At 62.2% G+C, this 56637-nt stretch carries 54 protein-coding genes, 2 tRNA genes and 1 other RNA gene (1 of these 57 only partly in view); 39 read left to right on the top strand and 18 right to left on the bottom strand.

All coding sequences use genetic code 11. From position 1 onward, the window contains the following. Positions 1-448: 448 nt before the first annotated feature. Together AC6CDK_RS06725 and AC6CDK_RS06730 are read left to right on the top strand one after the other, a co-directional pair. Complete coding sequence (locus AC6CDK_RS06725; RefSeq protein WP_226048502.1) at positions 449-2710, top strand: ATP-binding protein; 2262 nt, start codon at positions 449-451, stop codon at positions 2708-2710. Further along, on the top strand, positions 2707-4179 hold the full coding sequence (locus AC6CDK_RS06730; RefSeq protein ID WP_039647425.1) for a sigma-54-dependent transcriptional regulator: 1473 nt from the start codon (positions 2707-2709) through the stop codon (positions 4177-4179). Before AC6CDK_RS06725 ends, AC6CDK_RS06730 begins: the two co-directional genes overlap by 4 nt. Before the next feature lie 14 nt (positions 4180-4193). Here AC6CDK_RS06730 and AC6CDK_RS06735 read toward each other — a convergent pair whose 3' ends face one another. The 3 genes from AC6CDK_RS06735 to AC6CDK_RS06745 are packed head-to-tail and all read right to left on the bottom strand — an operon-like array spanning position 4194 to position 7772. Then, positions 4194-5723 (bottom strand): carotenoid oxygenase family protein, encoded by a 1530-nt coding sequence (locus tag AC6CDK_RS06735; RefSeq protein ID WP_192905881.1) that lies wholly within the window; start codon positions 5721-5723, stop codon positions 4194-4196. Positions 5724-5730: 7 nt separating this feature from the next. Continuing rightward, positions 5731-6321, bottom strand: a complete 591-nt coding sequence (locus AC6CDK_RS06740; protein ID WP_039648439.1) for an acyloxyacyl hydrolase — start codon at positions 6319-6321, stop codon at positions 5731-5733. A 32-nt stretch (positions 6322-6353) separates the two neighbouring features. Beyond that, positions 6354-7772: a B12-binding domain-containing radical SAM protein gene (locus AC6CDK_RS06745; protein ID WP_066358442.1), complete on the bottom strand. Its 1419-nt coding sequence runs from the start codon at positions 7770-7772 to the stop codon at positions 6354-6356. Between the two features lie 580 nt (positions 7773-8352). On the opposite strand from AC6CDK_RS06745, the gene AC6CDK_RS06750 reads away from it, so the two are divergent. Further along, entirely contained in the window at positions 8353-9996 is a 1644-nt protein-coding gene (locus tag AC6CDK_RS06750; RefSeq protein ID WP_039647421.1) for a hypothetical protein, read from the top strand. 154 nt (positions 9997-10150) lie between these two features. Beyond that, positions 10151-10396 (top strand): hypothetical protein, encoded by a 246-nt coding sequence (locus AC6CDK_RS06755; protein WP_039647419.1) that lies wholly within the window; start codon positions 10151-10153, stop codon positions 10394-10396. On the opposite strand, the gene AC6CDK_RS06760 is transcribed toward AC6CDK_RS06755, so the two are convergent. After that, complete coding sequence (locus AC6CDK_RS06760; protein WP_039647417.1) at positions 10393-10896, bottom strand: methylated-DNA--[protein]-cysteine S-methyltransferase; 504 nt, start codon at positions 10894-10896, stop codon at positions 10393-10395. The genes AC6CDK_RS06755 and AC6CDK_RS06760 overlap by 4 nt on opposite strands. A gap of 727 nt (positions 10897-11623) precedes the next feature. On the opposite strand from AC6CDK_RS06760, the gene tadA reads away from it, so the two are divergent. The 8 genes from tadA (at position 11624) to nrfD (ending at position 16702) form a co-directional block, all read left to right on the top strand. After that, positions 11624-12163, top strand: a complete 540-nt coding sequence (tadA, locus tag AC6CDK_RS06765; RefSeq protein ID WP_039647415.1) for a tRNA adenosine(34) deaminase TadA — start codon at positions 11624-11626, stop codon at positions 12161-12163. Between the two features lie 61 nt (positions 12164-12224). Next, a tRNA-Ser gene (locus AC6CDK_RS06770) sits at positions 12225-12314 on the top strand. A 166-nt stretch (positions 12315-12480) separates the two neighbouring features. Next, complete coding sequence (locus tag AC6CDK_RS06775; RefSeq protein ID WP_039647409.1) at positions 12481-12693, top strand: GSU3473 family protein; 213 nt, start codon at positions 12481-12483, stop codon at positions 12691-12693. A 69-nt stretch (positions 12694-12762) separates the two neighbouring features. Continuing rightward, positions 12763-13470, top strand: a complete 708-nt coding sequence (locus tag AC6CDK_RS06780; RefSeq protein WP_145915431.1) for a peroxiredoxin-like family protein — start codon at positions 12763-12765, stop codon at positions 13468-13470. Next, positions 13451-14098 (top strand): carbonic anhydrase, encoded by a 648-nt coding sequence (locus AC6CDK_RS06785; protein WP_039647406.1) that lies wholly within the window; start codon positions 13451-13453, stop codon positions 14096-14098. Before AC6CDK_RS06780 ends, AC6CDK_RS06785 begins: the two co-directional genes overlap by 20 nt. A gap of 99 nt (positions 14099-14197) precedes the next feature. Then, positions 14198-14680 (top strand): hypothetical protein, encoded by a 483-nt coding sequence (locus AC6CDK_RS06790; protein WP_039647404.1) that lies wholly within the window; start codon positions 14198-14200, stop codon positions 14678-14680. Further along, positions 14673-15446, top strand: coding sequence for a 4Fe-4S dicluster domain-containing protein (locus AC6CDK_RS06795; RefSeq protein WP_039647403.1), 774 nt, complete (start codon positions 14673-14675; stop codon positions 15444-15446). Before AC6CDK_RS06790 ends, AC6CDK_RS06795 begins: the two co-directional genes overlap by 8 nt. 2 nt (positions 15447-15448) lie before the next feature. After that, positions 15449-16702: an NrfD/PsrC family molybdoenzyme membrane anchor subunit gene (gene nrfD / locus AC6CDK_RS06800; protein WP_039647401.1), complete on the top strand. Its 1254-nt coding sequence runs from the start codon at positions 15449-15451 to the stop codon at positions 16700-16702. Positions 16703-16772: 70 nt separating this feature from the next. Here nrfD and AC6CDK_RS06805 read toward each other — a convergent pair whose 3' ends face one another. From AC6CDK_RS06805 to AC6CDK_RS06820, 4 genes are all read right to left on the bottom strand, one after another. After that, on the bottom strand, positions 16773-17222 hold the full coding sequence (locus AC6CDK_RS06805; RefSeq protein ID WP_192905880.1) for a GSU0071 family protein: 450 nt from the start codon (positions 17220-17222) through the stop codon (positions 16773-16775). A gap of 453 nt (positions 17223-17675) precedes the next feature. Then, complete coding sequence (locus AC6CDK_RS06810; RefSeq protein WP_039647395.1) at positions 17676-18278, bottom strand: porin family protein; 603 nt, start codon at positions 18276-18278, stop codon at positions 17676-17678. A gap of 51 nt (positions 18279-18329) precedes the next feature. Then, on the bottom strand, positions 18330-18983 hold the full coding sequence (gene elbB, locus AC6CDK_RS06815) for an isoprenoid biosynthesis glyoxalase ElbB (protein WP_039647394.1): 654 nt from the start codon (positions 18981-18983) through the stop codon (positions 18330-18332). Between the two features lie 72 nt (positions 18984-19055). Next, a complete protein-coding gene (locus AC6CDK_RS06820; RefSeq protein ID WP_192905879.1) occupies positions 19056-19973 on the bottom strand; it encodes an NAD(P)H-binding protein in 918 nt (305 codons plus the stop codon). 106 nt (positions 19974-20079) lie between these two features. On the opposite strand from AC6CDK_RS06820, the gene AC6CDK_RS06825 reads away from it, so the two are divergent. The 3 genes from AC6CDK_RS06825 (at position 20080) to AC6CDK_RS06835 (ending at position 21309) form a co-directional block, all read left to right on the top strand. Continuing rightward, positions 20080-20679: a hypothetical protein gene (locus tag AC6CDK_RS06825; RefSeq protein ID WP_192905878.1), complete on the top strand. Its 600-nt coding sequence runs from the start codon at positions 20080-20082 to the stop codon at positions 20677-20679. Positions 20680-20760: 81 nt separating this feature from the next. Further along, positions 20761-20958, top strand: coding sequence for a hypothetical protein (locus AC6CDK_RS06830; protein ID WP_192905877.1), 198 nt, complete (start codon positions 20761-20763; stop codon positions 20956-20958). A 9-nt stretch (positions 20959-20967) separates the two neighbouring features. Further along, the gene (locus AC6CDK_RS06835) at positions 20968-21309 is read left to right on the top strand and encodes a PilZ domain-containing protein (protein ID WP_192905876.1); all 342 of its coding nucleotides are present in this window, start codon (positions 20968-20970) and stop codon (positions 21307-21309) included. 18 nt (positions 21310-21327) lie between these two features. On the opposite strand, the gene AC6CDK_RS06840 is transcribed toward AC6CDK_RS06835, so the two are convergent. Then, positions 21328-21918 carry a helix-turn-helix domain-containing protein gene (locus AC6CDK_RS06840; RefSeq protein WP_192905875.1) on the bottom strand — a complete coding sequence of 197 codons (591 nt, stop codon included), beginning with the start codon at positions 21916-21918 and terminating at the stop codon, positions 21328-21330. A gap of 181 nt (positions 21919-22099) precedes the next feature. Here AC6CDK_RS06840 and AC6CDK_RS06845 point away from each other — a divergent pair, with 181 nt between their 5' ends. The 5 genes from AC6CDK_RS06845 (at position 22100) to AC6CDK_RS06865 (ending at position 26866) form a co-directional block, all read left to right on the top strand. Then, a complete protein-coding gene (locus tag AC6CDK_RS06845; protein WP_192905894.1) occupies positions 22100-23515 on the top strand; it encodes a DegQ family serine endoprotease in 1416 nt (471 codons plus the stop codon). Between the two features lie 43 nt (positions 23516-23558). Further along, a complete protein-coding gene (locus AC6CDK_RS06850) occupies positions 23559-23822 on the top strand; it encodes a hypothetical protein (protein ID WP_039647384.1) in 264 nt (87 codons plus the stop codon). A gap of 84 nt (positions 23823-23906) precedes the next feature. Continuing rightward, complete coding sequence (locus AC6CDK_RS06855) at positions 23907-24875, top strand: RluA family pseudouridine synthase (protein ID WP_192905893.1); 969 nt, start codon at positions 23907-23909, stop codon at positions 24873-24875. 2 nt (positions 24876-24877) lie between these two features. Next, positions 24878-25678, top strand: coding sequence for a peptidoglycan editing factor PgeF (pgeF, locus tag AC6CDK_RS06860; protein ID WP_192905874.1), 801 nt, complete (start codon positions 24878-24880; stop codon positions 25676-25678). A gap of 12 nt (positions 25679-25690) precedes the next feature. Further along, a complete protein-coding gene (locus tag AC6CDK_RS06865; RefSeq protein ID WP_192905873.1) occupies positions 25691-26866 on the top strand; it encodes an aminotransferase in 1176 nt (391 codons plus the stop codon). 98 nt (positions 26867-26964) lie between these two features. Here the strand turns inward: AC6CDK_RS06865 and AC6CDK_RS06870 are convergent, their stop codons facing one another. The 8 genes from AC6CDK_RS06870 to AC6CDK_RS06905 are packed head-to-tail and all read right to left on the bottom strand — an operon-like array spanning position 26965 to position 34181. After that, on the bottom strand, positions 26965-27807 hold the full coding sequence (locus AC6CDK_RS06870; protein ID WP_192905872.1) for an FAD/NAD(P)-binding protein: 843 nt from the start codon (positions 27805-27807) through the stop codon (positions 26965-26967). Positions 27808-27819: 12 nt separating this feature from the next. Beyond that, positions 27820-28188, bottom strand: a complete 369-nt coding sequence (locus AC6CDK_RS06875; protein ID WP_039647373.1) for a hypothetical protein — start codon at positions 28186-28188, stop codon at positions 27820-27822. Between the two features lie 12 nt (positions 28189-28200). Then, positions 28201-29205 carry a 4Fe-4S dicluster domain-containing protein gene (locus AC6CDK_RS06880; protein ID WP_066358204.1) on the bottom strand — a complete coding sequence of 335 codons (1005 nt, stop codon included), beginning with the start codon at positions 29203-29205 and terminating at the stop codon, positions 28201-28203. 43 nt (positions 29206-29248) lie between these two features. After that, complete coding sequence (locus AC6CDK_RS06885; RefSeq protein ID WP_192905871.1) at positions 29249-30178, bottom strand: 4Fe-4S dicluster domain-containing protein; 930 nt, start codon at positions 30176-30178, stop codon at positions 29249-29251. A gap of 33 nt (positions 30179-30211) precedes the next feature. After that, positions 30212-30712 carry a hydrogenase iron-sulfur subunit gene (locus AC6CDK_RS06890; protein WP_039647368.1) on the bottom strand — a complete coding sequence of 167 codons (501 nt, stop codon included), beginning with the start codon at positions 30710-30712 and terminating at the stop codon, positions 30212-30214. Beyond that, positions 30712-32709, bottom strand: coding sequence for a CoB--CoM heterodisulfide reductase iron-sulfur subunit A family protein (locus tag AC6CDK_RS06895; RefSeq protein ID WP_192905870.1), 1998 nt, complete (start codon positions 32707-32709; stop codon positions 30712-30714). Before AC6CDK_RS06895 ends, AC6CDK_RS06890 begins: the two co-directional genes overlap by 1 nt. Beyond that, a complete protein-coding gene (locus tag AC6CDK_RS06900) occupies positions 32710-33600 on the bottom strand; it encodes a CoB--CoM heterodisulfide reductase iron-sulfur subunit B family protein (RefSeq protein WP_039647366.1) in 891 nt (296 codons plus the stop codon). It abuts the gene before it with no gap. Beyond that, positions 33597-34181, bottom strand: coding sequence for a 4Fe-4S dicluster domain-containing protein (locus AC6CDK_RS06905; RefSeq protein WP_192905869.1), 585 nt, complete (start codon positions 34179-34181; stop codon positions 33597-33599). The genes AC6CDK_RS06900 and AC6CDK_RS06905 overlap by 4 nt, the downstream gene beginning before the upstream one ends. A 651-nt stretch (positions 34182-34832) precedes the next feature. On the opposite strand from AC6CDK_RS06905, the gene AC6CDK_RS06910 reads away from it, so the two are divergent. The 13 genes from AC6CDK_RS06910 to AC6CDK_RS06970 all read left to right on the top strand — a co-directional run bounded on the left by AC6CDK_RS06910 (position 34833) and on the right by AC6CDK_RS06970 (position 51438). Beyond that, positions 34833-36605, top strand: coding sequence for an ABC transporter ATP-binding protein (locus tag AC6CDK_RS06910; RefSeq protein ID WP_039648434.1), 1773 nt, complete (start codon positions 34833-34835; stop codon positions 36603-36605). A gap of 11 nt (positions 36606-36616) precedes the next feature. Then, a tRNA-Ser gene (locus AC6CDK_RS06915) sits at positions 36617-36704 on the top strand. Between the two features lie 94 nt (positions 36705-36798). Beyond that, positions 36799-36897, top strand: an RNA gene (gene ffs, locus AC6CDK_RS06920) — signal recognition particle sRNA small type. Between the two features lie 79 nt (positions 36898-36976). Further along, a complete protein-coding gene (dnaX, locus tag AC6CDK_RS06925; RefSeq protein WP_192905868.1) occupies positions 36977-38719 on the top strand; it encodes a DNA polymerase III subunit gamma/tau in 1743 nt (580 codons plus the stop codon). 70 nt (positions 38720-38789) lie between these two features. Then, entirely contained in the window at positions 38790-39104 is a 315-nt protein-coding gene (locus tag AC6CDK_RS06930; protein WP_039647359.1) for a YbaB/EbfC family nucleoid-associated protein, read from the top strand. A gap of 189 nt (positions 39105-39293) precedes the next feature. Further along, on the top strand, positions 39294-39887 hold the full coding sequence (recR, locus tag AC6CDK_RS06935; protein ID WP_039647357.1) for a recombination mediator RecR: 594 nt from the start codon (positions 39294-39296) through the stop codon (positions 39885-39887). A 65-nt stretch (positions 39888-39952) separates the two neighbouring features. Then, the gene (nifJ, locus tag AC6CDK_RS06940) at positions 39953-43540 is read left to right on the top strand and encodes a pyruvate:ferredoxin (flavodoxin) oxidoreductase (protein ID WP_039647355.1); all 3588 of its coding nucleotides are present in this window, start codon (positions 39953-39955) and stop codon (positions 43538-43540) included. Between the two features lie 265 nt (positions 43541-43805). Further along, positions 43806-44297, top strand: a complete 492-nt coding sequence (locus AC6CDK_RS06945; RefSeq protein WP_039647353.1) for a roadblock/LC7 domain-containing protein — start codon at positions 43806-43808, stop codon at positions 44295-44297. Positions 44298-44315: 18 nt separating this feature from the next. Further along, positions 44316-44903: a GTP-binding protein gene (locus AC6CDK_RS06950; RefSeq protein ID WP_039647351.1), complete on the top strand. Its 588-nt coding sequence runs from the start codon at positions 44316-44318 to the stop codon at positions 44901-44903. A 150-nt stretch (positions 44904-45053) separates the two neighbouring features. Beyond that, complete coding sequence (locus AC6CDK_RS06955) at positions 45054-46832, top strand: ABC transporter ATP-binding protein (protein WP_039647349.1); 1779 nt, start codon at positions 45054-45056, stop codon at positions 46830-46832. 30 nt (positions 46833-46862) lie between these two features. Continuing rightward, complete coding sequence (gene selB / locus AC6CDK_RS06960; protein WP_192905609.1) at positions 46863-48773, top strand: selenocysteine-specific translation elongation factor; 1911 nt, start codon at positions 46863-46865, stop codon at positions 48771-48773. A 146-nt stretch (positions 48774-48919) separates the two neighbouring features. Continuing rightward, entirely contained in the window at positions 48920-51031 is a 2112-nt protein-coding gene (locus AC6CDK_RS06965; protein ID WP_192905608.1) for a PAS domain-containing sensor histidine kinase, read from the top strand. 17 nt (positions 51032-51048) lie between these two features. Continuing rightward, a complete protein-coding gene (locus tag AC6CDK_RS06970) occupies positions 51049-51438 on the top strand; it encodes a response regulator (protein WP_039648432.1) in 390 nt (129 codons plus the stop codon). 60 nt (positions 51439-51498) lie between these two features. Here the strand turns inward: AC6CDK_RS06970 and AC6CDK_RS06975 are convergent, their stop codons facing one another. Then, on the bottom strand, positions 51499-51780 hold the full coding sequence (locus tag AC6CDK_RS06975) for a cytochrome c3 family protein (RefSeq protein WP_039647343.1): 282 nt from the start codon (positions 51778-51780) through the stop codon (positions 51499-51501). 187 nt (positions 51781-51967) lie between these two features. Here AC6CDK_RS06975 and AC6CDK_RS06980 point away from each other — a divergent pair, with 187 nt between their 5' ends. From AC6CDK_RS06980 to atpA, 6 genes are all read left to right on the top strand, one after another. After that, positions 51968-52741 (top strand): ParA family protein, encoded by a 774-nt coding sequence (locus AC6CDK_RS06980; protein WP_039647340.1) that lies wholly within the window; start codon positions 51968-51970, stop codon positions 52739-52741. Further along, positions 52734-53573 (top strand): ParB/RepB/Spo0J family partition protein, encoded by an 840-nt coding sequence (locus AC6CDK_RS06985; RefSeq protein ID WP_066358193.1) that lies wholly within the window; start codon positions 52734-52736, stop codon positions 53571-53573. Before AC6CDK_RS06980 ends, AC6CDK_RS06985 begins: the two co-directional genes overlap by 8 nt. A 177-nt stretch (positions 53574-53750) precedes the next feature. Beyond that, positions 53751-54176 (top strand): F0F1 ATP synthase subunit B, encoded by a 426-nt coding sequence (locus AC6CDK_RS06990; RefSeq protein ID WP_039647337.1) that lies wholly within the window; start codon positions 53751-53753, stop codon positions 54174-54176. Between the two features lie 2 nt (positions 54177-54178). Continuing rightward, positions 54179-54799 carry a F0F1 ATP synthase subunit B gene (locus tag AC6CDK_RS06995; protein ID WP_039647335.1) on the top strand — a complete coding sequence of 207 codons (621 nt, stop codon included), beginning with the start codon at positions 54179-54181 and terminating at the stop codon, positions 54797-54799. Continuing rightward, on the top strand, positions 54796-55338 hold the full coding sequence (gene atpH / locus AC6CDK_RS07000) for an ATP synthase F1 subunit delta (RefSeq protein WP_039647333.1): 543 nt from the start codon (positions 54796-54798) through the stop codon (positions 55336-55338). Before AC6CDK_RS06995 ends, atpH begins: the two co-directional genes overlap by 4 nt. An 8-nt stretch (positions 55339-55346) precedes the next feature. Then, positions 55347-56637, top strand: partial view of a F0F1 ATP synthase subunit alpha gene (gene atpA, locus AC6CDK_RS07005; protein ID WP_039647330.1) — the 5' portion only. It continues 221 nt past the right edge of the window; only the first 1291 of its 1512 coding nucleotides appear in the window; its start codon is at positions 55347-55349; its stop codon lies beyond the right edge, outside the window.

Genomic DNA, 56637 nt, shown 5'->3' on the forward strand with positions numbered 1-56637 from the left:
AATGGGAGAGTCGTGTTCACGGCCTATCTCATATCATACCCATCCCCCGGGACCAACCAAAATCATGCGGCTACAGGGCTGTCCTCTGTTGCGAAATGGCATTAGTGTACGCTAAAGAGCAGAAGGACGTTAACACCCGGAAATCAAATGGGTCTGGCGCCTGGAGCGGTATGCGGCGCCGCTATTTCACGTTTTCCCGCTCTGCGGGGGGTATCCTGCCGGGCAGCGGTGGAGAGGGAGGAGATACGTTTATTAATTGATATGTATGGTTATGGTGAAAGAAACAGAGAGGCCGATCACCGTGTGGAATAGAAAGTGCTAATAAACAGTTTTTGTTAGATTGAATACAGTGATTTAACGATGTTGTTTTTGTCAAGAGAGCGTTATGTTTCGATTGATCCGACGACGTTGTTTCGTTTGTGCGCTGGCGCGCCTATGGCCGGTGGTTATGCTCGTTGGGGCGTATCCCGCTCCGGCACGCGCCGATTACGAGGCGCGGGCGGCCAACCACATCCTGGTGCTCCATTCCTATCACCCCGGCTATCCGTGGGCTGATCAGGTCATGGCGGGAATCCAGGATGTGCTGTCGAATTCCTTCGAGCGGATTCACATGGATGTGGAATATCTCGACGTGAAGCGTCACCGGCAGTCCGCCCAGGTTTCCCGCATGTTTGACGCGGTGTTGCACCATAAGCTGCGGCAACGGTCGTTCAACCTGGTGATCGCATCCGGCAACGAGGCGCTCGACTACGCTCTCGCCAACCGCCGTGACCTGTTCCGCGGTGCGCCCATCGTATCCTGCGCAACCGTCGGCCCCGATCCGCTCCCCACCGCCTCTGACCGGCATACGGGCGTCAGGGCCGATCCCGATTGTGCGGGGGTCATCAGGCAGGCCCTGGCGCTTCATCCCGGCACGACCGGAATGATCGTCATCGGCGGCACCCGGGAGCTCACGGACCGCCTCAATGCCCAGCGCCTCATGGCGGTAAGCCAGGCATTCGCGGGACGGGTGACGTTCGATTTCTGGAACGACCTGTCGGCCGAGGAGATCATCGCACGGCTCCAGTCCCCTGCCAGCGGCACCCTAATCCTCATCAACGGGTCGATCCGCGACCGCTCGGGAAATCTCCTCTCGTTCCATGAGCAGACAGGCCTGCTGCGGCAGGCGGGCCTTCCCCTCTACAGCTTCTGGAACGTCTTTCTCGGCGAGGGGACCGTGGGGGGGCCGTTCGTGGATGTGCGCGAGCAGGGGCGGCTTGCCGCGCGGGCGGCACTGCGGGTGCTCCATGGTGAGCCGGTGGCCGACATTCCTGTGGTGCAATCGGCCAGCTCCGTTCCCATCTTTGACTACGAGGAACTGCAGCGGCTGGGCATATCTCCCCGGCGCCTGCCGCCGAAGCACATCCTGGTCAACGGGCCCAAGCCGTTCTACAACCTGACCAAGTCCCAGTTTCTCTGGGCCGTCGCGATTCTGCTCGGCTCCCTGAGCATCACCCTGCTGCTCACCTGGAGCATCCTGCTCCGGCGCCGGGCCGAGCGCAGGCTGCGCCAGAGCGAGCAGAACTACCGGCAGCTATCCCGGCAGTTCGGGATCATCCTGGACGGCATCCCCGACAGTCTCACCCTGATTTCCCACGACATGAAGGTGGTCTGGTCCAACAAGGTGGCCGGCGAACCCTTTGGCGCGCCTCTGCGGACCGTGCCCGGCGAATACTGCTGCGAGATGCTCTACAACCGCACCACCCTCTGCGATAACTGCCCGGCGGTGAGGGCATTCGAGTCGGGCGAGAACGAGGAATCCACCATCACCACGCCCGACGGCAGGACCCTTGAGGTGAAGGCATTCCCGGTCAGGGAGGGATCGGAGATGGTGAGCCACGTCATCATGCTGGCCAGCGACATCTCCGACAAGGTCCGCCTGCTGGAGGAAACGGTCAGGACGAGCCGGCTCGCATCGCTGGGCGAGCTGGCCGCCGGCGTGGCCCACGAGATCAACAACCCCAATGCGGTGATCCTGCTCAACGTGGACCTGGTCAAAAAGGTGTGCCGGGAAGCAATCCCCCTGCTGCTGGATCGCGTTGACCGGCAGAGCGAGCTGGCGATCGGGGGGATCCCCTGGTCGGAAATGCGCGAGGAGCTGCCGCTCCTGCTGACGGAGATGGAGGAGGGCGCGGGCCGCATCAAGCGGATCGTGGATGACCTCAAGGACTTCGCCCGCGGCGACGGCGCCGACCAGTGCGAGCCTGTGGACCTGAACGAGGCGGTCCGGGCCTCGGTCCGCCTGGCGGGCAATGCCATCAAGAATGCCACCGACCATTTCGTGCTGGAGCTGGCCCCCGGCCTCCCTTCCTTCGAGGGAAGCATCCAGCGGATCGAACAGGTGGTGGTCAACCTGATCATGAACGCCTGCCAGTCCCTCCAGGACAAAACGAACGGGATCACCGTCAGCACCGGCTATGACCCTCTCCGTGGGGTCTGCACGGTTCAGGTGCGCGACGAGGGGCAGGGGATTCCCCCGGAGGTCCTTCCCCGCATCACCGATCCGTTCTTCACCACAAAGCGCGAAACCGGCGGCACGGGTCTCGGCCTGTCCATCTGCATGCGCATCGTCAGAAGCTATGGCGGAACGCTCGAATTCCAGTCCGCCCCGGGAGCCGGGACAACGGCTACCCTGTCCCTGCCTGCCGAAAAGGAGGTCATTGCCGCATGAGTCCGGAAAAGTATCCCCCCACGCCCATCCTGCTGGTGGACGATGAGGCTGCGTGGCTGCGCAGCCTGTCACTCACGCTGCGGGAGGCCACCGGCATCGATAACATCATCAGATGCTCCGACAGCAGACAGGTGATGGCTATCCTGCGCGGGACCGAGGTGAGCCTGATCCTGCTCGACCTGACCATGCCCTATTTTTCCGGCACAGAGCTGCTGCAGATGATCGGCCAGGAATACCCTGACATCCCGGTGATCGTCCTGAGCGGACTGAACCAGGTGGAAACGGCTGTGCGCTGCATGCAGTTGGGCGCCTTCGATTACTACGTGAAGACCGTTGAGAAGGAGCGCCTCATCACCGGCATCCAGCGGGCGTTCTCCATGCAGGAGATGCGCAACGAAAACCGCAGCCTCAAGGCGCGGTTCCTGGATGACCACCTGGCCCATCCGGATGCCTTTGCGGAAATCATGACCGCCAGCAAGAAGATGCGGGCCGTGTTCCAGTACTGCGAGGCCGTGGCCCAGAGCAGCGAGCCGATCCTGATCACCGGCGAAAGCGGGGTCGGCAAGGAGCTCATCGCCCGCGCCGTTCACCGCATCCGCTGCCCAGGTGGGCCCTGGGTGGCGGTGAACGCGGCGGGGCTCGACGATACAATCTTTGCCGACACCCTGTTCGGGCACGCCCGCGGCGCGTTCACCGGCGCCGAGCGCGACCGGCGTGGCATGATCGAGGAGGCTGCCGGCGGTACCCTCTTTCTGGACGAAATCGGGGACCTGAGCCACGTCTCCCAGGTGAAGCTGCTCCGGCTGCTCCAGGAGGGAGAGTTCTTTCCCATCGGTTCGGACACGCCCCGCAAGCTGCGGGCCAAGCTCGTGTTCGCCACCAATCACGACCTGAGCGGCAAGAGCGGTTCAAACGGGTTCCGCAAGGACCTCTACTATCGCCTCAACGCCCACCAGGTCCAGATACCACCCCTGCGGGAGCGGTTCGAGGATCTGCCGCTGCTTATCGATCATTTTCTCTCAGAGGCCGCCGAGGCTCTGGGAAAACGCAGCCCCACGCCACCCCGTGAGCTGGCCACGCTCCTGTCCATCTACTCTTTCCCGGGGAACATCCGCGAATTGCGGGCCATGATCTACGATGCGGTGAGCCGCCATCGCTCCCATGTCCTGTCCCTGGACAGCTTCAAGGAGAAGATCGGTTACAGCACTGACCTGCCGTCCCCGGCACCCGATACGGAGATCATTTTCCCCGAGCGGCTGCCGACCCTTGAGGAGGGCAGGCACAGGCTGGTCATGGAGGCGGTCCGGCGCGCCCGGGGCAACCAGACCCTGGCGGCGGCCATGCTCGGCATAACCCGGCAGGCCCTTGCCAAGCGGCTGAAGCAGTTTCCCGACGCCACTCCCGTTTCCCCCGTACGTGCCGCAGGGAGCGGGCGGGAGCGGGTGCTGCAGTTCTTTCCCGCCCATTGAACCGGCAGGTGGTGCTATGAAGCCGGTTGCCACCAGCCGTGGTAACTGAAGGGGACGTGATGGGTGAGCCGGACAAGGGCCAGGGGGCCGTCGGCGATCCTGTCGGCGTCAAGGATGGCCAGGGAGCTGGTGCGGGTATGGCTGTCATAGATCTCGACCAGGAGCCAGCCGGGGCCGCCCGCAGGAGTGCCGGGCCGCGGCGCGAAGACCGGCTCGGTGCAGTAGACGCCCCGGCCGAAGCTGTACTCGCCGGTGCGGCCGGTAACCGGGTCGAGCCCCATGACGATGGACCAGAAGAATTCGCCGGGCAGGCAGCGGAGCATGTACCCCGTGCGGTGGGGGCGGCAACGGAGCCGCTCGTCGATGCGGGGCCACTCGCAGCTCCCCTGATGGAGCACCTCGCGGGCGACCGTTCCCCTGGTCGGCTCGATCCGGTAGCGCATGACCTCGCCGGGATAGGAGTAGGTTCCCCGCCGTCCCAGCATGACCGCAGTGATGACCGGATCGTTGCTGATAAAATGATCCGGGTTGCGGTACCCCACGAAGTCGGCAGTGATTCCGCCCCGTTCTTCCCACGCGTTGAAGGTGTGCCAGAGATAGCATGCCTCGGTTTCCACCAGGCGTGGCGGCGCCTCGCCGTCCCGCTCCACCACCATGAGGATCGTTCCCTGTTCGGGGCGCCAGCGGAGGGATTCGGCCATGCTCCGGATGCCGAGCAGGAAGGGCCAGTACGCGATTTCAACGGGGTGGAGGTGGAACACCACGTGACGCTCGGTCACGAACCAGTCGTGCATGTAGATCGTCCGGGGAAGCTCCAGGGCCCGGTGGCGGCGGAGGGTGCCGTCCGCGTTGAAGCTGGTCAGGTGGACAAAGGTGCGGGGGCCGTAGCGGATGCCGAAGTGGAGCCATTCTCCCGTGACCGGGTCGAACTTGCCGTGGGCCGAGTAGATGGTGAGGTCGCGCGGCAGGCCGAAGGTGGTTTCGCCTACGGTTTCCAGGGTGTCCGGGTCCAGTTCGTAGGGGAAAGATGATTCGTCGAAGGCGTAAAGCCGTCCCCGCCAGGGAAAGACCGTGATCCCGGCCTGGCTCAGGAGGCGCTCCGTGGGCCAGACGTTGGCCCATATCCCGCCGGGGGCCTGGGTGCTCCAGGTGGGATGGAGGAAACGGCCGGCAGCCTCCTCTTCAACGAATTTGCGGGTTCGCACGAAGCGGTTCGCATACCTGACCCCGCCATCGCCGAAGCGGAACGCCTGCACCATGCCGTCCCCGTCCAGGAGGGTCCGCTTGCGCATCCCCCCCCGGTCGAAGAGGGCCGGTCCGTTGCGGTAGAGGGTGCCCCGCAGCCCCGCGGGGATGGTCCCCTCTACCCGGGCTCCGTAGTCGTGCTCTTCCCGCAGCGACGTGGCAAGCCCCAGGTAGGGGCGGGCATCGTCGCCGAAGTCGGGGAAGACGTCCCGGCCAAAGGGGAGGCTCCGGGCGCAGCCGGCGAGCCCCAGGGCGATGCCGGCCAGCCCGGCGGTTTTGAAAAAGTTCCTTCTGTCCATGGCGTACCTACCGGTAGACCGACACCCCCAGCAGAAACTTGCTCGAATTCAGAGGCTCATTGGGTTCGGCGGTGCCGGCGTTGGAGACGTGATGATAGCGGTACTCGACCCCCAGGGCGGTGTCCGGCCGCACGAACCACTGGAGCCCCGTTCCCCCCTGATAGGAAAAATTGAGCCGCGTCCCCTGGGTGTCGAGTCCCAGGTCGTTGTAGAGGACGCCGCCGCCGGCGAAGACGTAGGGGGCCAGCCCCTCAAGGGCGGTGAATTTCCAGCTGCCCAGGAGGTAGCCGCCGGTCATGGTTCGTACGCGCGGGTCCAGGGTCAGGTGGAGCGGCACTTCCACCAGCAGCTCGTGGCGCCCCTGGAACCAATGGCCGATGCCCAGCTCTCCCGAGAGGAAGTGTCCGTAGCGCAGGATGGCATCCACCGTCTCCACCTGGGTGCGGGTGGCGCCGAACCCCCTGTGGGTGATACCATAGCCCCCCAGGATGGTGAACTCGCCGGATGCGGTCCGCACAGCCGGCTCTTCCCCATGCCCGGCACCTGCCGAAAGCATCTGGCCTGCCAAAAGGAGCAGGATCATCGCATAACGTTTCATGGACACCTCGCCGGCTTCGTGCCGCGGCGCTCTCACCATCTCTGTTTCATCTCGAAGGCAAGGATCTCCGGCAGGTGGCGCAGGAATCTGAGGATGCTGCCGGGAGACTTCCAGAGCATCTGCGTGTATCCCCAGTGGATGCGGGTCCGGCGGTAAAAGCGCCGGATGAATTCGTTGTAGAGCCCCTCCAACTGGTCCCGGCTCATCCCCGTAGGCACGAAGACGAAATTCATGCAGTTCATGAGGGGCCAGTTCTCGTCGAACTCCCCCTGTGCCCGGATGTCCCGGTAGATGGGCGCGCCGGGGAAAGGGGTGAATTTGGTCACGTTGATCTCGTCCAGGGGCAGCATCAAAGCATAATCGATGGTCCGGCGGATGGATTCCTCCGACTCGCCCGGCAGCCCCAGCATGAACAGCCCCTTCACCCGCATCCCGGCCCGGCGCACCATGGCCAGCTTGGTCTGCACCTCGTCGAGCCCGTAGTACTTCCGGTGCTTTTTGATCACCTCCGGGTCGCCGGACTCGATCCCGAAATTCACCTGCCAGCAGCCGGAGCGTTTCAGCAGCGCCAGCAGCTCGGCATCCACATGTTCGAGGCGGGCGATGCAGTTGTAGGTCACCGGCAGCCGCCGTGCCTCCTTCAACTGGCAGAAGCGGGCCACGCGGCCCCGGTCGGCGGTGAAAAGATCGTCGTAGAAAAAGACGTGGCGAATGCCGAAGTCCCGGTTGAGGTAGGCCAGGTGCTCCACGATGTACTCGGGCGAGTTGAAGCGGAAGCCCCGGCTGAAGACCGACCGGTCGCAGTAGGAGCACTGGTAGGGACATCCGCGGCTCGAAATGACACTGGTGTTGGGGGCCTTGGGGTAGCTGAACAGGGGCAGGGCATAGCGCCGGGGGAAGTCCGGAAGCCGGTGGTAGGCCGGGAAGGGGAGGGTGTCAAGGTCGGCGATGAGCTCCCGGGCCGCAGAGAGGGTGCCGACGCCGTCACGGCGGTAGCCGACGCCGGGAATTTTCTCCACGTTGCGAAAACTTGCGGCAGCAAGTTCGTACAGGGTCTGTTCCCCTTCGCCCAGGACCAGGTAGTCGATGGCCGGGAACCGGTCCAGGAGGCTCACCCCCACCGAACAGGCATGGGCGCCGCCGAAGATCACCGGGGTGTCCGGGAGCCTCTCCTTGAGCCCTTCGGCCAGGGCGTACCCTTCGAGAAACGACGAGGTGGTACAGGAAAACCCGACCGCGTCGGGTCGCCGGCGGACGATCTCATCCACCAGGCCCTGTCCCCGGTGGCCGGTGCCGTAACAGTCGATGATCTCCACCTCCATGCCCCGCGCCTCCAGAAACGCGGCGATGCTCAACATTCCCAGGGGGGGCATGAGGTTGAAGATGGCGGTGATGTCGTTGCCGGCACCCATCCAGTTGCTGCCGTGGGGGTGAACGAAGAGGATGCGCACGTGGTCCTCGGGACGCCGGTCGGCGTCGGTCAGGTTGTTTCGTACATTCAAGAGTAGAGAGCAGTCAGGCCTCTGTCAACAGCTCTCTGCGGCAGGGCGGGAACGTGTTCGTCGTCGTCCGCTTGAAAAGGCGGACGTGGCGGTCATGGGGCGGTTGTTGCCCAACGGTTTGTATTTCATGCCAAAACAATGATTTCTGCCCGTTCATGGATCGGGCTGCACGGTTATACGGCGTAGTTATGCATAATCCAGCATCACGCGATAATGCAATGATTGTCTATAAGGAAATGAATATTTTTGGACAATTAGATTGCATTTATGTATAAAAGATAATCTTGACCGTATTGGAACGCAAGATGCTTGGTAGCGTTTAATGCATTGCTGTGCATGGGCACGCTTGTTGATCGTCGCGTAACCCTTTGGTGCGCATGAGGGAGGCGAACGGCCCGCATGGGGCGTCGGCTACCCGATGGAAAGGAGAGATGCCCGTTCCGCACTACTGCGGGCACGATATCTGTTCCGGCTTGGCCGGAGAGCGTTTCAACCGGAACAGAACGAACTTCACAGGAGGAGAAAGGGAATGAAACACAAGAACATCGCACACGTATCCGCCATGACCATTGGCATGCTGTTCGCCGCCGGCGCGGCCCACGCCGTGTCCGTCAGCCACACCACAACTCACGTGTTCAAAAAGGAAGACATCCAGTGCGGCCGGGGCATCATCGGCTCCACCTGTCTCGGCAATCCCGTGGTGGAGGGAGGGCTCACCTACTACGGCATCGATTCGGTCTACGGCTGGTACGTGAAGGACTTCGACCCCTCGGCGCTCAAGCCCAAACCCCGTGACGGCGTGTATGACGACGGTCGCGTCGCCGACATCCTGGACGGTACCGGCAAGGTCATCGGCATCAAGGTCCAGAACAACGAAACCGGCAACTGGAAGACCGGGCCCATCGGCGGCGAATGGGCGAAGGGGCTCGGTGCTCTCAAGGCCAAGGCAGCCACCGAGAAGTATGTGGTCATGGACCACCTCATGCGCGACCCTGCCGATCCGAATCCTCTCCAGGAAGGGATCGACTACAATAAACGCATGAAAGATGATGGCAAGTACCTGTACTTCTGGGGAAACTACAACCAGGAGCCGACCCCGGTCTACATCTATGCCGCGTTGCCGTTGCCGGACACGTGGAAGGTGGCCGGAGCCAACTACAAGGTCACCTCGGCCAAGCTCGTGGTTGATCACGACATCACCAACAGCCCCAACGACCAGATCCGCCCCGAGGATTTCGAAAACGAGAATGCCACCGGCATCCTGCCCCAATACACCACCTGCCCCACCGCGCCGGCCCTGGCACCGGCGGCATGCTCCGGGCTCCCCGCCGGCACCTGGGTGTCTGCGGTCGATTCCCAGGAGGGGGGCGACCTCGAACCGCTGCCCGCCGGCACGGTGCTCAAGGCGTTCAATCCGGCCACCGGGCTTTTCGAGTACACCAATGCCTGGTATACGACCCTTGACCGCGACCCCTTTGGCGGGCCCAACCCCCGCTATCGCCTCAAGTCCAGCAAGTTCGGCCAGGACCTGCCGGGGGTGGAAATCCCCCAGTACAAGGTGGGTACCCCCACCACGACAACCATCGACCTGCTGAGCATCAAGGATCCCGTTACCGGACTGCCGGTCCTGGCGGATTCGAAAAACTGGCACAATTTCCTGGACGAGCATACCGACATCTTCGGCAACTACGATCCGTTTGACGGTTATTCCATGGAAGACTGCCCCCTCACCCGGGACCTGGACCTGATGCTCTACATCAAGGGCGAGGTGGGCAAGCCGACCGTGGTCCGCAGCGCCCAACTGCTGGTCACCTATGAGGATCCCGACGGCGTGGTGGTGCCGTCGATCGATCTTGCCGTCACTGCTGTGTCCATACCGACCAGAGCGAGCAAAAATTCTGTCCAAATCCTGAAGGTTACGGTGGACAACCTGCCGGTGGGCGTTGCCTCCGGCAGCCTGACCCTGGTGGGCAAGGATTCCAGGGGTGGAGTCGTGGGCAACTTCTCCCAGACCATCACAACGCCGGCCGATAACAGTGCTGCGGTCTACAGCTTCGTCTGGACCGCTCCCTCCTACGGGACCACGGTCACGTGGGAAGCGAAAGTGACCAGCGACAAGGACATCAACGGCGCCAACAACCTGAAGACCGCTTCGACCGTGGTCAGGAGGTAGTCCGGTACCCCTCTGCAGTGGGGCGCCCACGCTTGCCACCTATCGGGAAATACCCCTGAGCGACCTGCGGAGAGACATCCCTCTCTTTTTCGATCCCGCCCTGCGGATCACCCGCACCGAACTGGGAAAGGAGCGGCTGGACGGGCGGGATGCCGTGAAATGCGCCGCGGAGATAATCCAGAACGGCACCACCTTCAAGGGATACCTCTGGGAGGCGGTCCCGCCGCTGCCGGTTCCGCTACGGTGGGAGGATGAACGTGGTGCGGTCGTTTCCTGGGAACAGGTCGTCCCGGGGCCGGTTCCGCCGGGGCAGTTCGAGATTCCCGGCGGCTACAGGGCCGTTGCCGCGCCGGAGATGGTCCGGACCGAAACGCCCCCCCCGGGAAAAGGCCCGGATTAGCCGGAAACCTTCACCTTTTCCAGGCTCAGCAGAGCCGCCTTGCGATCGAGCCCACCCGCATAGCCGGTAAGGGAACCGTCCGCCCCCACCACCCGGTGGCAAGGGATGATGATATCGATGGGGTTCCGGCCCACGGCGCTCCCCACCGCCCGGGCCGAGGTGGCGCGCCCTTCCCTGCCTTGGGCCATGCGGATGGCCAGGGCGCCGTAGGTGGTGGTCGTTCCCCGGGGGATGGTGCGTAAAAGTTTCCAGACCGCCATCTGAAACGGGGTCCCCTCGGGAGCCAGCGGGAGGTTGAACTCCCGCAGCCGGCCGGCGAAATAGGCATCAAGTTGCCGACGTAGTTCCACAAAAAGGGGATGATCCGGGTCATACACCCGATCTCCGGCATCCTCAGGCACGTACTTTTGATCCGTGAACCAGAGCCCCCTCAGGTGGTCCCCCTCCGCCAGGGCCACCATGTCGCCCAGGGGTGTCCGGATGGTGCAGTACCGTTTCATCGTGGCGCCTCCTTAAATCCGTGGCCGGTAACTTTACTACCTGTTGCAACGCAGGCCGCGAACGCCTCTGCTTTACTACTGTTTGCCTTTAGGCTTTTAGATTCCATCAACAGTCCTCCAAGGTACACAGCAATTCTAATCATTATAACAGCCGGATTCCTCTTTTTGGTCAGGCCCCAGATTTATTAAGTCGGATCCCATGCAACAAGCATTTCTATTTATTCATGCTTTTGTTCTGGGTTAAATATTAATAATTTTGTATCAAGGCGAGCCCTATGAGCATTAGGCAATTGATAGGTGTAAATAGCACAAGAAGACATATGAGAGATTTGCACTATCTCAGGCGTCGTTACAACGTCACCGGTATAAAAGCGGCTTGATGACGGTGTCGGCTATTATCGATTTGTACCATAGAAGCAGCAAGGATCTTTGCTGTAACAGTTAGATGCCAGGGCAGGCTACAGAGTGCCTGTGTAAATGTTAAAGCGGCACTTTCACGCTATCATCGGCGCGCCGTTGTGGTTGTCAGGCCGGCTGGCTACCCAGTAGGAGCGGGTTATTTCCCTTGTCAACGTTAACTATAAGTGGTAATTTGCTGCCCAAAGTTTTAATTGTCAATTGGAGCGATATGTTAAAGGGGCTAGGCAGATTGCCTGGCCCCTTTTTTCATCCGGAGCCAGTCGGGCACTCCCGCCAGGAGACTGGCCGGGCGCATGGTAATAGGGTAATGCCTTCATTGAAAAAAAAGCCCGTTCGTGACGATGCCTATTGGATGGAAAAGGCAATTCGGGAGGCCGCAAAGGCCTCGGCCCGTGACGAAGTTCCTATCGGGGCCGTTATCGTGCGCAACGGTGCGGTGATTGGCAGGGGGTACAACCTCCGCGAGGGTAGCAACGATCCCTCCGCCCATGCCGAAATGATCGCCATCCGGCAGGCTGCCCGCAGGTCGGCAAACTGGCGTCTGACGGGCGCAACTCTGTACGTGACGCTGGAGCCGTGCCTCATGTGCATGGGGGCCATTATCCTCGCCCGGCTCGAACGGGTCGTTTTCGGCTGTTATGACCCCAAGGGCGGCGCCGCCGGGTCTCTTTATGATCTCTCGTCGGACCCGCGCTTGAATCATCAGGTAAGGTTGACCCCCGGCGTCTGCCGGGAAGAATGCGCAACGATGTTGAGTGATTTCTTCCGTGACCTTCGCCGCAGGAAAAAAACCAAGACCACCCCTGTGCTTTTCACCGATGAAAGGAAGGTGCCACCAGAGCCTTGAGTTTTTTTTGTAAATGAGATATAAACGACCCGCATTCCATGTAGGATCCAGCAATGCTTACGGAGAGATGGCCGAGTGGTCGAAGGCGGCAGACTCGAAATCTGTTGTACCGCTTGCGGTACCTAGGGTTCGAATCCCTATCTCTCCGCCATACCAAAAGGGGCAGCCGGTGAACGGCCTGCCCCTTTTTCTTTGCAGTAACAGCATGATTACCTCAAGGCGGCCAATGCAGATACATTGACAGTTGCAGCCCGATTGCTAAACTTTCAGGAACTATCCGTCCGGACCGGCAAATTCCCTTGCGGGAGGTGCTACCAATGCTCATCAGGGTCCGATATGCGAACGACACCTATGATATGCTCAAAGCATGGCGACTTCAGGAGTATCTGGATGATGACAGGGTCGTTGCCTTCCTCCGTTCCGACGGCTGGGCAGTGGTGGGACGGGATCCGCTCAGACGGAGCATGGGCAGGGGGTATCCGGGTCCCGAGCGACGGCGTATGGAGAACAGCCTGCACCGGGCTGCCTGAACGTACAGCATGGGGACCGGTGCCCGCCTTGTGCGGGTTCCGGTCTTTTTGCCTCCAGGGGAGGGTATGGTGGTGAGCGATGAGCAACGGCCTGTCTACGAACTGCAGAAGGAGCTCGACATCCTGAGGGAAAACTACCTCGCCGGAGCGCCTGCCGAGCATGCGGCAGTGATTCAACGCGCTGTCACCGAACTGGTGCTGTCGGGGATAGTAGAGCATGCTGCAGCGGTTGGCGATCGGGCGCAGGACTTCACCCTGCCCAATGCGGTGGGCCAAAAGATCCGCCTCTCCGAGGTGACGGCAAAGGCGGCGGCGGTGGTGACGTTTTACCGGGGGGCGTGGTGACCGTACTGCAGCCTGCAGTTGCGGGCCTATCAAGCCGTATTGCCGCGGATTCGGGAGTTGGGGGGCGAACTCCTGGCCATTTCACCCCAGACTCCGGACAGGTCTCAGGCGACGTTACTCAAGAATTTTTTACAGTACGAGGTGTTGAGCGACGTGAGCAATGCAGTCGCCCGTAGTTTTGGTCTCGTGTATCCGCTGGGCGAAGAAATGCGTCGCATCTACCTCGGGTTCGGAGTGAACCTTGCCGATTACAACGGCGACGAATCCTGGGAGTTGCCGCTCCCCGGCACGTTCGTCATTGATGGGACCATGACCATCCGGCATTCCTTCGTGGATGCCGATTACACCCGGCGCCTCGAACCGGCGACGATACTCGACGTGCTGGAGCGGATCCGCCAGGGGAGAGGGCGCGATGATAACCAGGCTTCTTGAGGGGAATCGGCGCTTCGTTGCCGAGGTCTTCGAAAGGGAGCGCGAGGCCTTTGCGACCCTTGCCCGGGGGCAGCACCCGACAGTCCTCTGGATCGGTTGCTCCGACTCGCGGGTGCCGGTCAACACCATCACCCAGACCAAGGCGGGAGAAGTCTTTGTCCACCGTAACGTGGGGAACGTGGTGTCGGTCAATGACTGGAACCTTTCGGCGGTGCTCGAATTCTCGATCAACCATCTGTGCATCCCCGATATCGTGATCTGCGGCCACTACGGCTGCGGCGGCATTCAGGCCCTGGACGAGGAGCGGGCTGACGACAAGTACATCCCCATCTGGCTCATCAATGCCTACAAGGCCAAGGAACGGGTCGACGAAAGGATCCGGGCGCTCCATGTCGGACTCGCTCCTGAACAGCGCATGAAGCTCATCGTGGAGGAAAATGTCCGCCTCCAGTTGGAACACCTGCGCGAATATCCCTTTGTCCGTACTGCCATGCGCCAGGGCAGACTGAGCATCCATGGCTGGATTTACGACATGGAGAGCGGCGAAATCAAGATTCTGTCCACTGAACAGTCCGGGGAGGGGGGGTCAGCTTCGCCCCGGGCCGCGGAGTATTGTCCACTCCCGTAGGGCGCGTCGCAAAGGCGTCTTGCCGTTCCCACCGAGGAAGCGCTGTCCCGGCTGCCGGCATCGCCGGAAGAGTGGCGGTATGGTTGGAGAGGAGGTTGCGTGAAGAGTCATGTCTGGCGTCCCCTCTATGTTGCGCTCGGCGTTGCCGGCGCCTTGCTCCTGGCGCGCAGCTTCCTGGTGCCGGATGATTTCGGGGTGCATGAGCAAGGGTACATGTACGGCTGGCACCGCAAGGGGAACGAAAACGAGTGGAAGCAGGTCTCCGTCAAGTACCGGACCAAGGCCTACTGTGCCGGGTGTCATGCTGCCAAGGTCGCCGGTATCGATCGCTCTCCCCATGGCGTCATTCCCTGCGAGGATTGTCACGGGCCTGCCCTGGGGCACCCCAAGGACCCGCCGACCCTGACCATCGACCACAGCCGCCGGCTGTGCCTCCGCTGCCACGCAAAGCTCGTGACGCCGTCCAGCGGCAGATCGCAGATTCGCGGCATTGATCCCGATACGCACAACTCCCAGGCCGAATGCCGGCTCTGTCACGATCCCCACCACCCCAATCTGGAGGAGTTGAAGCGCCATGAATAGACGTGAGTTTCTGAGGCGGAGCATGGTGGTCGTTGCGGGACTGGCGGCGCCGGCGGCGGTCCTTGAGCTGGTCGACCCGGAAAGGCTGCTGGCGGCACGGCCGGAGTTGCGCTGGGCCTTTCTGGTTGATACCTACAAATGCGTGGGGTGCGGTTTCTGTGTCAAGGCGTGCAAGGTGGAGAACGATATCCCCTATGAAGCCAACGTGACCCGCACGTGGGTCGAGCGTTACGTGGTGAAAAGGGATGGGGAGGTTCTCATCGATTCGCCCCGCGGGGCCCGCGACGGTTTCACCGACAGGAGAATCGAGGTCGGTACGGGAAAACTCCGGGACGTGGGGGACGAAGATGTGGAAAAGGCCTTTTTTGTCCCCAAGCTCTGCAATCAGTGCGACAACCCGCCCTGCGTCCAGGTCTGCCCCGTGGGGGCCACCTACAAGACCGCCGACGGTGTCGTGCTCGTGGACCGCTCATGGTGCATCGGCTGCGGCTACTGCATCATGGGCTGTCCGTATGGGGTCCGTTTCTTCCACCCCGTGTACAAGGTGGCGGAGAAGTGCACCTTCTGTTACCACCGGATCTCCCGGGGGATGACGTCGGCGTGCGTCGACGCCTGTCCGTTCGGAGCCCGCCGGATCGGCAATCTTCGCGACCCCAATGACCCGATCACCAGGACCATCATGACTGGGCGGGTCGGTATCCTCAAAGAGGAGTACGGAACCAAGCCTCAGGTCTACTATGTGGGGCTCTCCAGGGAGGTACGCTAGCCATGGTGCACGGGGAGGCATGGACCGTCAAGGAGCTGTTCGTCTATCCCAACGAGTACATCTACTGGACCATCCAGATCGTCATGTACCCGTTCCTGACCGGCCTTGTGGCCGGCGCCTTCGTGCTCTCGTCACTCTACCATGTGTTCGGGGTCAAGCAGTTGAAGGACATTGCCCGCTTTTCGCTCGTCTTTTCCTTCGCGCTCCTCCCCTGCGCGCCCCTGCCGCTTCTGCTGCACCTGCAACAGCCGCTACGCAACCATCATGTCCTCATGACGCCGCACTTCACGTCGGCCATCGCCGCTTTCGGCATCGTCTTCCTCACCTACGGGATGATCGTCGCCTCGGAACTCTGGTTCGTCTACCGGGGGTATTTCGCCGTCACGGCCCGACAACTGAAGGAACAACGGGAGCGCACCCGGGCGGAAACCATCCGGATGCGCCTCTATTCGGTGCTGGTGCTGGGTGCCTGGGACGTGAGCCACCATGCCCTGGAGCAGGATGAAAAGGCCGTTAAGATATTGGCGGCAGTGGGCATTCCCGTGGCCTGCTTCCTTCACGGCTACGCGGGATTCATCTTCGGCTCCGTGAAGGCCAACGCCCTCTGGATGACTCCGCTCATGCCGGTCATTTTCATCTGCTCCGCCGTGGTGTCGGGGATCGCGCTCTGTATCCTGACCTACATTGCCACCATGGAGCTGCGCAAGTCCGTCGCGGTCTGGCGGCGAAGGGACAACCCGGGACTGCCGACCCCGGCGGAACTGGGAGGGGTGGAAGCCAACGTGGTGAGGATGACCTCCCGGTATCTCATCATGTTCCTCATTCTGGCCATCACTCTGGAGTTGCTGGACCTCATCTTCCGGGGCTACACGGCGGTCAAGTCGTGGGATATCCTGCGCAGCGTCATCTACGGCAAGGACTTTGTCGCCATCTTCGTGTTCCAGTATGGCCTCGGCAACCTTGTGCCATTCATTCTGTTCCTCCTGCCCGGGCTCACCGTGCGCCGGGCGGTCGTGGGCACGCTGCTGGTACTGTTCGGCGTCTTTATGATGCGGTGGAACGTGGTCATCGGCGGTCAGGCCTTTTCCGCCTCATTTGCCGGCTTCATGCATTATCATCTGCCGATCGTTCCCCATGATCTGGAGACGTTCAAGGAAGGGCTGTTCGGAGCGCTGACGGTTGGGGTGGTGCCCTTTGCTCTGTTCTGGCTTCTTTCCCGGATTTTCCCGGTGTTCGGGTCAGACGAGAACCACTGACGATGCGCTCCGGGCGAAAAAAAGGGCGGCCTTGAGCCGCCCTCCAGAAGGAGAGAACAGGATGTCCGCATCATCGGGCAGAGGAGGGAAGCGATGATGTCTCCCGTTCGATAATCTCGATAATCTCGCGATAAATGGCGATCATCACGCCGATCTCGCGCCACTTCTTTGCAACCATCCGGAGCAGTGACCAGGCGTGCACCACGGTCCCCGACAGGATGAAAATACCGGCCAACCGGGTTTCTTCTTCATTGAGCATGACGCACGAGACGATTCCCATTACGACCATGGAGGCAAACCAAGCAAGCTCGGGCCCCTTGAAGGGGTTCTCCATGAGGGTCAGGAAGTCGACGTAGTAGCGGGTCAGCCCCTTTACCTTGCGCAGAAACTCGCCCGCCTCGTCCCCCGCATATTTGAGATAGGCATAGGACAGGAAACGTTCCGCAGCGCTCTTTTTTCCCTTCTCCATCCGCTCGTGCACGTATTTATCGATGGCTTCGTCGATCACTGTAGTGTCCATGGTCCCTCCCGCGGGGTATGGCGTATTCTTGCGGGGCATGCCGGGTAGCCAGGAAACCGGAGCGTTGGCCTGCCCCGGTGGTTGACTGTCGATTGTTGGTTACCCCTCGCCCGGAATGCCGTGGCTGTCTTGGTAATATTCATAAAACGTGCCATCGAACAGTCTTTGCGGGGTGCTCCGATGAATCTCCTTGCGGCTCCGGGATCCCGGAGTCGTGTATATAATTTTACTACAGATTTCAATGGGTGCATTGTGTCTAAATTGTTTGCACATTGTATCAAGTTGGGAGGGGACGGTACGCGTGCCGGCAGTCGGATCGGGAGAGGGGCGGAAATTTCGCATTACTGCGAGCAGGTTGGACAAAATGCGAGGAGCATAAGGGGTGTTCCGGACAAAATAAGAGGGGACGGCAGTAGCCGTCCCCTCTTATTTTGTGACGAGCATGTCGTCGCGTCAGTTGAAAAAGAGTCTGACACCGAAGGTGCCGGCAACGCCGCTGGGGTCAAAATTGCCCGATTTGCCCCCCGGTGCGTCGATGTCCACTTCGGGAGCCACGACCCCCCTTACCTCGGCATTCAGGACAAGGTGCTTGGTCAGAAAGTAATCAAGTCCGCCGCAGAGGTGAACGCCGACGGTGGTGTCCACATCGGCCCCGCCCGGGCGATCGTAATCGCTGAGGAGGATGTCGATGCCTCCCCCTGCATAGGGAGAGAGCTTCGGCTGCGGGGTATCGAAGCGGTACTGGACTCCCAGGGCGATGTTGGTAATCGAGAAATCACCCTGGTCAAGGCCGGACACCAACTCTGAACCGAACTTGGTATGGGTCACGTCGATCTCTGCCGCCAGGTTGTTCGTCACCCCGTAGATCAGCCCGCCACCGCCGAGGAAGCCGGCGTCGGTTTCCAGTTTGTAGTTGTCGAAGTCGCTGTCGCCGGGCAGGTAAAAGCCGATCTTGCCGGTGATCCCGAGGCGGCCTTTGATGTTTTCCGCCAAAGCGGTTCCGCTGCCGGCAGCGACGGTCAGAGTCAGGCAGAGCAGGGCAATAAGTCGTTTCATGTCGAGAAACCTCCGTGTCGTGATCGCGACGCCGTTTGGCGTCTGTAGTTGTCAGGCCATTTCCACGACGGCCTTGACCGCCTTTTCGATCCCTTCCGCCGCTTCCGAGATGCGGTTGGCGAGCATGTAGGCGGGCGTGGTGACGATTTTGTTTTCCCGGTCAATGACGAACTCGGCAACCGGGCAGGATATGTGCTCACTGCCTGTTGCCGCAATGGCGGCGGCGGTGCCGGCATCGGTGCCTATGGTCACCTTCGGCTTGTAGTCGCGGCCGAGGGTGGCGGCGATGAGGGCCGGGGCGATGCAGATGGCGCCGATGGGCTTTTTTGCCACGGCCATCTCGCGGATGAGGCGGGCCACCTCCGGGTGGATGGTGGCGGCCGCCCCTTTTTCGGCAAAGGTGCACAGGTTTTTTGCCGCGCCGTAACCGCCGGGGAAGATAACGGCATCGAGCTCCGCAGCCGACACATCCTTCACGTCCCTGATTTTGCCCCGGGCGATCCGCGCAGCCTCCACAAGCGCGTTGCGGGTGGCGCCGGTTTCCTGGGAGGTGAGGTGGTTCACCTCGCGGAACTCCATGCCCGGGGCCATGCAGACCGCCTCGGCACCGTTGCGGTCGATGGCGAGGAGCGTCAGGACCGCCTCGTGGATCTCGCTACCGTCATAGACGCCGCAGCCGGAAAGAACAACACCGATCTTTTTCATGGGCTCCTCCTTCGTTGTCCTGGAATCATAATGATGCCGGACGATATTCTGTGGGTGCCGCTTAAAGCGGTGCTAATTGTAATCATTCGTCTTCTCTTCCGCAAGTGCGATCGTCACGGCCCGCTCGTAGGTGGTGAGCGGGAAGGGAATGAGGTCACGAATCCGGTTTTCGCGGCAGACGACCTCGTTTTTCAACCCCTCGATGAGCGGGATGGCGATAGAGGGGCGAACCGGCGTGACAAGGCCAACCCAGTAGGACGAAAGCCTGGGAGTCAGCACCGGCACTGACAGGATCATGGTGAATGTTTTCTCCACGCCTGCGAGTCGTTCCATCATCTCCCGATAGGTGAGGATATCGGGGCCGCCGATATCGAAGGTTTCACCCGTGGTCCGCTCGTCCTCCAGACAGCCGGTCAGGTAGCGGATGACGTCCCCTACGGCGATGGGCTGGCAGCGCGTGGAGACCCACCGGGGAGTGATCATGACCGGCAGGCGCTCCACCAGCGCCCGGATCATTTCGAAGGAAGCGCCGCCGGCGCCGATGATGATGGCAGCCCGCAGGAACGTGGTGCGGAATGAGCCCCGCCGCAGAATGGCGGCCACTTCGAGGCGGCTCGCCAAGTGCTCCGACAGATGATCGCCCGTCTCGCCGAGCCCCCCGAGGTAGATGGCCCGCCTCAGGCCCGCCCGGTTGCCCGCGGTTACAAAATTTTCCGCCGCCTCACGGTCCCGCCGCTCAAACCCGGCCCGGCCGCCTGCCATGGAATGAACCAGGTAGAAGGCAGTGTCGATCCCCGCCAGGGCGGCATCGAGTCCTTCGCGGGTCAGGATGTCGCCCACCACCCGCTCTGCCCCGTCGGGAAGCGGGGCATCGGGCCGCCGAACAAGACAGCGCACCCGGTGGCCGCCGGCCAGCAGGGCCGACACGAGCCGCTTGCCGATAAATCCGGTTGCACCGGTGACCAATACGATCCCTTCTCCGGGGTTCATAATTCCTCCTGGGCAGATGGCGGCGGAAATCTATCTATCTATTGTACACGCTTCTGCCGTAAGACAAGGGCCGGAGGCTGTGGTATGGTTGTGGCGGGAGGGGGCGATGAGCAATACGGAAGGTCCGTTCACGAGAGAGATAGCCTGCCAGCAGATCCTCATGGAGGATTCCTCTGTATTCTCGGTCCAGTGGACGACGGTACCCTCAGACCTCCGCCCGCGGCTCTCCGCTGAGTTTCTCCTCGAGCGGTACCTTGCCTACATCCGGCGCTTCACGCTTACCCTGATCCGGCCGGTTGTCGCGGCGGACGGTATCGCCTTCCGTCTGGCCGGGACGGGCCGGAGCCTGATTCTCTTTACCCCGCCGACACGACGGGATGGCCCTGGCCATGAGGCGCTCACCCTCCGTATTTGCGGCGGGTTCCTGGTTCAGGCCCGCCAGTGCGACCGCGGAGAACTTTCGTTCATGCTGGATGATGACGTTTCCGGTGTGCGTCTCACCCTGCGACTGACCGACTACTGCCCGTTGCTGCTCGGGAGCAGTGAACCGTCGCGGCTTCGGAAATGGCTCTATCGCTTCACGCAGGCATATATCCACAAAGTGGTGACGGTCCGTTTCCTGGCACGGGTGTATGCTGACCTGGCCGGGGGCGGAGGGTGCGTGCGGGTGGTCCGGGCGAGAGTCAGGGAGGGGGAGGAGCTGTAGCGTCCCCGGAGGTCCCGGTTGCAAAGCGGATGGCCCGTGTTAGGCTTTTTTCGTCAGTACCGAACCCGAGGGAGGGACGCCATGAAAGAGCAGGACCGCACAGCGGTATGCAACCGCACTGAACGCAAGGAAGAGAATGTCAGGGTACGGAACGTGAAAACCGGCGAGATCGGCTTTACCTTCGGCTGCACCGAGGAGGGGGGAACCATTCAGGTTCGACTGGAGAACGGTCAGTTGGACAGCTGGGTGGCTGCCGACTGCGAGGAAGCGCCCGAATAGGGGTGTCCCGTGGAAGGACGAAAGTGCAAGCGGCTGTCGGTGGAGGTAGGGTGCTGGCTCGTGGAAATGGACGGAGCCACCTGCCTCTACACCTTTGACCTGTCGGACGAGGGGGTGGCGGTTATTACGGAGGACCCGCTGCCGGTCGGGCGTAGCGTTATCCTCCAGTTTTTCACCCCCCGCTCGGCCAGTGCCGTGACCCTGAAGGCCCAGGTGGTCTGGAGCCGCCTGGAACCGGAAGGGGCCATGGGTCTGCAGTTTGTGGAGCCGGATGCCCGGGGCCGGGAGACGTTGCGTGAGTTCATGCGACTGCTGCTGGAGCAGCGGGAGCGGGAACGGCCCGTGCATTAGGCTTTCTGCCGGACCGGGTCAGTCCCGGGTATAGAGAACCGCCACCGCCCGAGCCCGCTCTTCTCCCACCGAAACGTAGCCGTGGGGCTCCGAGGAGTCGTAGTAGATACTGTCCCCAGGCAGGAGCCGCATGACATCGCTACCGTAGTGGAACTCCAGTTCTCCGGCGAGCAGGTAGATGAATTCGAAACCGTCGTGCCGATAGAAGAAGCTGTCACTCCAGTCGGTCAGTTCGAACTCCACCAGAAACGGTTCCATTGGCTTGTGCCGGATGCCCGGGGCCAGGGACCGGTAGATGTAGCCATGGGGAGCATCATTTCCCGAGCGGCGTCGGGTCGGCTGTTGCTGGGCTGCCCGGGTCAGCACCACTTTCTGCTGGTCTTCCTCCTCTTCGAAGAAGTAGTGGATGCCCACCTTCAATCCCTTGGATATCTTGAGCAGCGTGGCAATGGGAGGGGTGACCTGGTCGTTTTCGATCTGGGAAAGAAGGGGTTTCGAGAGTCCCGAGAGCTCAGACAGTTCCTGGAGGGTGAGCCGTCGTTCCTGACGGAGCTTTCTGATCTTGGCGCCGAGCCGCAATTCCTTGATCTGGGATTTGATGTCGTCCACGGTGATCTCCTCTCCTGCCCGTTATAGGTCAACTCCCGCGGGACCGTCAAGTGCTAATCCGAATGGCCGCGGGGCGCGGTTCGGCGCCTAAAGGGCGTTGACATCCCCGGCCATATTGGCTACTCTTTCAAAGGTTTAGAGCGATCAGCTCCCATGAACCGGTATGAGCGAGGTTCTTTGCATGTTCGTCCGTCGTCTGCTCCTGATATCGCTGCTCTTTGTCACAACTCTCACCGCCTGCACGAAGAAGGAAGAAAAGCTCTTCTATGAGTCGGGCCGTGCCGACGCGCCGGTCAAGGAGGTGCCCAGGGACATCCTTGCCACCCAGCAGGCCTTCGTCGAGCTGGTCAAGAAGGTGACCCCGTCGGTCGTGAACATCTCCACCGTCAGCCGGAGAAAGATCGAACAGCCCTTCTTCGAGTTTTCCCCCTTTTTCAATGATTTCTTCGACAACCGCCCCCGGTTCCGGCGGGAACAGAGCCTCGGCTCTGGCTTCATCATCAACCGGGAAGGGTACATCGTCACCAATGACCATGTGGTGCGCGACGCCGAAAGCATCAAGGTCAAGCTCTCCAATGAGAACGTTTACGACGGCCGCATCGTCGGCAGCGACCCCAAGACCGACATCGCGGTCATCAAGATCGACTCGCGTGAGGAACTTCCCGTGGCGGTCCTGGGCGATTCGGACAAGCTCCAGGTGGGGCAGTGGGCGGTAGCCATCGGCAATCCCTTCGGCCTGGACCGGACCGTGACCGTCGGCGTGGTGTCGGCCACCGGTCGCTCAAACATGGGGATAGAGACCTATGAGGACTTCATCCAGACCGACGCCTCCATCAACCCCGGCAATTCGGGGGGGCCTCTGCTGAACGTCCACGGTGAGGTGATCGGCATCAACACCGCCATCGTGGCCGCCGGCCAGGGGATCGGCTTTGCCATCCCGGTCAACATGGCCAAGCAGATCGTCACCCAGCTCATCACCAAGGGTAAGGTCACCCGCGGCTGGCTCGGCGTCACAATTCAGCCGGTCACCGACGATCTTGCCAAGGAATTCGGCCTGAAAAAGGCCCAGGGCGTCCTGGTGAGCGACGTGGTGGCAGGGAGCCCGGCTGCAACTGCCGGCATCCGGCAGGGGGACATCATCCTCAGGTTCGCCGGCAAGGAGATCAAGGATGCCCAGCACCTCCAGCGGGTGGTGGGCGACACGGCGCCGGGGACAAAGGTGCCGGTGGTGGTCTTCCGGGAAGGGAAAGAGGTTCAGCTCTCCCTGGCGACGGCCAGTTCCGACAGCGTCCAGGCACGCCAGGCGCGGCCCCAGGGAGGGGCGCCCGACACCCTTGGCCTTGCCGTGGAGGAACTACCCCGCGAATACCGTCAGGAAGGTTTCACCGGCGTCCTGGTGGTCCAGGTGGACGATGGGAGCGCCGCCGGCGAGGCGGGCATCCGGGAGGGGGACGTGATCGTGGCGGTGAACCGGCGTCCCGTGGCGAACCTGGCAGAGTACGACCGCGTCATGCGCGAGGCGGCCCGACGCGGTTCGGTAGTGCTTCTGGTGCGTCGCGGCGACGCGAGCATCTATTTCTCCCTCAGGCTCAGGTAGCGGACTTCCGGCTCATGGGCCAGCCAACGACAGAGGACATACCATGACAATGATCGACAATCCCGACCAGGCCCGCCGCCTCGCCCGCGCCATCATCTCGGACATTGCCATCTACAACCGGGAAAAGGTCGAGCAGGGGATCAAGAACGACACCATCTTCGATCTGCTGGCCGAAGAGATCGAGGAGGGGCGCCAGCATTTCGCCTCGCGGGTGGCGCCTGAACTGGCGGGAACCGGCATTTTCGACCTGGCCCTGGTTGATGTCCTGATCAAGCGGGCGGGCAAGATCGAGTCGGCCATCTGGTAGGGGCGGAAAAGCGGGAAAGGGTTCGGACGGGGGCACGGCCGGCGGTCGCGCCCCCGTCCTGTTCAGGGACGGAGAGGAGCAGTGGTGGAGAGACAAGAGGAGCGCTACGATCTGTCGGTGCCGACGGAAGGTGAAGCGGAACGGCTCGACCAGTTCGTGGCCCGCTCGGTCCAGGGAATAACCCGTTCGGCGGCCCAGCGCCTCATCGAAGAGGGGCGGGTGACGGTGGACGATCGCGTCGAGAAGCCGTCTCTCAAGCTCCGGGGTGGCGAGCGGGTGGTGGTGACGGTGCCGCCGCCGGCCCCCGCAGTGCCTGAAGCGGAAGAGATCCCGCTGGTCGTCCTCCACGAAGATGGCGACGTGATTGTGGTCCACAAGCCGGCGGGCATGGTGGTCCACCCGGCCGTGGGAAATCCCGGCGGAACCCTGGTCAACGCCCTTCTGGCCCACTGTACGGATCTCTCGGGCATTGGCGGCGAGATTCGTCCCGGCATCGTGCATCGCATCGACAAGGATACCTCGGGCATCCTGGTGGTGGCCAAGAACGACCGGGCCCACGAATCGCTCTCCCGGCAGTTCCACGACCACACGGTCAAGAGGGTCTACCTGGCTCTGGTCTACGGCTCGCCCCGCGAGGACAAGGGACGGATCGAGGGGGCCATCGGCCGGCATCCCACGGACCGGAAGAAGATGTCGGGCACGGCGCGCCATGGCAAACACGCGGTCACCCACTGGCGGGTGGCCGCCCGGTTCACCGGCGTGACGCTGCTGCGGCTCCGGCTGGAAACGGGGCGTACCCACCAGATCCGGGTGCACATGGCCGAGGCCGGGTTTCCCCTGGTGGGGGACGAGGTCTATGGGGGCGCCGGCCGGATCAACAACCTCAGGGACCCGGTCCTGCGCAAACTCATCCGGGAACTGGGACGTCAGGCACTGCACGCCAAAACCCTTGGTTTCGTCCACCCGGTCACGGGGGAGTACCTGGAGTTCGACACTGAGCTGCCCGAGGATATGGCGCGGATTATCGATTATCTGGAACGACAAGGAGCCTGATCATGGAGATGAAACGAGCCGACAAGGTTCATTACGTGGAGCCGTCCCTGCTGGCCGCCGCAGGTGTGGCGGTGCAGGGATTCACCACCCGCCACGAAGGGGTGTCGCGCACCCCCTACAATTCCCTCAACCTGGGTACCGGTACCGCGGACTCCTCCCACAGCGTGGAGGGGAACCGCAGCATCCTGGCCCGGGCCTTCGGCGGCACCGTTGAGCGCCTGGTGACCGTCACCCAGGTCCATGGGACCGACTTGCTGGTCATTGACGCGCCGAACCCCGATTACGGCTACTTCCAACGGCTGGAAGCCGACGGGATCATTACCAACCAGCCCGGTGTGATGATCGGCGTCTGCGTTGCCGACTGCGTGCCGGTGCTCCTGCTGGATCCGGTGAAGGGCGTCGCGGCGGCACTCCACGCGGGGTGGAAGGGAACTGCATCGGGCATCTGCCGCAAGGGGGTGGAGGCCTTTGTCTCCATGTTCGGCTCGGATCCCCGGGACATCCTGGCGGCTGTGGGGCCGGCCATCGGCCCCTGCTGCTACGAGGTGGATACCCCCGTTGCCCAGGCCTTCCGCCAGGGGGGCTGCGAGTGGGACGAGGTCGCCACCCTCAGCGGCGTGGCCCGGTGGCAGCTGGACCTGGCGCGGGCCAACGCGCGGCAACTGGCAGCCTCGGGTATTGCGGAGGGAAATATCGAGACGAGCGGCCAGTGTGTCTGCTGTTCGCCGGAGCAGTTCTTCTCCTACCGTCGCGACAAGGGAGATACTGGTCGGCAGATGGGATTCATCATGCTGAAAGGATAGGGCGGGGCGCCGATGAAGTTTCCCATTTCCGATCAGATCCGGTCAGTCCAGTGCGCTCCCATCTCCGAGGTTAAGAGCTGGCTCGCTCACCGGGAGCCCGACCCGGAGCGCCCGCTGGTGGATCTGTGCCAGGCCGTGCCCGACTATCCGCCGGCCCGTCAGTTGACCGACTACCTGGCGGCGCTCCTGGACGATCCGCTGGTGTCGAAATACTCGCCCGACGAGGGGCTCCCCGAGGTGCGCGAAGGGGTGTGCGCCCGCTACGGCCGGGTCTACGGCGCGGCCATGAATCCGGATCAGCTTTGCCTCACCATCGGCGCCAGCCAGGCGTTCTGGCTCGCCATGGTGACCCTCTGCCGCGCCGGGGACGAGGTGATCGTCCCGCTCCCCGCCTACTTCGACCATCCCATGGCCCTGGATATCCTGGGCATCAGGCCGGTCTACCTTCCCTTTGACGAGGAACGGGGCGGGGTGCCTGACCCCGTTGCGGTGGAGCGTCTCATCACCCCGCGCACCAGGGCCATTCTGCTGGTGACCCCCTCCAACCCCACCGGCGTGGTCACGCCGCCGGAAACGATCCAGGAACTCCACGGGTTGGCCCGGCGCCGGGGCATCGCACTGGTCCTGGACGAAACCTATGCCGACTTCATCCCCGGCGGTGAGCGGCCCCACGATCTTTTCCAGGACCCCCGCTGGGGGGATCACCTGATCCACCTGATGTCCTTCGGCAAGACCTATGCCCTCACGGGGTACCGGGCCGGCTGTCTCGCCGCGTCGAAAGAGTTCATCGGCCACGCCCTTAAGGCCCAGGACACCATGGCGGTCTGCCAGCCGCGCATCACCCAGCATGCCGTGCTCTACGGGGTCAGCCATCTGGACGGCTGGGTGGAAGAGAACCGGCTCATGATGACCCGACGGCACGACCTCTTTCGGTCGCTCTTTACCCGTCCCGGCAATCCGTTCAGCCTCGTGGCGAGCGGCACCTTCTTCGCCTGGGTGCGGCATCCCCTGCAGGAGGGCACCGGCCGGGAGGCCGCCCGCAGGCTGGCCGTGGAAGCCGGCATCATCTGCCTCCCCGGCGAAGTGTTCGGCCCCGGCCTCGAATCCTACCTCCGGCTCGCCTTCGGCAACATCCGCGACGAAGCCATCCCCGGCGCGGTGGAGCGATTCCGCTCGTTTGCCCCCTGAGGTTCTCCTCTTCCGATCTTCATCCGCCTGCCGCGGAACGAAAAAAGCCCCCTGCCGAATGTCATGGCAGGGGGCTTTTGCGCAGAAGCGCTCGCGATTCAGAACTCCTGGGGCATGGCCTTGACCTGGGCCGCAGTGAAGACCGGGCCGTCCTTGCAGACATAGACATTGCCGACGTTGCAGCGGCCGCACTTGCCGAGGCCGCACTTCATCCGGTTCTCCAGGGTCGTGTAGATGGCCGTGTCGGCGAATCCCAACTTCTCCAGCACGGGAAGGGTGAACTTGATCATGACGGGCGGTCCGCAGACCAGGGCGATGGTGTTTTCCGCGGCCGGCGCTGCCTGCTCCAGGACCGTCGGCACAAAGCCCACCTGCCCGTCCCATGAGGGGGAATTACCCCCCGGATCCACAGTCTTTACCAGGCGTACGTCGTTCCGCTCCTCCCACTCCCTGAGCTCCCGCTTGTAGACGAGGTCGGCCTCGGTCCGGGCGCCGTAGACGATGGTGATGTCGCCGAATTTCTCCCGCCAGTCCAGGCACTGCCAGATGAGCGTCCGCAGCGGCGGCAGCGCGATGCCTCCGGCCACGAAGACGAGGTTCTTGCCGAAGAACTCTTCGACGGGAAACGAGTTGCCGTAGGGTCCGCGCACACCGATGGTGTCGCCGGTCTCCAGGGAACGCAATGCTTCCGTGACCCGCCCCACGGCCCGGAAGCAGCACTCGATGTATCCCTGCCGGGTGGGGGCCGAGGCGATGCAGAAGGTGGCCTCGCCGGCGCCGAAGGCCGAGTACTCGGCAAACTGGCCGGCCCTGAAGGTAAAATGCTCCCGCACCCGTTCATCCTGGAACACGAGCCGGAAGGTGCGGATGTCGGGGGTCTCGTCAACGATCTCCTCGATCGTTGCCAAGTGGGGGAGGTAGATGTTCTTGTGGTCGCACATGGTGGAGCCCTTTTATCCTTCCGCCAGTTTTGCCGCCAGGTCCGAGAATGCCTGGCCCTTTACCTTGAGCTCCACGGGGCGGTTGTTGTCTCCGAAGCCGATGGTGATCACGCCACCCAGCAGGTGGTTTTCCATTTCCGCGAACAGAACTGCCCTGGGATTGATCAGCAGGTTGCCGGACTGCACGAAGCCGCGCTTCAGCAGGTTGGCAGCGAATTGTTCCTGCTCCGCTCTGGATACCTTCTTGAAGAGCTGTTTCCGGATGGCCGGTCCGTTGAACCAGACATCCATGATCCGGCTGGCATCGGTCACCAGCGGATTGTCCTCCGGCGTGGTCATCTGGACGGCGACAACACGATCGATGTTGATGAAGCGTTCCATGGGGAACTCCTCTTACTTGTTATTGATGTCGTCAATGATCTGGGCGATGTCGATCCCCACCGGACAGGCGCGGATGCACCGTCCGCAGCCGGTGCAGAGGCGCTGGCCGAACTTGTCGTGGTAGTACTTGAACTTGTGCATGATCCGGTTGCGGTAGCGATGGGGCTGTACCTCGCGGGGGTTGTGGCCCGACGCATGGTAGGTGAATTTACCGAAACCGCAGGCGTCCCAGTGCTTGCGGCGCGCCCCCTGCTTCTCGCTCCCCTCGTCGCTGATGTCGAAACAGTGGCAGGCGGGGCAAAGAAAGGCACAGGCGCCGCAGCCGGCACAGCGGGCGGCGATCTCTTCCCAGAGGGGGTCCTCGAAATGGGTGTCGAGCCAGGCCTTGATCCGGTCCAGGTCGAGCGGCGCCAGCTGGGGCTCGGCAAGGGGAACAGGCTCGCCGGCATCCGCCTCGGCAAAGAGCCCGGCATGGGCGGTCAGGAGCGCCTCACCCTTGTCGGAAATAACGTCGCAGCGGTAGGTTCCTCCAGCCAGGGGGGTGAGGAAGAGGTCGCTCCCCTTGGTGTCCGCCGGGGAAAGCCCCACCGCCGTGCAGAAACAGGCATCGTCCGCGGTGGTACAGGCAAGGCCTATGATCGTGGTCTTGCGCCGCCGCTCCAGAAAAAATTCGTCCTTGAAGTCCCAGGAGAAGACCGCGTCGAGCACCGGGGCCGCCGCCACGTCGCAGGGGCGGGCGCCGATGAGCACTGTCTCCGGGAAGCGGGCCGGGTCGATGTCGTGCACCCTGGTCCCGGAACTGCTCTTTTCATAGGTCAGGATATTCTCGCACAGGGGGAAAAAGGTCTCCTTGGCGGAACGGCGGGGCAGTTCTCCCAGGGACAGCTCTTCCGCCGAGGCCAGCGGCTCGTACAGGGTCAGGGTGCCCACGGCTTTCGGGCCGATGACCCGTTTGCCCTCGCCCGCGAGCGTATCGATGAGAAGGCGGAGATTCTGATCGGTGATGATTTTCGGCATGGGGGTTCCTGGAGGGGCGGCCCGGCCGGGCGCCCCTGCATGGTTATTTTATGAACGATTGATCGTCGTCTTCCCGGTACTCCGCCAACGGTCCCTTTTCCTTTGCCTGGAAGCCAGCCTCGTGGCCGTAGAGTTCCTTCAGCTCCTTGGCCATCTTGCGATTGAGGAGGTTGAGCGGGATGTCCATGGGGCACGCCCGTTCGCATTCGGCGCAGCCGGCGCAACGGCCGGCCAGGTGCATGGCCCGGACCATGTGCCAGGCCATATTCCCCGCCGGACGCGGCGTGGTTTCCACCGCCTGGGGGCGGTTGCGGTCGCAGAGGCATTGCTCGCAGTAGCAGAAAGGGCAGACCTGGCGGCAGGCGTAGCAGCGGATGCAGCGGGAGAAATGCTCCTTCCAGAACGCCCACCGCTCGGCCGGGGTCATGGCTTCGAGCCGGGCCAGTTCAGCCGCCTCGTGGGGGGTGAGGGCGGGCCTCCGGGGGACGGTCCCCAAGGATACATCGGCCCCTTCGGGGAGCTCTGCGGCGCACTCCCGGCACTTGCGGGCCAGGGTGCTGTCGTCCAGGGGAGCGTTGCCCTGGACCGCCGGACCGTAGACCCCGGCACAGGCCACGCCGATGATGTAGATGTCGTCGCGCTTGAGCTGGTTCTCACCCATGAGGCCGGCCAGGGCCTTCATGTCGCACCCTTTGGCCACCACGGCCAGCGTGCCCTTTTCCCGGACCTCCTTCTTGGCCTTGGTCAGGTAAAGGGCCAGGTTGTTGACGCAGGAGGGGGAAAAAATGAGTTTTTCAGCGTCGGCGGGATCGGTGACGATGGCCGGCACGGCGCTTCCCCTGCGGCGTCCCGCCTGCCAGCCGATCACGGCGGCAGCCGTGCCCGATTCCAGGACCTTTTTGGCTTCCGCCCGCAGGGCGTCGGTGACGGCGTCATAGAGCGCCGTGTCGATGGTATGTGCGGTATTCGTCATGATGAACCCTTGCAAGCTCCGTGGGAGCCGGCTTCAGATGTCGTTGTACGCGGCCTTGAGCTCGGGCGTGTCGATGGCCCCGGACCAGTGTTCCTCGGCTTCCAGTTCCTTGAATTCGGGCATGGGCCCCAGGGCGCGAATCCGTTCGGTCAGCTCGGTAACCACCTCAACCCACTTTCCCCCCTCGGCGGCCGAAACCCAGGAGAACTGGAGCCGCTGAAGATCGACTCCGATGAAGTCCAGGAGTTGGCGAAAAGCGGCGAAGCGGCGCCGCGCGTGGAAGTTGCCGGCCATGTAGTGGCAGTCGCCCGGATGGCAACCCGATACCAGGATGCCGTCTGCCCCTTTCTGGAATGCCCTGAGGATGAAGACCGGATCGATCCGGCCGGTGCAGGGGAACTTGACCACCCGGACGTTGGCGGGATAGTGCATCCGCGAGGTCCCGGCCAGGTCGGCCCCGGCATAGGTACACCAAGTGCAGACAAAGGCGACGACCTTGGGTTCGAAAGCGTGTTTCTCTTTGTGTACGTGCATTAGAGCGCCTCGATCATGGCCATGATCTGCTCGTCGGTGTAGCCATCCAGCTCCACGCTCTTGGATGGGCAGGTGGCCTGGCAGGTGCCGCAGCCGCCGCAGACACCCGGGTTCACGTAGGCCACGACCCGGATCAGGTTCCCCTGGCGGTCGCGGATTTCTTTCTCCTCCACGGCACCGTAAGGGCAGACCTTCTTGCAGTAGAGGCAGGCAACGCAGCGCCGCTCGTCCACCTTGGCCACGATGGGCTCCCGCTCCAGCTCGTCGCGGGCGAAGAGGGTCATGACCTTTGCCGCTGCAGCCGATGCTTGACTGACGGTGTCGGGGATGTCCTTGGGCCCCTGGCAGGCCCCGGCCAGATAGACCCCGGCGGTGGCGCACTCCACGGGCTTGAGCTTGGCATGGGCCTCGGAATAGAAGTTGTAGTTGTCATAGGAGATGCCGAGCTTCTGGGCGAGGGAATCGGCCCCTTCCCGCGCCTGCACGGCGGTGGCGAGCACCACCAGGTCCGCTTCGATCTCCACCTGGACCCCCACGTGGACGTCGCTCCCCATGACCACCACCTTGTCTCCCTTCTGGTAGAGTCGGGAGACCATCCCCCTGATGTAGACCGCCTCTTCTTCCTCGATGGCCCGGCGCCAGAACTCGTCGTAGTTCTTGCCCGGCGTCCGCGCGTCCATGAAGAAGACATAGGCCTGGCCGTCATGCACCTTGTGCTTGTAGAGCATGGTGTGCTTGGCCGTGTACATGCAGCAGATCTTGGAGCAGTAGGAAATCCCCTTTTCGCGGGCCCGGGAGCCGACGCACTGCACAAAGACCACCTGCTTCGGTTCCTTTCCGTCCGAGGGGCGGACGATCTTGCCCCCCGTGGGGCCCGAGGCGGAGGCAAGCCGCTCGAAGGTGAGCCCGTCGATCACGTCGGGGATGGTGCCGTAGCCGAACTCGCCGTACCCCTCGATGGGGGAGCCGGCCGGCTTGGGGCCGATGTCGTAGAGCGAAAAGCCGGTGGCAACCACGATGGCTCCGGCCGGCTCGACGATGAGCTGGTCCTGCTGTTCGTAGTCCACTGCCCGGGGGCCGCAGACCTTGGCGCAGACACCGCACTTTCCCGACTTGAAATAGGTACAGTTTTCCCGGTCGATGACCGGCGTGTTGGGCACCGCCTGGGGGAAGGGAGCGTAGATGGCGGGGCGCATGCCCAGGTTCTTGTCGAAACTGTTCGGGATCTTCTTCTGGGGGCACTTGGCCATGCAGACCCCGCAGCCGGTGCATGTTGACTCGTCCACGGAGCGGGCCTTCTTCCGGATGGTCACCTGGAAGTTGCCGATGTAGCCGTCAACGCTCTCGATCTCGCTGTAGGTGTGGAGGGTGATGTTGGGGTGGTTGGCCACATCCACCATCTTGGGGGTCATGATGCACTGGGAACAGTCCAGGGTGGGGAAGGTCTCGGAGAGCTGGGCCATGTGCCCACCGATGGAGGGCTCACGCTCCACGAGCACCACCTTGTGGTCTGCGTCGGCTATGTCCAGGGCCGCCTGGATGCCGGCGATGCCGCCGCCGATGACCAGCGCCCGCTTGGTAACCGGTACGGTGATCGGCACGAGCCGCCGGTCCTTTTTGACGCGGGCCACCATCATCTCAACGATGGAGATGGCCTTGGCGGTTGCCTCGTCCCGATCCTCGTGGACCCAGGAACAGTGTTCGCGGATGTTGGCCATTTCGCAGAGGAAGGGGTTCAGGCCGGCCGCCTTGGCCGCGGTGCGAAAGGTCTTTTCATGCATCCGGGGAGAGCAGGCCGCCACCACGACACCGTCGAGCCGGTGCTCGGCCACCGCCTTCTTCAATAGGCCCTGCCCCGGATCGGAGCACATGTACTTGTAGTCGGTGGCAAAGGCGACGCCGGGAACCTTGGCCAGTTCCCCGGCCACGCGCTCTACGTCAACGGTGCGGGAGATGTTTTCGCCGCAATGGCAGACAAATACGCCGATTCGGGACATCTAGACCAACCCTTTCTCTTTCAGAAGCGGCAGGGGGTTGACGATCATGCTGTCGAACCCGAGCTTTGCCGGCGCCACCCCCGCTGCCAGGGCCAGGAGCTGGGTCATGTAGAAGACCGGCATGCCGAACCACTGGCCGCTGGCCTCCTCGATCTCCTTCTGGCGGATGTCCAGGTTGCCGTGGCACAGGGGGCAGGCCACCAGGATGCAGTTGGCGCCGGCCGCCTTGGCCGAGGCGAGGATGTCGCCGGAGAGCTTCAGCACCACGCCGGGGCGCGAAAGGGTGAAGTTTGCGCCGCAGCACTCCATCCGGTGGCTCCAGGTGACCGTCTCGGCGCCGGCGGCGCCGATGACCCGCTCCATGATGGTCGGCGCCTCGCAGTCGTCCAGCTCCGGCACCTCGGGCGGCCGGGTCAGCAGGCAGCCGTAGTAGCAGGCCACTTTGAGCCCCTCCAGCGGCTTTCTCACGGCTGCCGCGAGCCGGTCGAGGCCGAAGTCCCTGGCCAGGATTTCCAGGAGATGCTTCACCTTTTTGTCAAAGGAAACCTTCCCGTCGATGGCGTACTCCACCTGCCGGCGCTTTTCTTCGTTGTCCGCCAGCCGGTGCTGGGTCACCTTCAGGCGCGAAAAGCAGGCGGCGCAGGCCACGGCCAGGTCGCCGCCGACCTCATCGGCCAAGGACAGGTTTTTAGCACAGAGGGAGAGGGAGAGGAGCTCGTCCACGTTGTGGGCCGGGGTCGCGCCGCAGCAGAGCCAGTCGGGAACCTCGTGGAGTCCGATCTTCAGCGCCCGGAACAGACCCCGGGTCGACTCGTCGTACTCTTTTGCCGAAGCGTGGAGGGAGCAGCCGGGATAATAGGAATAGTTCAGCAGGTTCTTGGCGGGGGTCACGGGGCTTCACCTTTTTTGCGCAGCGCTTCGATGCGGGCGAAGATGTTCTCGATCTCGGCGATGTTGCGGTTTTTCCGGTGGAACATCCGGAGCTTTCCCCTGGTGATCAGCTTCGGTCCAAGCATCAGGTCCTTGAGGAACTGGCCGCTTTTCACGTTGAAGACCGCGGCCAGCCGCATCTCGTACTGGCGGCCGTAGGTGCGGATGTTTTCGATGAACAGCCGGTTCGCCAGTTGGACCAGGCTTTCCTTGGACGGGCCCTTGGCATCCCACGAACACTTGCGCAGGGCGTCCATGATGGCGGCCAGATCCACCTTGTTGGGGCAGCGGGTGGTGCAGGTCTCGCAGGAGGCACAGTACCAGATGCTGCGTCCCGCCAGCACGCGCTCGTACTGGCCCAGTTGGAGGAATCGGACGATCCGGTTGGGGGGGTGCTCCATGAACGAGCGCATGGGACAGCCGGCCGAACATTTGCCGCACTGGAAACAGCGGCGAACCGAACTGCCCGAGAGGGCTTCGACCTTGCGCACGAAACCGAGATTCATGGTTTCGGTCGAGAGGCGCATCGTGGAGTGCTTCACACTACCTCCTGGTGGCGGGTGGGGCCGCAGGAAAACAGCGACGGTGAACGGGCCAAGATCTGGGGGCGGGAGGAAGGGGGGGCTTCCGCGGATGCGGCAGGATGATGCCCCGGCGGACCTTGCCGGATGGCAGCAAGGCCAACAGCCGTTTTATTTTTACTAAACAGGCGCCACTGTCATCAGTGTATTGACGGGCGGGCACCGGAGTGATTTTTAGTCTTGATAAATTGTGCTATCACACGAAAGGCTGCTTTGTCAACGCCAAAGTAAAACGGTGTATGGCGGCGGTGCGATCTGCCGAAAGCTTGTATGTGATCAAAGTGCCGTGAAAATGGTAAGGCCGCTATTGCGTCTGCCATGCAACTCCTTGGCGCGCCGGGGTAAAATGCCGCTTGCAACTGCCCATGAGGACTGGTGAAGGAGAAGCGATACGTGGTGATCATTACGAATCTTAATCGTTTAAGACTGTTATTGCTGGTCAGACCAAGATAGGCGCTCGCCGGTGCCTGGAATCACTGGATGCATGGTAACAAAAAAGAAACAGCTTGTGGAAGCCTCTTTTGACAAGGTGGGCGAAATGGATTACAAGGGGTGGTAATCCTGTTGGTTCCGAGGTTTCTCATCAGCGAGCTTTCCCGATTATACGATTACATGCGTCCCTGCTGGCGCACGTATCTTCTTGGCGCCCTTTGCCTGGTCGGCACGAACGGGTGCGCGCTCCTGATTCCGTGGCTCCTGAAGCTTGCCGTGGAGGGGCTGCGGTCGCCCGGTCAGGCGACCCGCTCTCCGGCTTGGTATGGCGGGGTCATCATCGGCGCAGCACTTGTGCAGGGGGGGATTCGCATTTTCTCGCGCACCAAGCTTTTGCACGCAGCGCGCAGGATTGAGTTCGCCATCCGCGAGGATCTCTTCGCCAAGCTTCTTTCCCTCGACATGCCCTACTTTTCCGGGGAGCGGACCGGCGACCTCATGTCGCGCTTTGCCAACGATCTGACCAATATCCGGATGCTCCTGGGCTTCGGAGTGCTGAACGTCATCAATACGGCTGTCATCTATGGGGCTGCCCTGGTGCTCATGGCGAACATCGACGTGACGCTCACCGTTCTGGCCGTTGCGCCGTTTCCGTTCATGATCCTGGTGGTCAAGGGGCTCACGCGGAGGATGTATCACTGCTCGCGGCGGGCGCAGGAGGAGTTGGCGAAGCTTTCCAGTCAGGCCGAGGAAAATGTTTCCGCAGCCGTCGTGGTGAGGGCCTACCGTCGCGAGGCGGCGGCGGTGGATGCCTTTCGCCGGGCGAGCCTCGACTACTTTGCCAGCAACATGGCCATGGCGCGCCTGCGGGGTCTCATGCTCCCCCTCATGGCGGCCACATCGGCCCTGGGAACCCTGGTGGTGCTTTTTGTGGGCGGAAGCCGCGTCATCGAGGGGATTCTCACCTTGGGCGACTTCGTCGCCTTCAGCGGCTATCTGGCCATGCTCGTCTGGCCCACGGTCATCTTTGGCTGGATCCTCAACCTGATCCAGCGGGGAGGCGCCTCCATGGCCCGCCTGAGCGAGATCTTCGACGCCCGGCCGTTGGTGGTGGACCCGGAGGCGCCGGCGCCGGTCGCTGCGATCCGGGGGGAGATCGAGCTGCGGGGCCTCCGTTTCGGCTACAACGGCGGAGAGGTGTTGCGGGGAGTGTCGCTCCGGGTGCCGGCAGGGGCGCGGGTTGGTATCGTGGGGGGCGTCGGGTCGGGCAAGACGACCCTCGTCCGCCTGCTTGCGCGACTCTATCCCGTTGGTGACGGGCAGGTTTTCATTGATGGGACCGACATCAACCGGATTCCCCTTGAGGTGCTCCGGCGCGGTGTCGGCCTTGTGCCCCAGGAGAGTTTCCTTTTTTCCCGGACGGTCGGGGAAAACATTGCCTGCGGCAGGGACGGGGCCACGGAGGACGAGGTGATGGAGGCGGCGCGACTGGCGAGTCTGGATGGCGATCTGGCCCGTTTCCCCCAAGGGCTTGCCACTGTCGTCGGCGAACGGGGGGTTACCCTGTCGGGGGGGCAGCGGCAACGGGTGGCCATCGCCCGTGCGCTGTTGCGCAACCCTTCCGTCCTGGTGCTCGACGATCCGCTTTCTGCGGTGGATGCCCGGACCGAGGAGGAAATCCTCCGGTCATTGGCCGGGTATTACGGTGATCGGACCGTGGTCATCATCTCCCATCGCCTCTCCGCCGTTCGTGCCTGTGATGTCATTGTGCTGCTCAAAGACGGCGTTATTGCCGAGCAGGGAAGCCATGACGAGCTCGTTGCCCGGGGCGGAGCCTACGCGGCCCTGTGGCACGAGCAGCGGCTGCGCGACGAGATAGCCGGGTTCCGGGAAGATGGCGCGGAAAAGGACGGGGAAAAAGGGGCTTTACAAACGGAAAATGCTGTATTATAGTCCATCGTTCCGGAGAGATGTCCGAGTGGCCGAAGGAGCACGATTGGAAATCGTGTGTACTGCAAGGTACCGAGGGTTCGAATCCCTCTCTCTCCGCCATGAACAAATCCATGCCCCCTGGGCTAGCCTTCATATCCGCGCTGTCCGGGCGCTCCGATCCGGTGGCCGGACCCCCTTTGCGGGCAGAGCTGATAGCTGGGTCCCGCGCAACGGTAGGTTATGAACCCCGCCAGATCCGGAAGGAAGCAACGGTAGTAGCTGATTCCGTGTGCCGCGGGGGAGCCCAGCTATCAGTTGTGCCCGCAAAATCCCCGATGTGCCCCTTCCCCTTCGCAAGCGCACGAACCGAACCCGTAGTGAGGTGTTGACCCGTGTCCTATCTCGTTCTCGCACGAAAGTGGCGTCCCCAGACCTTCAGCGACCTCACGGGACAGGAGCACGTCAGCCGAACCCTCCAGAATGCCATTGATTCCGGCAGGATCGCCCACGCGTTCCTCTTCACCGGGGCCCGCGGCGTCGGCAAGACCTCGTCGGCCCGGATCCTGGCTAAGGCCCTCAACTGCGAACAGGGCATGAGTCCCGAGCCGTGCAACGTCTGTCCCGCCTGCACCGAGATCACGGCCGGAACCTCGATCGACGTTCTTGAGATTGACGGCGCCTCCAACACTGGTGTCGACGACATTCGCGAACTGCGGGAGAACGTCAAGTACCTTCCGTCGCGGTTGCGCTACAAGATCTTCATCATTGACGAAGTGCACATGCTCTCCACCAACGCCTTCAACGCCCTGTTGAAGACCCTGGAGGAGCCACCGCCCCACGTGAAGTTCATCTTCGCCACCACCGAGCCCCACAAGCTTCCCATCACCATTCTTTCACGCTGCCAACGCTTCGATTTCCGGCGGATTCCTCTTGCAAAGGTGGTGGCCCGACTGCGCTACATCGTCGACCGCGAGGGGATCACCATCAGCGATGAGTCCCTTGCCGTGGTGGCGCGCAAGGGAGACGGCAGCATGCGCGACTCCCTGTCGGTCCTGGACCAGGTGCTGGCCTTCTGTGGCGAGACGGTGAACGATGATGACGTGGTGAGCCTTCTGGGCGTCGTGGACCGGCGCCTGCTGCTGGAGGCGTCGGCCGCAGTCCTTGGCCGTGATACGCGCAGTGCGCTCGGGGTGGTTGCCCGGGTGGACGAATTCGGTTACAACATGCGTCAGTTCTGCGGCGAACTTATCGACCATTTCCGCAATCTGACCATTTTGAGGGCCGTGGGCGATGCGGGAGACCTGCTCGACCTCTCCGAGGCGGAGCTCCAGTCGGTTCGCGAGCAGGCCTCTTCGGCCCCGCTGGAGGATCTGCAGCGGCACGTGACAATCCTCCTGCGGGCCGACGGCGAGATCGCTCACTCGGGCTACCCCCGGCTGGTCCTGGAGATGGCGCTGGTTCGAATGGCGACGCTGGCGCCCTTGGTGCCGGTGGGTGAACTGCTGGACAGGCTCGGCAGAATCGAGGAACGGGGCAGCGGTGTTGCGGCCGACGCCCGGGCGTCATGGCGCCCCTCACCCCCGCCGGAAGCCGGGGTGGCCCCTGTGCCGACGCGTCCGGCACCCTCTGCCCCGGTCGAACAACGACCCCGCTCCGCTCCTGCCGGGGCTGAGGCGAAGCCGGCTCCGCCCCGCAATGGCGCACCCACTCCGGAGCCTCAACGAACCGGGGATGAGTGGGCCGATTTCGTCGCATTCGTCAAGGGTGCCAAGCCCCGGATCGGCACATCGCTGGAGTACGGCAGTCCGCTGCACATTGCCGCCGACCGCCTTGAGATCGGTTTTCCGGAAAACTCCTTTGCCCTGTCGAGTCTCCGGGACGGCGATGCGCAAGCATCTCTCAAGGCCTTGGCGGAGCGCTTCTTTTCGACGCCCATGACGGTTGCCCTCAAGGTGTTGACCGGTGAAGGCCATGCGCCTCCCAACCTGCTTGAAAAAAAAAGAGCTGAAGACGAGCAGCGCCGCACCGGCCTGAAGCGGTCGGCGGAATCCCACCCGGCGGTATCCTCGGCCCTTGAGGTCTTTGACGGAACACTCGCAGAGGTTACCCCGCTGGGGACACGGGGCAAGCTATAACCATGTTTTAGTTTCAACAAAAGTAATTGAGTGAGAGTAAATTTACATCACAGTAACAATGGAGGGGAAGATGTCCAAGGGTTTGGCCGGAATCATGAAACAGGCGCAGATGATGCAGCAAAAAATGGCGAAACTTCAAGAAGAAGCCGCGAATCGGACCGCGGAGGCCACCGCGGGTGGCGGTGCGGTCACCGCGGTGGTGAGTGGCAAGAACCAGATTATTTCCCTGGTGATCAAGCCCGAGGCAGTTGATCCGGAAGATGTGGAAATGCTTCAGGATCTGGTCATGGCAGCCGTAAATGAGGCGCTCAAGAAGGTTCAGTCCCAGTTTGCCGAGGAAATGAGCAAGGTCACGGGTGGACTCAGTATTCCCGGCCTGTTCTAAGGCACGGTGTATCGCAAACTTGATTTGCTGTTCGTTTCCGGGAAAGATCGGATGCCGGGCAGGTGTTCGACGGAGAAATTTCTCTCTGGATATAAGAGTCTGCAATCAATAATTTAGCCGAGATTTTATTTCGGCTAAATTTTTTTATTATTAATGTAATAAAAAAATGTTTTAAATGGCGGATAAAGTATGGTACATTTTTCAGACTCATTGTCACGGTTGCTCGCGGAACTGCAGAAGCTGCCGGGAGTTGGCGAGAAAACCGCCCTGCGCCTCGCCTTTCATCTTTTGAAATCCCCCGACAATGCCGCTGCCCTGGCTGACAGTCTTCGGGACGTCATGTCCCGGGTGCGCTTCTGTTCCGTCTGCTTCGGCATTACCGAGGACGATCCTTGCCGGTTCTGCTCCGAGGCCCGCGACGATGGTGCCATCTGCGTCGTCGAGGAACCCCAGGACCTTCTGGCCGTTGAGCGGACCCGGGCGTTCCGGGGACGCTATCATGTGCTCCAGGGAGCGCTGTCCCCGCTCAACGGTGTTACCCCCGACCGGCTCCGCGTGGCGGAGCTCATGAAGCGGCTGGAGGGGGGAGGGGTCCGGGAGGTGGTGATCGCCACCAACTTCTCGGTGGAGGGCGAAGCAACGGCCCTCTATCTGGCCAGGATGATCAAGCCCCTGGGGGTCCGGGTGACACGGCTCGCCCACGGGATACCGCTCGGCAGCGACCTGGAGTTCGTGGATGCGGCCACGGTGCAGCGGGCGCTGGAAGGGCGGAGCGAGCTGTAACCGACGTTGTACTAATTCAACGCGCAGATTTCGGGCTGTACGTACCTATCGCAGAGGAGGAGAGCATGAGTCGCAAAATGGTAACCATCGACGGCAATACCGCGGCTGCCCACGTGGCGCACGCCACCAACGAGGTCATTGCCATCTACCCCATTACCCCGTCGTCGGTCATGGGTGAGATTTCCGACATCAAGAGCGCCATGGGCGAGAGGAACATCTGGGGAACCGTACCGTCGGTTGTCGAGATGCAGTCGGAAGGCGGCGCTGCCGGCGCCGTGCACGGCGCCCTCCAGGCGGGCGCCCTGACCACCACCTTCACCGCCAGCCAGGGCCTGCTCCTGATGATCCCGAACATGTTCAAGATCGCCGGCGAGCTCACCTCCACGGTATTCCACGTCTCGGCACGCGCCATTGCGGCCCAGGCCCTCTCCATCTTCGGCGACCATTCGGACGTCATGTCCTGCCGCTCCACCGGCTGGGCCATGCTCTGCTCCAACAACTCCCAGGAGGTCATGGACTTCGCCCTGATCGCCCAGTCCGCGACGCTTCGCTCCCGGGTGCCGTTCCTTCACTTCTTCGACGGGTTTCGCACCTCCCACGAGGTTCTCAAGGTGGAGGAGCTGACCTTCGACGACATGCGCGCCATGCTGGACGACGAGTTGATCGCCGCCCACAAGGCCCGGGGCCTCTCTCCGGACCATCCCGTCATGCGCGGCACCGCCCAGAACCCCGATGTCTACTTCCAGGGGCGCGAGACCGTTAACCCCTTCTACCCGAAATGTATCGAGATCGTAGCAGAGGAGATGGACAAGTTCGCCAAGATCACGGGCCGCCAGTACAAGCTGGTGGACTACGTGGGCGCCCCCGACGCCGACCGGGTCATCGTCATCATGGGCTCCGGCGCCGACACGGTGCAGGAGACCGTGGAGCACCTGAACTCCAAGGGTGAGAAGATCGGCGTGGTGAAGGTCCACCTCTACCGGCCGTTCCCCATCGACGCGTTCATTGCCGCCCTGCCCAAGACCGTGAAGAAGATCGCGGTCCTCGACCGGACCAAGGAGCCCGGCGCCCTGGGCGAGCCCCTCTACCTGGATGTCCGCACTGCCATCGGCGAGGCCATGGCCGACGGGAAGTGCCAGTTCGACGGCTACCCGGTCATCGTGGGCGGCCGCTACGGCCTCGGCTCCAAGGAATTCACCCCGGCCCAGGCCAAGGCGGTGTTCGATAACCTGGCCACTGCCAAGCCGAAGAACAAGTTCGTGGTCGGCATCACCGAGGACGTGACCAACAGCAGCCTCCCCCTCGACCCGTCCTTCTTCAACCCGATGGAAGGGGCCTACCAGGCTATGTTCTTCGGCCTCGGCTCCGACGGTACCGTGGGCGCCAACAAAAACTCCATCAAGATCATTGGCGAGATGACCGACAACAACGCCCAGGCCTACTTCGTCTACGACTCCAAGAAGGCCGGCTCCATGACCACCTCGCACCTGCGCTTCGGCAAGAAGTACATCCGGGCGCCGTATCTGGTGCAGGAGGCCGACTTCGTGGCCTGCCACAACTTCGCCTTCGTGGAGAAGTACGACATGCTGGCCAAGGCGAAGCAGGGTGCCACGTTCCTCCTGAACGCCCCTTACGACCACAACGAGGTGTGGGACAGGCTCCCCGCCGACATGCAGCAGCAGATCATCGACAAGAAGCTCAAGTTCTTCGTGATCGATGGCGTGCGCCTCGGCAACGAGATCGGACTCGGTCCCCGGATCAACGTGATCATGCAGACCGCCTTCTTCAAGATATCCAACATCATCCCGCTGGATCAGGCCATCGACGAGATCAAGGACGCCATCAAGAAGACCTACGGCAAGGCGGGTGAGAAGGTTGTGGAGATGAACTACAAGGCGGTTGAGGCCGGCCTCAACAACTTCTACGAGGTGACGGTGCCGGCAACGGCCACCAGCACCCTCCAGAAGCCCCCCGTGGTCAGCGCCAAGGCCCCTCAGTTCGTGCAGGAGACCACCGCACCGATTATCGCCGGCCTCGGCGACGACCTGCCGGTTTCCAAGATGCCGGCTGACGGCACCTTCCCGACAGCGACCTCCCAGTTCGAGAAGCGGAACATCGCCGTGGAGATCCCCGTGTGGGATGAGCAGCTCTGCATTCAGTGCGGCATCTGCTCCTTCGTCTGCCCCCACGCCTCCATCAGGATGAAGGCCTATGACGCCTCGGCCCTTGCCGGCGCGCCGGCAGCCTTCAAGTCCATCGACTGCAAGATTCCCGAGTTCAAGGGGCAGAAGTTCACCATCCAGGTGGCCCCTGAAGACTGCACCGGCTGCGGCGCCTGCGTCCACAACTGCCCGGCCAAGAGCAAGGAAGACCCGAACCACAAGGCCATCAACATGGCATACCAGCCGCCCCTGCGCGCTCAAGAAGTCGAGAACTGGGACTTCTTCCTCACCATCCCGGACGTGGACCCCACCGTGGCCAAGCTGGACACGGTCCGCGGCTCCCAGTTGGTGCGGCCGCTGTTCGAATTCTCCGGCGCCTGCCTCGGTTGCGGCGAGACCCCGTACCTGAAGCTCCTGACCCAGCTCTTCGGCGACCGGACCGTCATTGCCAACGCCACCGGCTGCTCCTCCATCTACGGCGGAAACCTGCCCACCACCCCCTATGCCCAGCGGTCCGACGGGCTTGGGCCGGCATGGTCGAACTCCCTGTTCGAGGACAACGCCGAGTTCGGCTACGGCATGCGTCTGGCCGTGGATAAATTCAACGCCATGGCCCTTGAGCTGGTCGACAAGCTTTCGTCTTCCTGCTCCTGCTCTTCCTGCACGAGCGCGGTGCCCCTCATGAACGAGATCAAGGGCGCCGACCAGTCGAGCCAGGCCGGCATCGAGGCCCAGCGGGCCCGGGTGGCGGAGCTGAAGAAGACCCTTGCTTCTTGTCCCGAGCCGGATGCCAAGCGCCTGCTCACCGTGGCCGACTACCTGGTCAAGAAGTCCGTCTGGTGCATCGGCGGCGACGGCTGGGCGTACGATATCGGCTACGGCGGCCTCGACCACGTCATCGCCAGCGGCAAGAACATCAACCTGCTGGTGCTCGACACCGAGGTCTACTCCAACACCGGCGGCCAGGCTTCCAAGTCGACCCCGCTGGGCGCCGTGGCCCAGTTCGCCGCCGGCGGCAAGCCGGTCTCCAAGAAGGACCTGGGCATGATGGCCATGGCCTACGGGTCGGTCTACGTGGCCACCGTCTCCCTCGCCAACCCGGCCCAGTGCATCAAGGCGTTTCTGGAGGCCGAGGCCTATGACGGTCCGTCGCTCATCATCGCCTATGCCCACTGCATCGCCCACGGCATCGACATGACCAGCGGCGTGGATGCCCAGAAGCGGGCGGTTCAGTCCGGTTACTGGCCCCTCTACCGCTACAACCCGCAACTGGCCGCCGAGTGCAAGAACCCGCTTCAGCTCGACAGCAAGGCCCCGACCATCGCCTTTGAAGAGTACGTCAACAGCGAGAACCGCTACCGTGTCCTCAAGAAGAACAACCCGAAAGGGTACGAGGAACTCATGAGAAAAGCGGCGGCATGGTCCAAGGCCCACTTCAGCTACTACCAGAAGCTGGCGGCCCTCAACTTCGAGGATACCTGCGAGAAGTAGCAGTTGACCCATAACAGCCAGAAGGCCCCGACGGATGAACTCGTCGGGGCCTTTGTTTTTGGGGATGGGGCGGACGGTGAGGCCCCTCTTCCGGGAGGAAGCTCTCGACTGATTTGGCCCTGATGTTGCATTGTAAACGGTTGCTGCCGGGCAAGCGGCGCGTGAAAGGACGATCAGCGTCACGTGGCCCGTTAGAATCCTTGTGTGAGTGTCAAATTTTTGTTATAACGGGCCGTCATTCCACAACCCGGTCGAGGGGTGTTTCATGTCCTATCCTCAGATGGTCATGTACGACGAGGAGTTCAAGCTGATCAATGCGATCATTGAGAAACTCCTCCGGGAGGCCAACGCCAAGGTCATCTTTCTGGTCGACAAAAACGGCCAGCTCATCTCGGGAGTGGGGGAGACCGAGCGGTTCGACACCACCTCGCTTGCTTCGCTCACGGCGGGCAACATCGCGGCCACGGGCGGCCTGGCCAAGCTGATCGGCGAAAAGGAATTCTCCATCCTCTTCCACGAAGGGGAAAAGGACAATCTTCACATCTCCATCGTCGGGGGCCGGGTGATTCTGGTGGTGCTGTTCGACAACCGCTCGTCCCTGGGACTCGTCCGGCTGAGGGTGAAGAAGGCGTCGGACGAACTGACCACCGTGTTCGACCGACTCATGAAAAAGGCCGAGGAAAAGGAGCGGAGCGGTATCCAGGAGTTTCCCTTCGCCGAGATCACCGATGACGACATCGACAATCTTTTCAGCTAGCGGCGGGGGTATGGCGCAATGTCTTTCATCAACTACGCTTCGCGAGAGATAAACTGCAAAATTGTCTATTACGGCCCCGGCCTGTGCGGCAAGACCACCAATCTTCAGTACGTCTACCAGAAGACCGCTCCAGAGGCCAAGGGGAAGATGATCAGTCTCGCCACCGAGACCGAGCGGACCCTGTTCTTCGACTTCCTTCCCCTGGCCCTGGGCGAGATCAGAGGGTTCAAGACCCGTTTCCACCTCTATACGGTGCCGGGACAGGTCTTTTACGATGCCTCCCGCAAGTTGATTCTCAAGGGGGTTGACGGGGTGGTTTTCGTGGCCGATTCCCAAGAGGAGCGGATGGATGCCAATATCGAGTCCCTGGAGAACCTGGCGTTTAACCTGAAGGAACAGGGGTACGACCTGGAGAAGATCCCTTTTGTGATCCAGTACAACAAGCGGGATCTCCCCGGCATAGTGCCGGTTGAGGAGTTGCGCCGGGAACTCAATCACCGGAACGTGCCCGACTTCGAGGCATGCGCAGCCACCGGCGAAGGGGTGTTCGAGACCCTCAAGGCCGTGGCCAAACTGATCCTCATCGATCTCAAGAAGGGGCGCTGAAGCCCTCGCGACTGGCAATCAACCGGCAAATAACCACGAAAAGTCCAGGGGTTTCCTTGGGCTTTTTTCGTTGTGCGGAGCCGAACGTTAGCGCTACTATGGGTTCCGGCGACAGCTACAAAAGCGGACGGACAGCCCGACAGGAGAGCGATGCACTACGGCAGCGCCTACGAAGATGAAATAGTCGGCAAGGCATACGACCGGGGGCTCATGCTGCGGTTCATCCGCTATGTGCATCCCTATCGCTGGCTGGCCCTGGCTGCGCTCGTGCTCCTGCCGCTCTCGGCGGCGGCCCGGCTGGCGCAGCCGCTGGTCCTCAAGGCCGCCATCGACAATCACATCGTCACGGGGCGGCTGGAGGGATTGCCGCTGGTTGCCGCAGGGTTTCTCCTGCTCATCGTGGCCGAATCGCTGATAACCTTTCTCGAGGTGTGGCTTCTCCAGTACCTGGGACAGCGGGTAATGCTCGACCTGCGGCTGGAGCTGTTCGCCCACGTGCAGCGCCTTCCCGTCTCCTTCTTCGACCGCACCGCCACCGGCGGCCTCGTGACACGGCTTACCAGCGACGTGGAGGTGCTCGGCGAAATGTTTGCCGCCGGCATCATCACGATTGTTGGCGACATCCTCTTTCTGGCCGGCATCGTTGGCGTGATGCTCTGGTTGAACCCTTCCCTTTCGTTGATCACCTTCTCGGTGCTGCCGCTACTCGTCTGGGTCGCATTCGCATTCAGGATCAGAATGCGCAAGGCGTTTCGGGAGGTGCGCGCCCGCCTGGCAAACCTGAACAGCTTTCTGGCCGAAACCATCGGCGGCATGCCGGTGATTCAGCTCTTCAACCGCCAGGCCGGGGAATACGCCGAGTTTTCGCGCCTCAACGGCTCCTACCGCGATGCCAATCTCCCGGTCATCACCTGGGACGCCTCTCTCTACGCCCTTGTGGAGACCCTCTCCTCGGTGGCTGTCGGCCTCATCATCTGGTACGGCGGGGGAGAGGTTCTCGCGGGTGCCCTCACCTTCGGGGCGCTGGTTGCCTTCATCCAGTACATCGAGAAATTTTTCGGCCCGATCCGGGACCTGTCGGCAAAATACTCGATCATGCAAGGCGCCATGGCAGCCCTTGAGCGGATCTTCGGCCTGCTCGACACGGCGCCCGATCATGATGCCGGAACCACCGGCCCTGCCGTCAGCGCCGGCGCGCCTCCCATCGAAACCATCCGGTTTCGCAACGTCTGGTTTGCCTACCAGGGGAACGACTACGTCCTGCGGGGGATCGACCTGACGATCCGCCGGGGCGAGACCCTGGCGCTCGTGGGGGAGACCGGCGGCGGCAAGACGACGGTGACCCGGCTCCTTTCGCGCTTTTACGACGTGAGCAGGGGCGATATCCTCTTCAACGGCGATGATGTGCGCACAATTCCCCTCACGGAGCTCCGGCGGCGGATCGGAGTGGTTCTCCAGGACCCTTATCTCTTCACCGGCACGGTGGGCTTCAATATCCACCTGGGGGACGAGCGTGCCCGCGCCCGGATGGAGGACGCAGCCCGGCTGGTGGGGGCAGACCGCTTCATCCGTCTCCTCCCCGGCGGTTACGACGAGCAGGTGCGCGAGCGAGGGAGCAACCTGTCGGCCGGGGAACGCCAACTCATCTCCTTTGCCCGTGCCGTTGCCTTTGACCCTGAGATCCTCGTGCTGGACGAAGCCACCGCCAGCATCGACACCGAGTCGGAGCGGCTCATCCAGGAGGGGCTCGCCGCCCTCATGGCTGGCCGCACCTCCATTGTGGTGGCGCACCGGCTCTCGACGGTCCAGGGGGCGGACCGGATAGTGGTCATCCACCGGGGAGAAAAAGTAGAAGAGGGGACCCACGGCGAGCTCCTGGCGCAAGGGGGCATCTATGCACGGCTCTATCAGCTTCAGTTCAGGGATTGACCTGATGTTGCATCTTCCGGAGGTATTGTTATGAAGCATTTGATTCTCGGCACTGCCGGGCATATCGACCATGGCAAGACATCGCTGGTACGGGCCCTGACTGGTATCAACACCGATCGGCTCCCTGAGGAAAAGTCGCGCGGCATCACCATCGAACTGGGATTCGCCCATCTGGAGCTGCCGGGGGGGCTTCAGTTCGGCATCGTGGATGTGCCGGGGCACGAGCGCTTCGTCAGGACCATGGTGGCAGGGGTCGGCGGCATGGACATGGTGATGCTCGTCATCGCCGCAGACGAAGGAGTCATGCCCCAGACCCGGGAGCACCTGGAAATCTGTCAGCTCCTGGGGGTCAAAAGGGGGCTCGTTGTCCTTACCAAGAGCGATATGGTCGAGCCCGACTGGCTGGATCTGGTGGTGGAGGAGGTGAGGGACTATCTGGTCGGGAGCTTTCTCGAAGAAGCACCCATCGTGCCGGCCTCTTCCCGGACCGGTGCCGGCATCGAGGCCGTCAAGGCGGAGCTGGCGCGGCTGGCAGTCCAGGTGGACGAAAAAAAGACAGAGGGTCCCTTCCGCCTTCCGGTTGACCGGGTCTTCACGGTTACGGGATTTGGCACGGTGGTGACCGGCACCCTGTTGTCGGGCACCATCAGCGTGGGGGACGAGGTGGAACTCCTGCCGTCGGGGCTGCCCGCCCGGGTTCGGGGGGTCCAGACCCATGGCCGCCGGGGGGATGCCGCCAGCGCCGGACAGCGGGTGGCCGTCAATCTCCAGGGGGTGGAGCATACGGAGGTGGAGCGGGGAGATATCGTGGTCCCCCGCGGCGTCTATCGGACCACCCGGACCGTGGATGCCCGGCTCGACTATCTGCCGTCGGCGCCCCGGGAGTTGCGGCACCGCTCGACGCTCCGGCTGCACTCCGCCACCTATGAGGTGCCTGCCCAGGTGATCCTGTTGGATCGCGACGCGCTCATCCCAGGTGATTCGGCGTACATCCAGTTGCGTCTCCGTCATCCCGTCCTCCTGCTGCCGGGAGACCCCTTCGTGCTCCGCTCCTACTCTCCCCAGGCAACCCTCGGCGGGGGAAGGGTGCTCGACCCCATGCCACCGCGCCGCCGCCGCCGTTCCGACGAAGCCCTTGCGCTTCTGCAGGCTCTTGGCGAGCATTCCGATCCCGACACGGTTCGGCTTCTGGTTTCGGGCAGCCTGCTCACCGGCATCTGTTTCGAGGACATTGTCGTGCGCGGCGGCCTCAGCGCCCGGCGTACCGAGGCCGTCATGGCAGCGCTTCTGTCCACCGGCGAGGTGGTCCAGATGGTGCGCGAGCCGCGCCTTTTCCTCTCCCGTGCCTCCTTTGCCTCTCTCAAAGGGCTTCTGCTGTCAGAGGTCGAGGGCTATCTCCGGGACAACCCGCTCAGGGAAGGCCTCGGCAAGGAAGAGCTCAAGACCCGCCTGCCGCGGCGCAGCGATCCGCGGTTCTTCACCCCCCTTCTAGCCTCCCTGGAGAAAGAGGGCAAGATCGTCGTGGATCGCGATCTGGTGAAGCTGCCGGGCCGCAAGGGGACGGTGACCGTGGACCAGGCGGATTTTCAGGTCCGCGTCGAGAAGGCACTCCAGCGCGGCGGGTATGAGCCGCCCACCATCAAGGAGATGTGCGACTCCCTGCACTGCGTTGAGAAAATGCTGCTGGAGCACCTCAACATCCTGGCCCGCGAGGGGCGGGCGGTCAAGGTTAAGAGCGACATCTTCTATGCGCCGGAGCCTGTGGCTGACATCCGCGAGAAACTCATGGCATACCTCCGTGACAAAGGAGAAATAATGCCGCCGGAGTTCAGGGAGCTCACGGGGCTGTCGCGTAAGTTCATGATCCCGCTGCTCGAATTTTTCGACCAGGAAAAAATGACCATTCGCGTGGGGGACAAACGGATTCTCAGGCGGGGATGATGCGCTGCATAGGGAAATCCCTTAATTGCATAGGTGGGGGCATAGGGTATTATGTCTCTACTATCGCGTAGTAGCTTTTGGCGGAGCTCAGGGAATTCAACTGGCCCGTTGCATGAGTATCGTCATTTGTATGGCTGGGTGCAGACATGGGCAATGCACTGGCGCTTCATCCTCTCGAACGGATTGTCTCCGAGCACGAAGGATGGCTTGCGGCTCGGGTGCTCGGTTATGCCAAGGACGGCGGTTACACGCGCTATACGTCTACGCTCGAAGAGGCGTGGCGGATTTCCGTCGCCGGGCTTTCCGCTTCGCTCATCCATGCTCTCCGGGCAAAGGAGCCGACTCCCGGACTGTCGCCGGATTACGATTTTGCGGCAGACCCGGTCACACGGTTCGGCATTGACGAGGCCCGACGTCACCGCATGCGCGGCGTGACGCTCGGCATGTTCCTCGGCCTCATGAAATACTACCGCCGCAGCTACCAGGATCTGGTGCGCTGCAGTGGGCTGGATGAGAAAACCCTTGAGCGCGGCAGGCTCTTTGTCGACTGCTTTTTCGACCGGATCGAAATTGGCTTCACCACCGAGTGGGCATCGGTTTCCGCCCCCCAGCGGCTTGCCGAACTGGAGGAGGCGAGCCGGTCCATCACCAACGAAAAGAACAGGCTCCTCACCCTGCTTGAAAGCATCCCTTCTCCCGTTATGCTTCTGGATACCGACGGCCGGCCCGTGTTCATGAACCATGAGGCGGTCGAGTTGCTCGCCGGCCCCATGACGCCGGGCACGCATTATTACCGCGAGAGCGGAAGTCCCGGGCTGGAGGTGGGTGTCCCCCGCTGGAGCAGGCTGAAGCGCTTTCTGAAGGGAAAGGCTCGGGAGGCGCGTTTCGAGGAGAGCATCGAAAGTTCTGCCGGGCGCCGGTATTTTCTGGTTACGGTGCAGCGGATGCTCGACATCAGTGAAAAATTTTGCGGAACGACCATCATCCTTTCAGATTTCACCGACCGCAAGCACGCCGAAGATGAGCGCCAGCGCCTTGTGGAAGAGATGGAGGAACGGGTTCGGTCTCGAACCGCTGAATTGCTGGATGTGAACGAGCGTTTGGTGGAGGAGATCGAGGAGCGCCGTCGGTCCGAGCGTTTTTTCCACGCTACTATTGACTCCCTGTCAGCTCCCGTTGCCATTTTGAATGGCGATGGGGATATTGTTACCGTCAATCGGGCCTGGCGGAAATTTGCCGATGAAAACGGGTGCCGTCACCCCAATCACTTCATTGGGGACAACTATCTCGGATTGTGCGATAACGTGAAGGGAAAAGACGCGGTCACCGCTTCCGCTGTGGCGCGGGGCATCCGCGAAGTGACGGCCGGCCGTATCGATGAGTTCCATCTGGAGTATCCCTGCCACGGCCCCGGCGAGCAACGGTGGTTCCAGGTCCGTGCCACGAGGCTGGAAAACGGCAGCCGTGGCCGGGTCGCCGTGGTTCATGAGAATATCTCCGAGGTCAAGAAGGCCCAGGAAGAAATTCTGTCCCTGAACCGCAGCCTTGAGGAGCGGATCAGGCTCCGGACCCAGCAGCTCGAATGTTCCAATAGGGAGCTCGAAGGATTCTGTTACGCCGTATCCCATGACCTGCGCTCCCATCTGGCGAGGCTTGAGGGGCTTGGTCGCGGGCTGGTCGAAGACTGTTCCGCCGGTCTCGACAACCAGGCCCGCCACTATGCGGAGCGGATTTGCCGCATCAGCATGGACCTGCGCAGGGCCATCGACTCCCTGCTGGACCTCAGCCGGCTCGCCCGGTGCGAGCTCGGTAACGAAGCAGTGGACTTGAGTGAGGTGGCAGCACGGGTCGCGGAGGAACTGCAGCGGTCGCAGCCGTTGAGAAGGGTGAGCTTTTCCGTTGAGCCAGGCGTAATCGTGCGAGGGGACCCGCAGCTCCTGGAAACGGTCGTGCGGCACCTGATGGGGAATGCCTGGAAATTCACCAGCCGCCGCAAGGACGCGGAGATAGCCTTCGGCTCAACCATGCTCCACGGCATGAAGACCTGCTTTGTGCGCGACAACGGCGTCGGTTTCGACATGCGGTATGCCGGTTGCCTGTTTCAACCGTTCCAGCGGCTTCACGGTCCTGCCGAGTTCGACGGAGCCGGCATCGGGCTGGCCACCGTCCAGAGGGTCATCCAGCGCCACGGCGGGCGCATCTGGGCCGAAGGGGAGCGTGGGGAAGGCGCTGTTTTTTTCTTCACCTTTCCCGATTAATCGATAGGGGTGGGATGGTGGACGCCAAGACGATACTGCTTGTGGAGGACAATCCCGACGACGAGTTCCTCGCCCTGCGGGCGCTGCGGCGCCATGGGCTGCGGGATGTTGTCGTGGCCCGTGACGGAGAGCAGGCGGTGGATCAACTCTTCGAGGCGATTACCCCCCTGGATCCCTGGCTCGTGCTGCTCGACCTCAAACTGCCGAAGATGAACGGCCTTGAAGTTCTGCGCACCATCCGCAGCGTGGAGCGCACCCGGCATACGCCGGTCATCGTCATCAGCTCGTCCCAGGAGGAGTCCGATGTGGTGCAGTGTCGTGAGCTGGGTGTTCTGGCCTATCTGACGAAGCCCATAGACGGCGAGAAAATCATGGCGCTTCTCGCGACAGCGGGTTTGTCATCCTGACCGGCTCTGCGTGCCGGTCCTTCGTATGCTCCCGGCCCGCAGGGGCTTAGAGCACACGGACTACTCCCCGGTCTGCTGCTTTGCCTTGTGGCATTCAATGCAGGCGGCATCTTTCACGCGACGCTCCATCAGCGACGCCTTGTCCTTCGGCTGCCCCTTTCCCATGAGGCGTTCGCCGACCTTGTGGCAACCGAAGCAGCCCCGTCCCCGCACGGCCTCGTGCATTGTTACCATGGCCGGATTTTTACTGTGACAGACGTTGCACTCGAAGGCCCCGGCCAGTGAAACATCCCCGGCCACGAACCAGACCACCGCCATTGCCAGAACGAGATGCATGTTCATACGTCACCTCAGAAGTTTTAGCCGCACCATATCCTGCGACGCTCTTCAAAGGTTTGACGTAAGTCAAAGAGAAACCCTCTCTTGTTCAACAGCTTGAAAGAACGCAGGAAAAATACCTTCACAAACGGTGTCGAGTATGGTAACTATCACGAGTTTCCAGGACTGCTAACGACGAATCGACTGAGCCATGGCCAAAATAATCTGTATCGCCAATCAAAAAGGGGGGGTCGGCAAGACCACCACGGCTGTGAACCTGGCCGCATCCCTCGCCGCCGCGGAGAAGCGAACGCTGCTGGTCGATATGGACCCTCAGGGAAATGCCGGCAGCGGTGTCGGTGTTGACAAGGCTGGACTCGAAGAATCGGTCTACGACGCCATCATCAATGATGCGGACCCGTCGGGACTTGTCGTCGGAACCGACCTTGCCCACCTGGAGCTGCTCCCCTCGACCACCGATCTGGCCGGTGCCGAACTGGAGCTGGTCTCCATGCCCGAGAGGGAGCGTAAGCTCAAAGTGGCACTGGCCCGTCTCGGGCAGCGCTATGACTATATCATCATCGACTGCCCCCCATCCCTGGGGCTGCTCACCGTGAATGCCATGACCGCCGCCGACTCGGTCCTGATCCCTCTCCAGTGCGAATACTACGCCATGGAGGGGCTCTCGCAGATCATCAAGACCATAAAGCTCGTGCAGAAGGGGCTCAACCCCGGCCTCGCCATCGAAGGGATCGTTCTGACCATGTACGATGGCCGCAACAACCTGTCCCGTCAGGTGAGCGAGGAAATACGAGGCCACTTTGCGGATATTGCCTTCCAGACCGTCATCCCGCGCAATGTCCGCCTCTCCGAGGCGCCCAGCCACGGGCGTCCCATCATCCTCTACGACATCACGTCCCGGGGGGCGGTGAGCTACATGGAGCTGGCCCGGGAACTCATGACAAGGGAGGTCCGTCGTGGTTAAAAAAACCGGCCTCGGCAAAGGGATGGCTGCCCTTCTACCCGTCGTGGAAGAGGAGGGGAAGCGCTACTTCTCATGCCCCATCGAGGAGATCCGCCCCCACAAAAACCAGCCTCGCAAGACCTTTGTCCCGGAAAAGCTGGAAGAGCTGGCCGCCTCGATCCGAGAAAAAGGGATTATCCAGCCCCTGGTGGTCCGCAAAAAGGGGGACCACTACGAGCTCATCGCCGGTGAGCGGCGCTGGCGGGCCGCCCAGAAAGCGGGTCTGCGCGAAGTCCCGGTGGTCATCCAGGATGTCTCCGAAGATACGGCCCTGGAGATGGCCCTCATCGAAAACATCCAGCGCGAGGACCTGAACGCCGTGGAGGAGGCCGAGGCCTACCATGCGCTCATGGAGAATTTCGGCCTTACCCAGGAGGAGCTGGCAAAGCGGGTCGGCAAAGACCGCTCCACCATAGCCAACTCGCTGCGGTTGCTGAAGCTCCCGGCCGAACTGAAGAGGGACATCGTCGAGGAGCGCCTTGCCATGGGGCATGCCCGGGCGGTTCTTGCGCTCGATTCCGACTCCCAGATCAAAGAGGCCCGGGACGCCATCATCAAAGGGAATCTCACGGTCCGGGAGGCTGAGGGTCTGGTCAAGCGCCTCAAGACCGGAGCCAGAACCGGTGCGAAGGCGAAATCCGCCGATGTCCATTCGGCGGACCTTGTGGAGCAACTCCAGCGGCGGCTCATGACCCGCGTGGTCATCCGGCGCGGTGGCCGTGGCGGAAAAATCGAAATAGCATTCGGCAACCAGGAGGAACTGTCGAGGCTCGTCGATGTGCTCATGGCATAGTCTTTTGCGGGTAGCCGGACAGCCGGCGAAGCGCGACAACTAGTATAAATCGCTTGACATGCAGGATGGCCTGTGGTAGCTAACGTCTGTTTACGGCCACGCCGGAGTATTTTTTTTTAATACAGCCGATCTGTATACTGTATACAAAATTCAGTCAGATCACGAACGGGGTGTAGAGTGATAAGTCTCGATCTTGCCTTTGCCATTCAGGTAATCAACTTTTTGGTCCTCATGGTCATCCTGAACGTTTTTCTGTTCAAGCCGATCAGGAAGGTTATTGCGGACCGGAAGGCGCAGATCGACGGATCCAGGGAGCGCGCTGCGGTAGTCGACAAAGAGGTGCAGGAGAAGATGGCCCTCTATGAGGCACGTCTGCACGATGTGAAGGCCAAGGCCGGTGCCGAGCGCGAGGTGCTGCGCAAGGAAGCCCAGCAGGAGGAGTCGGCGATTCTCGAGAAGGCCCGGAAGGAAGCGGCCGATTCCCTTGCATCCATCAAGAGCCGGGTGGCCAAGGAAACCGTCGATGCCAAGGAGTTCCTGAAGGAGCAATCCCGTTCCCTGTCCCTTGAAATCTGCCAGAAAGTGCTCGGGAGGAGTCTGTAACAATGGCCTACGCGTTTAAGAAGAACGGGCTCCTGAAGCCTTTTGTGTCGACTGCCGCGATCTGTCTTCTGGTGGCTGGCACGGTTGTGCTCTGCCATGCTGCGGGTGGCGGCGAAGGCGCCCACCATGTGGACACCGGCAAGCAGATGAAAGATTTCATGTGGCGGGTCATCGATTTTATCGCCCTGGCCGGCGTGCTTGTCTGGGCGCTCAAGAAGGCCAACGCCAAAGGTGCCCTCGCCGACCGCACCGCCAATGTGGAAAAGGCCCTGCGCGAGGCCGAAGAGGCGCGGACCGCTGCCGAGGAGAAGTTCGCCGAGTACAGCGAGAAGCTTGAAAAGGCCAACCAGGAAATCGACGAGATATACGCCGCCATCCGCAAGGAAGGCGAGCTGGAGAAAGAGCGCATTATCGCCGAGGCCAGGATCACTGCTGAAAAGATTCGTGAGCAGGCCACGGCGACTGCCACCCAGGAAGTCCTCAAGGCCCGGGCCGAACTTCGTGACGAGGCGGCGCGCCTCGCGGTGCAGATGGCCGAGCAGGCTCTGCGCGAGGCTATCAAGAAAGATGACCAGGATCGACTGGTTAGTGAATATCTTACCAAGGTGGAGAACTTACATTGATCTCGAACGCTATTGCACGTCGCTACGCCAAGGCGCTGGTGCAGCTCGGGGCCGAGGAGGGAGCGGTCGACCGGTTCGGTGTCGAGTTGGGGCAGTTCACGGCCCTTCTCGACGGGAATGCCGACCTGGCTTCCGTTCTCAAGAGCCCCGCGTACCGCATTGAAGCCAAGAGGGAAATTCTCAGGGATGTCCTTGCAAAGCTGAATCCCTCCGGCACCGTCTCCAATTTCCTGCAGGTACTCCTCGATAGGGGGCGAATCGGCTTCACTCCCCAGATCGCGCACAGCTATGCAGTATTTGCCGATGAACTCTCCGGCATTGTCCGCCCGGTCCTCACGTCGGCATTTCCTTTGGACGATGCCCAGGTTGAAGGGATGAAGAGTGCCCTTGCCAAGGCGACCGGCAAGCGGGTAGAGCTTTCGGCCCAAGTGGACTCCGCGCTCATCGGCGGAGTGGTCACCAAGATTGGCGACAAGGTATTTGACGGCAGCGTACGGACCCAGTTGAACAGGATTCAGGATATATTACAGAAGGGGTGAGAGGTTCCATGGAAATCAGAGCCGAAGAAATCAGCGAAATTATCCGTAAGCAGATCAAGGAGTACGGCAAGGAGGTAGAGGTTGCCGAGACCGGCACCATCATCTCCGTCGGTGACGGTATCGCCCGTATCCACGGCCTGGACAAGGCCATGGCCGGCGAGCTCCTGGAGTTCCCCGGCGGGGTCTCCGGCATGGTTCTCAACCTCGAAGAGGACAACGTCGGTGCGGCGATCCTCGGTGAAGACAACGAGAACATCAAGGAAGGGACCACCGTCAAGCGGACCGGCAGGATCGTGGAGGTTCCGGTAGGCGAGGCCCTCATCGGTCGCGTGGTCAACGCCATCGGTCAACCCATCGACGGCAAGGGTCCGATCAATACCACCACCTTCGGCAAAGTCGAAGTCAAGGCCCCCGGTATCGTCAAGCGGAAGTCGGTTCACCAGCCGATGCAGACCGGCCTCAAGGCCATCGACTCCATGGTGCCGATCGGCCGGGGCCAGCGGGAGCTCATCATCGGCGACCGTCAGACCGGCAAGACCGCCGTTGCCATCGACACCATCATCAACCAGAAGGGCGGCGACCTGATCTGCATTTACGTCGCCATCGGCCAAAAGCGTTCCACTGTTGCCCAGGTGGTGAGCAAGCTGCAGGAATACGGTGCGATGGATTACACCATCGTCGTCTCCGCCTCCGCTTCCGAGCCGGCACCGCTCCAGTTCATCGCCCCGTATACCGGCGTCACCATGGGCGAGTACTTCCGGGACAACGGCAAGCATGCTCTCATCATTTACGATGACCTGTCCAAGCAGGCCGTTGCCTACCGTCAGCTCTCCCTGCTCCTTCGTCGCCCGCCGGGACGTGAAGCCTACCCGGGTGACGTCTTCTACCTGCACAGCCGTCTCCTTGAGCGTGCCGCCAAGCTTTCCGACGACTGCGGCGCCGGTTCGCTCACGGCGCTCCCGATCATCGAGACCCAGGCCGGCGACGTTTCCGCCTACATTCCGACCAACGTTATTTCGATTACCGACGGCCAGATTTATCTGGAGAGCGACCTGTTCTACTCCGGTGTGCGTCCGGCCATCAACGTCGGTCTCTCGGTTTCCCGGGTCGGCGGCTCTGCCCAGGTGAAAGCCATGAAGCAGGTTGCCGGTACGCTCCGTCTGAACCTCGCCCAGTATCGCGAAATGGCTGCGTTTGCCCAGTTCGGTTCCGACCTGGACAAGGCGACCCAGATGCAGCTTGCCCGCGGCGAGCGTCTGGTCGAGATCCTCAAGCAGCCCCAGTATCGGCCGATCCCGA

This window comes from Geobacter sp. PheSNFMC, from assembly GCF_059620965.1.

Coding starts and splice junctions, on each gene's coding strand:
- AC6CDK_RS06975 (WP_039647343.1), bottom strand. CDS start 51,780: ATGAACATGCATCTCGTTCTGGCAATGGCGGTGGTCTGGTTCGTGGCC.
- AC6CDK_RS06955 (WP_039647349.1), top strand. CDS start 45,054: ATGCACTACGGCAGCGCCTACGAAGATGAAATAGTCGGCAAGGCATAC.
- selB (WP_192905609.1), top strand. CDS start 46,863: ATGAAGCATTTGATTCTCGGCACTGCCGGGCATATCGACCATGGCAAG.
- AC6CDK_RS06830 (WP_192905877.1), top strand. CDS start 20,761: ATGAAAGAGCAGGACCGCACAGCGGTATGCAACCGCACTGAACGCAAG.
- AC6CDK_RS06945 (WP_039647353.1), top strand. CDS start 43,806: ATGTCCTATCCTCAGATGGTCATGTACGACGAGGAGTTCAAGCTGATC.
- AC6CDK_RS06735 (WP_192905881.1), bottom strand. CDS start 5,723: ATGGACAGAAGGAACTTTTTCAAAACCGCCGGGCTGGCCGGCATCGCC.
- tadA (WP_039647415.1), top strand. CDS start 11,624: ATGCCTTCATTGAAAAAAAAGCCCGTTCGTGACGATGCCTATTGGATG.
- AC6CDK_RS06825 (WP_192905878.1), top strand. CDS start 20,080: ATGAGCAATACGGAAGGTCCGTTCACGAGAGAGATAGCCTGCCAGCAG.
- AC6CDK_RS06845 (WP_192905894.1), top strand. CDS start 22,100: ATGTTCGTCCGTCGTCTGCTCCTGATATCGCTGCTCTTTGTCACAACT.
- AC6CDK_RS06740 (WP_039648439.1), bottom strand. CDS start 6,321: ATGAAACGTTATGCGATGATCCTGCTCCTTTTGGCAGGCCAGATGCTT.
- AC6CDK_RS06885 (WP_192905871.1), bottom strand. CDS start 30,178: ATGACGAATACCGCACATACCATCGACACGGCGCTCTATGACGCCGTC.
- AC6CDK_RS06760 (WP_039647417.1), bottom strand. CDS start 10,896: ATGAAACGGTACTGCACCATCCGGACACCCCTGGGCGACATGGTGGCC.
- AC6CDK_RS06910 (WP_039648434.1), top strand. CDS start 34,833: ATGCGTCCCTGCTGGCGCACGTATCTTCTTGGCGCCCTTTGCCTGGTC.
- AC6CDK_RS06980 (WP_039647340.1), top strand. CDS start 51,968: ATGGCCAAAATAATCTGTATCGCCAATCAAAAAGGGGGGGTCGGCAAG.
- AC6CDK_RS06875 (WP_039647373.1), bottom strand. CDS start 28,188: ATGGAACGCTTCATCAACATCGATCGTGTTGTCGCCGTCCAGATGACC.
- AC6CDK_RS06870 (WP_192905872.1), bottom strand. CDS start 27,807: ATGTGCGACCACAAGAACATCTACCTCCCCCACTTGGCAACGATCGAG.
- AC6CDK_RS06850 (WP_039647384.1), top strand. CDS start 23,559: ATGACAATGATCGACAATCCCGACCAGGCCCGCCGCCTCGCCCGCGCC.
- AC6CDK_RS06785 (WP_039647406.1), top strand. CDS start 13,451: ATGATAACCAGGCTTCTTGAGGGGAATCGGCGCTTCGTTGCCGAGGTC.
- AC6CDK_RS06730 (WP_039647425.1), top strand. CDS start 2,707: ATGAGTCCGGAAAAGTATCCCCCCACGCCCATCCTGCTGGTGGACGAT.
- nifJ (WP_039647355.1), top strand. CDS start 39,953: ATGAGTCGCAAAATGGTAACCATCGACGGCAATACCGCGGCTGCCCAC.
- AC6CDK_RS06810 (WP_039647395.1), bottom strand. CDS start 18,278: ATGAAACGACTTATTGCCCTGCTCTGCCTGACTCTGACCGTCGCTGCC.
- recR (WP_039647357.1), top strand. CDS start 39,294: ATGGTACATTTTTCAGACTCATTGTCACGGTTGCTCGCGGAACTGCAG.
- nrfD (WP_039647401.1), top strand. CDS start 15,449: ATGGTGCACGGGGAGGCATGGACCGTCAAGGAGCTGTTCGTCTATCCC.
- AC6CDK_RS06965 (WP_192905608.1), top strand. CDS start 48,920: ATGGGCAATGCACTGGCGCTTCATCCTCTCGAACGGATTGTCTCCGAG.
- AC6CDK_RS06930 (WP_039647359.1), top strand. CDS start 38,790: ATGTCCAAGGGTTTGGCCGGAATCATGAAACAGGCGCAGATGATGCAG.
- AC6CDK_RS06865 (WP_192905873.1), top strand. CDS start 25,691: ATGAAGTTTCCCATTTCCGATCAGATCCGGTCAGTCCAGTGCGCTCCC.
- AC6CDK_RS06750 (WP_039647421.1), top strand. CDS start 8,353: ATGAAACACAAGAACATCGCACACGTATCCGCCATGACCATTGGCATG.
- AC6CDK_RS06880 (WP_066358204.1), bottom strand. CDS start 29,205: ATGCCGAAAATCATCACCGATCAGAATCTCCGCCTTCTCATCGATACG.
- AC6CDK_RS06725 (WP_226048502.1), top strand. CDS start 449: ATGCTCGTTGGGGCGTATCCCGCTCCGGCACGCGCCGATTACGAGGCG.
- elbB (WP_039647394.1), bottom strand. CDS start 18,983: ATGAAAAAGATCGGTGTTGTTCTTTCCGGCTGCGGCGTCTATGACGGT.
- AC6CDK_RS06775 (WP_039647409.1), top strand. CDS start 12,481: ATGCTCATCAGGGTCCGATATGCGAACGACACCTATGATATGCTCAAA.
- pgeF (WP_192905874.1), top strand. CDS start 24,878: ATGGAGATGAAACGAGCCGACAAGGTTCATTACGTGGAGCCGTCCCTG.
- AC6CDK_RS06950 (WP_039647351.1), top strand. CDS start 44,316: ATGTCTTTCATCAACTACGCTTCGCGAGAGATAAACTGCAAAATTGTC.
- AC6CDK_RS06995 (WP_039647335.1), top strand. CDS start 54,179: ATGGCCTACGCGTTTAAGAAGAACGGGCTCCTGAAGCCTTTTGTGTCG.
- AC6CDK_RS06795 (WP_039647403.1), top strand. CDS start 14,673: ATGAATAGACGTGAGTTTCTGAGGCGGAGCATGGTGGTCGTTGCGGGA.
- AC6CDK_RS06805 (WP_192905880.1), bottom strand. CDS start 17,222: ATGGACACTACAGTGATCGACGAAGCCATCGATAAATACGTGCACGAG.
- AC6CDK_RS06895 (WP_192905870.1), bottom strand. CDS start 32,709: ATGTCCCGAATCGGCGTATTTGTCTGCCATTGCGGCGAAAACATCTCC.
- AC6CDK_RS06820 (WP_192905879.1), bottom strand. CDS start 19,973: ATGAACCCCGGAGAAGGGATCGTATTGGTCACCGGTGCAACCGGATTT.
- AC6CDK_RS06890 (WP_039647368.1), bottom strand. CDS start 30,712: ATGCACGTACACAAAGAGAAACACGCTTTCGAACCCAAGGTCGTCGCC.